This is a genomic window from Agarivorans sp. TSD2052, assembly GCF_023238625.1.
In the GTDB taxonomy this organism is placed as follows: domain Bacteria; phylum Pseudomonadota; class Gammaproteobacteria; order Enterobacterales; family Celerinatantimonadaceae; genus Agarivorans.
Genome location: NZ_CP096670.1, coordinates 319,155 through 376,825, shown reverse-complemented (window position 1 = coordinate 376,825; position 57,671 = coordinate 319,155). Strand labels below are relative to the sequence as shown.

Annotated in this window: 53 protein-coding genes, 3 tRNA genes and 1 pseudogene (2 of these 57 cut by a window edge); 19 read left to right on the top strand and 38 right to left on the bottom strand. The window is 44.7% G+C overall.

Translation table 11 applies throughout. The features are described 5' to 3' along the window. On the top strand, positions 1 to 929 hold the 3' portion of the coding sequence (ilvA, locus tag M0C34_RS01765; RefSeq protein WP_248713955.1) for a threonine ammonia-lyase, biosynthetic. 610 nt of this gene lie to the left of the window's left edge; the window shows 929 of its 1,539 coding nt (coding positions 611–1,539); its start codon lies off the left edge, out of view; the stop codon is at positions 927 to 929. A 146-nt stretch (positions 930 to 1,075) separates the two neighbouring features. Then, a complete protein-coding gene (locus tag M0C34_RS01760; protein WP_248713954.1) occupies positions 1,076 to 1,819 on the top strand; it encodes a hypothetical protein in 744 nt (247 codons plus the stop codon). Between the two features lie 28 nt (positions 1,820 to 1,847). Here M0C34_RS01760 and M0C34_RS01755 read toward each other — a convergent pair whose 3' ends face one another. After that, on the bottom strand, positions 1,848 to 2,741 hold the full coding sequence (locus M0C34_RS01755) for a PA4780 family RIO1-like protein kinase (RefSeq protein WP_248713953.1): 894 nt from the start codon (positions 2,739 to 2,741) through the stop codon (positions 1,848 to 1,850). A gap of 89 nt (positions 2,742 to 2,830) precedes the next feature. Continuing rightward, on the bottom strand, positions 2,831 to 3,799 hold the full coding sequence (rlmF, locus tag M0C34_RS01750; protein ID WP_248713952.1) for a 23S rRNA (adenine(1618)-N(6))-methyltransferase RlmF: 969 nt from the start codon (positions 3,797 to 3,799) through the stop codon (positions 2,831 to 2,833). A 293-nt stretch (positions 3,800 to 4,092) separates the two neighbouring features. Here rlmF and M0C34_RS01745 point away from each other — a divergent pair, with 293 nt between their 5' ends. Further along, positions 4,093 to 5,715, top strand: coding sequence for an alpha-amylase family glycosyl hydrolase (locus tag M0C34_RS01745; protein WP_248713951.1), 1,623 nt, complete (start codon positions 4,093 to 4,095; stop codon positions 5,713 to 5,715). A 56-nt stretch (positions 5,716 to 5,771) separates the two neighbouring features. Here M0C34_RS01745 and M0C34_RS01740 read toward each other — a convergent pair whose 3' ends face one another. The 5 genes from M0C34_RS01740 to M0C34_RS01720 form a co-directional block, all read right to left on the bottom strand. Next, complete coding sequence (locus M0C34_RS01740) at positions 5,772 to 8,186, bottom strand: glycoside hydrolase family 31 protein (protein WP_248713950.1); 2,415 nt, start codon at positions 8,184 to 8,186, stop codon at positions 5,772 to 5,774. Between the two features lie 216 nt (positions 8,187 to 8,402). After that, entirely contained in the window at positions 8,403 to 8,870 is a 468-nt protein-coding gene (locus M0C34_RS01735; RefSeq protein ID WP_248713949.1) for a GNAT family N-acetyltransferase, read from the bottom strand. 93 nt (positions 8,871 to 8,963) lie between these two features. Beyond that, entirely contained in the window at positions 8,964 to 9,371 is a 408-nt protein-coding gene (locus M0C34_RS01730) for a GNAT family N-acetyltransferase (protein ID WP_248713948.1), read from the bottom strand. 382 nt (positions 9,372 to 9,753) lie between these two features. Continuing rightward, positions 9,754 to 10,191, bottom strand: coding sequence for a GNAT family N-acetyltransferase (locus M0C34_RS01725; protein WP_248713947.1), 438 nt, complete (start codon positions 10,189 to 10,191; stop codon positions 9,754 to 9,756). Between the two features lie 158 nt (positions 10,192 to 10,349). Then, on the bottom strand, positions 10,350 to 10,892 hold the full coding sequence (locus M0C34_RS01720; protein ID WP_248713946.1) for a DUF1993 family protein: 543 nt from the start codon (positions 10,890 to 10,892) through the stop codon (positions 10,350 to 10,352). 68 nt (positions 10,893 to 10,960) lie between these two features. On the opposite strand from M0C34_RS01720, the gene M0C34_RS01715 reads away from it, so the two are divergent. Next, on the top strand, positions 10,961 to 11,224 hold the full coding sequence (locus M0C34_RS01715; protein WP_248713945.1) for a hypothetical protein: 264 nt from the start codon (positions 10,961 to 10,963) through the stop codon (positions 11,222 to 11,224). A 123-nt stretch (positions 11,225 to 11,347) separates the two neighbouring features. On the opposite strand, the gene M0C34_RS01710 is transcribed toward M0C34_RS01715, so the two are convergent. After that, positions 11,348 to 12,703, bottom strand: coding sequence for a DUF4397 domain-containing protein (locus M0C34_RS01710; RefSeq protein ID WP_248713944.1), 1,356 nt, complete (start codon positions 12,701 to 12,703; stop codon positions 11,348 to 11,350). Between the two features lie 265 nt (positions 12,704 to 12,968). On the opposite strand from M0C34_RS01710, the gene M0C34_RS01705 reads away from it, so the two are divergent. Both M0C34_RS01705 and M0C34_RS01700 read left to right on the top strand, forming a co-directional pair. After that, positions 12,969 to 14,837, top strand: a complete 1,869-nt coding sequence (locus M0C34_RS01705) for a choice-of-anchor I family protein (protein WP_248713943.1) — start codon at positions 12,969 to 12,971, stop codon at positions 14,835 to 14,837. Between the two features lie 451 nt (positions 14,838 to 15,288). Then, positions 15,289 to 17,508, top strand: coding sequence for a glycoside hydrolase family 3 N-terminal domain-containing protein (locus tag M0C34_RS01700; protein ID WP_248713942.1), 2,220 nt, complete (start codon positions 15,289 to 15,291; stop codon positions 17,506 to 17,508). 39 nt (positions 17,509 to 17,547) lie between these two features. Here M0C34_RS01700 and M0C34_RS01695 read toward each other — a convergent pair whose 3' ends face one another. The 5 genes from M0C34_RS01695 to M0C34_RS01675 all read right to left on the bottom strand — a co-directional run bounded on the left by M0C34_RS01695 (position 17,548) and on the right by M0C34_RS01675 (position 20,449). Next, positions 17,548 to 18,087 carry a DinB family protein gene (locus M0C34_RS01695; protein WP_248713941.1) on the bottom strand — a complete coding sequence of 180 codons (540 nt, stop codon included), beginning with the start codon at positions 18,085 to 18,087 and terminating at the stop codon, positions 17,548 to 17,550. Between the two features lie 15 nt (positions 18,088 to 18,102). Next, positions 18,103 to 18,564 (bottom strand): GNAT family N-acetyltransferase, encoded by a 462-nt coding sequence (locus tag M0C34_RS01690; RefSeq protein WP_248713940.1) that lies wholly within the window; start codon positions 18,562 to 18,564, stop codon positions 18,103 to 18,105. Positions 18,565 to 18,652: 88 nt separating this feature from the next. Next, the gene (yiaA, locus tag M0C34_RS01685; RefSeq protein ID WP_248713939.1) at positions 18,653 to 19,102 is read right to left on the bottom strand and encodes an inner membrane protein YiaA; all 450 of its coding nucleotides are present in this window, start codon (positions 19,100 to 19,102) and stop codon (positions 18,653 to 18,655) included. A gap of 127 nt (positions 19,103 to 19,229) precedes the next feature. Then, a complete protein-coding gene (locus M0C34_RS01680; protein ID WP_248713938.1) occupies positions 19,230 to 20,036 on the bottom strand; it encodes a DUF2145 domain-containing protein in 807 nt (268 codons plus the stop codon). A gap of 32 nt (positions 20,037 to 20,068) precedes the next feature. Then, complete coding sequence (locus tag M0C34_RS01675) at positions 20,069 to 20,449, bottom strand: hypothetical protein (protein WP_248713937.1); 381 nt, start codon at positions 20,447 to 20,449, stop codon at positions 20,069 to 20,071. Positions 20,450 to 20,562: 113 nt separating this feature from the next. On the opposite strand from M0C34_RS01675, the gene M0C34_RS01670 reads away from it, so the two are divergent. Both M0C34_RS01670 and M0C34_RS01665 read left to right on the top strand, forming a co-directional pair. After that, entirely contained in the window at positions 20,563 to 21,309 is a 747-nt protein-coding gene (locus tag M0C34_RS01670; RefSeq protein ID WP_248713936.1) for a helix-turn-helix domain-containing protein, read from the top strand. A 75-nt stretch (positions 21,310 to 21,384) separates the two neighbouring features. Then, on the top strand, positions 21,385 to 22,755 hold the full coding sequence (locus tag M0C34_RS01665) for an alpha/beta hydrolase (protein WP_248713935.1): 1,371 nt from the start codon (positions 21,385 to 21,387) through the stop codon (positions 22,753 to 22,755). Here M0C34_RS01665 and M0C34_RS01660 read toward each other — a convergent pair. Continuing rightward, on the bottom strand, positions 22,752 to 23,855 hold the full coding sequence (locus M0C34_RS01660) for a GGDEF domain-containing protein (RefSeq protein ID WP_248713934.1): 1,104 nt from the start codon (positions 23,853 to 23,855) through the stop codon (positions 22,752 to 22,754). The genes M0C34_RS01665 and M0C34_RS01660 overlap by 4 nt on opposite strands. Positions 23,856 to 24,374: 519 nt before the next feature. On the opposite strand from M0C34_RS01660, the gene M0C34_RS01655 reads away from it, so the two are divergent. Next, the gene (locus tag M0C34_RS01655) at positions 24,375 to 25,940 is read left to right on the top strand and encodes an AbgT family transporter (protein ID WP_248713933.1); all 1,566 of its coding nucleotides are present in this window, start codon (positions 24,375 to 24,377) and stop codon (positions 25,938 to 25,940) included. 61 nt (positions 25,941 to 26,001) lie between these two features. Here the strand turns inward: M0C34_RS01655 and M0C34_RS01650 are convergent, their stop codons facing one another. From M0C34_RS01650 to M0C34_RS01620, 7 genes are all read right to left on the bottom strand, one after another. Further along, the gene (locus M0C34_RS01650) at positions 26,002 to 27,285 is read right to left on the bottom strand and encodes a TRAP transporter large permease (protein WP_248713932.1); all 1,284 of its coding nucleotides are present in this window, start codon (positions 27,283 to 27,285) and stop codon (positions 26,002 to 26,004) included. A 27-nt stretch (positions 27,286 to 27,312) separates the two neighbouring features. Further along, positions 27,313 to 27,828: a TRAP transporter small permease gene (locus tag M0C34_RS01645; RefSeq protein WP_248713931.1), complete on the bottom strand. Its 516-nt coding sequence runs from the start codon at positions 27,826 to 27,828 to the stop codon at positions 27,313 to 27,315. Between the two features lie 78 nt (positions 27,829 to 27,906). Beyond that, positions 27,907 to 28,893 (bottom strand): TRAP transporter substrate-binding protein, encoded by a 987-nt coding sequence (locus tag M0C34_RS01640; RefSeq protein WP_248713930.1) that lies wholly within the window; start codon positions 28,891 to 28,893, stop codon positions 27,907 to 27,909. A gap of 369 nt (positions 28,894 to 29,262) precedes the next feature. Next, entirely contained in the window at positions 29,263 to 30,066 is an 804-nt protein-coding gene (locus M0C34_RS01635; protein WP_248713929.1) for a pentapeptide repeat-containing protein, read from the bottom strand. Positions 30,067 to 30,075: 9 nt separating this feature from the next. After that, the gene (locus M0C34_RS01630) at positions 30,076 to 32,061 is read right to left on the bottom strand and encodes a DNA topoisomerase III (protein ID WP_248713928.1); all 1,986 of its coding nucleotides are present in this window, start codon (positions 32,059 to 32,061) and stop codon (positions 30,076 to 30,078) included. Between the two features lie 51 nt (positions 32,062 to 32,112). Continuing rightward, on the bottom strand, positions 32,113 to 33,258 hold the full coding sequence (locus tag M0C34_RS01625) for a glycerate kinase (RefSeq protein WP_248713927.1): 1,146 nt from the start codon (positions 33,256 to 33,258) through the stop codon (positions 32,113 to 32,115). 40 nt (positions 33,259 to 33,298) lie between these two features. Then, entirely contained in the window at positions 33,299 to 34,201 is a 903-nt protein-coding gene (locus M0C34_RS01620; RefSeq protein ID WP_248713926.1) for a LysR family transcriptional regulator ArgP, read from the bottom strand. A 111-nt stretch (positions 34,202 to 34,312) separates the two neighbouring features. Between M0C34_RS01620 and M0C34_RS01615 the strand changes: the two genes are divergently transcribed. Then, a complete protein-coding gene (locus tag M0C34_RS01615; RefSeq protein WP_248713925.1) occupies positions 34,313 to 34,924 on the top strand; it encodes a LysE/ArgO family amino acid transporter in 612 nt (203 codons plus the stop codon). Between the two features lie 200 nt (positions 34,925 to 35,124). Next, on the top strand, positions 35,125 to 35,937 hold the full coding sequence (locus tag M0C34_RS01610) for a substrate-binding periplasmic protein (protein WP_248713924.1): 813 nt from the start codon (positions 35,125 to 35,127) through the stop codon (positions 35,935 to 35,937). Positions 35,938 to 36,002: 65 nt separating this feature from the next. Here M0C34_RS01610 and M0C34_RS01605 read toward each other — a convergent pair whose 3' ends face one another. The 4 genes from M0C34_RS01605 to M0C34_RS01590 form a co-directional block, all read right to left on the bottom strand. Continuing rightward, positions 36,003 to 36,479 (bottom strand): YcxB family protein, encoded by a 477-nt coding sequence (locus tag M0C34_RS01605; RefSeq protein WP_248713923.1) that lies wholly within the window; start codon positions 36,477 to 36,479, stop codon positions 36,003 to 36,005. 207 nt (positions 36,480 to 36,686) lie between these two features. Further along, positions 36,687 to 37,091, bottom strand: a complete 405-nt coding sequence (locus M0C34_RS01600) for a DUF1801 domain-containing protein (protein ID WP_248713922.1) — start codon at positions 37,089 to 37,091, stop codon at positions 36,687 to 36,689. Positions 37,092 to 37,161: 70 nt separating this feature from the next. Then, on the bottom strand, positions 37,162 to 37,500 hold the full coding sequence (locus M0C34_RS01595; RefSeq protein ID WP_248713921.1) for a thioredoxin family protein: 339 nt from the start codon (positions 37,498 to 37,500) through the stop codon (positions 37,162 to 37,164). A 271-nt stretch (positions 37,501 to 37,771) separates the two neighbouring features. After that, positions 37,772 to 38,521 (bottom strand): metallophosphoesterase family protein, encoded by a 750-nt coding sequence (locus tag M0C34_RS01590; protein ID WP_248713920.1) that lies wholly within the window; start codon positions 38,519 to 38,521, stop codon positions 37,772 to 37,774. 310 nt (positions 38,522 to 38,831) lie between these two features. Between M0C34_RS01590 and M0C34_RS01585 the strand changes: the two genes are divergently transcribed. Together M0C34_RS01585 and M0C34_RS01580 are read left to right on the top strand one after the other, a co-directional pair. Next, positions 38,832 to 39,746 carry an aspartate/glutamate racemase family protein gene (locus M0C34_RS01585; protein ID WP_248713919.1) on the top strand — a complete coding sequence of 305 codons (915 nt, stop codon included), beginning with the start codon at positions 38,832 to 38,834 and terminating at the stop codon, positions 39,744 to 39,746. Between the two features lie 249 nt (positions 39,747 to 39,995). After that, positions 39,996 to 41,030, top strand: a complete 1,035-nt coding sequence (locus M0C34_RS01580; protein ID WP_248713918.1) for a glycosyltransferase family 10 domain-containing protein — start codon at positions 39,996 to 39,998, stop codon at positions 41,028 to 41,030. A 2-nt stretch (positions 41,031 to 41,032) separates the two neighbouring features. On the opposite strand, the pseudogene M0C34_RS21235 reads toward M0C34_RS01580, so the two are convergent. Further along, positions 41,033 to 41,220, bottom strand: a pseudogene (locus tag M0C34_RS21235) (hypothetical protein); the annotation flags it as partial. 86 nt (positions 41,221 to 41,306) lie between these two features. Here M0C34_RS21235 and M0C34_RS01575 point away from each other — a divergent pair. Next, on the top strand, positions 41,307 to 42,086 hold the full coding sequence (locus M0C34_RS01575; RefSeq protein ID WP_248713917.1) for an aspartate/glutamate racemase family protein: 780 nt from the start codon (positions 41,307 to 41,309) through the stop codon (positions 42,084 to 42,086). Positions 42,087 to 42,385: 299 nt separating this feature from the next. Further along, positions 42,386 to 43,312: a choice-of-anchor A family protein gene (locus tag M0C34_RS01570; RefSeq protein ID WP_248713916.1), complete on the top strand. Its 927-nt coding sequence runs from the start codon at positions 42,386 to 42,388 to the stop codon at positions 43,310 to 43,312. Between the two features lie 55 nt (positions 43,313 to 43,367). Here the strand turns inward: M0C34_RS01570 and M0C34_RS01565 are convergent, their stop codons facing one another. Together M0C34_RS01565 and galM are read right to left on the bottom strand one after the other, a co-directional pair. Next, positions 43,368 to 43,913 carry a YSC84-related protein gene (locus M0C34_RS01565; protein WP_248713915.1) on the bottom strand — a complete coding sequence of 182 codons (546 nt, stop codon included), beginning with the start codon at positions 43,911 to 43,913 and terminating at the stop codon, positions 43,368 to 43,370. 104 nt (positions 43,914 to 44,017) lie between these two features. Further along, positions 44,018 to 45,046 carry a galactose-1-epimerase gene (galM, locus tag M0C34_RS01560; protein ID WP_248713914.1) on the bottom strand — a complete coding sequence of 343 codons (1,029 nt, stop codon included), beginning with the start codon at positions 45,044 to 45,046 and terminating at the stop codon, positions 44,018 to 44,020. A gap of 276 nt (positions 45,047 to 45,322) precedes the next feature. Here galM and M0C34_RS01555 point away from each other — a divergent pair, with 276 nt between their 5' ends. Beyond that, positions 45,323 to 45,691: a hypothetical protein gene (locus M0C34_RS01555; RefSeq protein ID WP_248713913.1), complete on the top strand. Its 369-nt coding sequence runs from the start codon at positions 45,323 to 45,325 to the stop codon at positions 45,689 to 45,691. On the opposite strand, the gene M0C34_RS01550 is transcribed toward M0C34_RS01555, so the two are convergent. From M0C34_RS01550 to M0C34_RS01520, 7 genes are all read right to left on the bottom strand, one after another. After that, complete coding sequence (locus M0C34_RS01550) at positions 45,688 to 46,554, bottom strand: substrate-binding periplasmic protein (protein ID WP_248713912.1); 867 nt, start codon at positions 46,552 to 46,554, stop codon at positions 45,688 to 45,690. The genes M0C34_RS01555 and M0C34_RS01550 overlap by 4 nt on opposite strands. A gap of 815 nt (positions 46,555 to 47,369) precedes the next feature. Then, a tRNA-Pro gene (locus tag M0C34_RS01545) sits at positions 47,370 to 47,446 on the bottom strand. 252 nt (positions 47,447 to 47,698) lie between these two features. Next, positions 47,699 to 47,774 (bottom strand) — tRNA-His (locus tag M0C34_RS01540). Between the two features lie 30 nt (positions 47,775 to 47,804). Further along, positions 47,805 to 47,881, bottom strand: a tRNA-Arg gene (locus M0C34_RS01535). A gap of 151 nt (positions 47,882 to 48,032) precedes the next feature. Continuing rightward, positions 48,033 to 49,574: a glutamate synthase-related protein gene (locus M0C34_RS01530; protein WP_248713911.1), complete on the bottom strand. Its 1,542-nt coding sequence runs from the start codon at positions 49,572 to 49,574 to the stop codon at positions 48,033 to 48,035. An 82-nt stretch (positions 49,575 to 49,656) separates the two neighbouring features. Beyond that, the gene (locus M0C34_RS01525) at positions 49,657 to 50,103 is read right to left on the bottom strand and encodes a DUF3291 domain-containing protein (protein WP_248713910.1); all 447 of its coding nucleotides are present in this window, start codon (positions 50,101 to 50,103) and stop codon (positions 49,657 to 49,659) included. Next, on the bottom strand, positions 50,094 to 50,609 hold the full coding sequence (locus M0C34_RS01520) for a GNAT family N-acetyltransferase (RefSeq protein WP_248713909.1): 516 nt from the start codon (positions 50,607 to 50,609) through the stop codon (positions 50,094 to 50,096). The genes M0C34_RS01525 and M0C34_RS01520 overlap by 10 nt, the downstream gene beginning before the upstream one ends. 232 nt (positions 50,610 to 50,841) lie before the next feature. On the opposite strand from M0C34_RS01520, the gene M0C34_RS01515 reads away from it, so the two are divergent. Further along, complete coding sequence (locus M0C34_RS01515) at positions 50,842 to 52,164, top strand: MATE family efflux transporter (RefSeq protein ID WP_248713908.1); 1,323 nt, start codon at positions 50,842 to 50,844, stop codon at positions 52,162 to 52,164. A 62-nt stretch (positions 52,165 to 52,226) separates the two neighbouring features. Here the strand turns inward: M0C34_RS01515 and M0C34_RS01510 are convergent, their stop codons facing one another. From M0C34_RS01510 to M0C34_RS01500, 3 genes are all read right to left on the bottom strand, one after another. Then, entirely contained in the window at positions 52,227 to 53,198 is a 972-nt protein-coding gene (locus M0C34_RS01510; RefSeq protein WP_248713907.1) for an aldo/keto reductase, read from the bottom strand. 147 nt (positions 53,199 to 53,345) lie between these two features. Next, positions 53,346 to 54,623, bottom strand: coding sequence for an NAD(P)/FAD-dependent oxidoreductase (locus M0C34_RS01505; protein WP_248713906.1), 1,278 nt, complete (start codon positions 54,621 to 54,623; stop codon positions 53,346 to 53,348). 49 nt (positions 54,624 to 54,672) lie between these two features. Then, a complete protein-coding gene (locus M0C34_RS01500) occupies positions 54,673 to 56,043 on the bottom strand; it encodes a glutamine synthetase family protein (RefSeq protein WP_248713905.1) in 1,371 nt (456 codons plus the stop codon). A 234-nt stretch (positions 56,044 to 56,277) separates the two neighbouring features. Between M0C34_RS01500 and M0C34_RS01495 the strand changes: the two genes are divergently transcribed. Both M0C34_RS01495 and M0C34_RS01490 read left to right on the top strand, forming a co-directional pair. Then, entirely contained in the window at positions 56,278 to 57,612 is a 1,335-nt protein-coding gene (locus tag M0C34_RS01495; RefSeq protein ID WP_248713904.1) for a glutamine synthetase family protein, read from the top strand. Positions 57,613 to 57,644: 32 nt separating this feature from the next. Further along, a protein-coding gene (locus M0C34_RS01490) for an aspartate aminotransferase family protein (protein WP_248713903.1) crosses the window boundary here: on the top strand, positions 57,645 to 57,671 show its 5' end (the start). Its footprint extends 1,332 nt past the window's final position; only the first 27 of its 1,359 coding nucleotides appear in the window; it begins with the start codon at positions 57,645 to 57,647; the stop codon falls past the right edge of the window.

The window sequence follows — 57,671 nt, the reverse complement described above, 5'->3', positions numbered from 1 at the left end:
TCATTGGTGTAGAAGCCGAAGACTCCGCTTGTTTAACCGCTGCGCTAGCTGCTGGTAAGCCCACCCCGCTTGAACGAGTGGGTCTATTCGCCGACGGCGTAGCTGTGAAGTTAGTGGGCAGCGAAACCTTTCGCCTTTGTCAACAATATCTCGATGAAGTGATTACCGTTAACTCTGACGAAATTTGTGCCGCGGTTAAAGATATTTTTGAAGATACCCGCGCCATATCAGAGCCCTCTGGGGCCCTAGCACTGGCAGGTTTAAAAGCCTATGCCCAGCGGCATAAACTAACAGACCAACGCTTAGCAGCTGTATTATCTGGTGCTAACGTAAACTTTCATAATCTACGTTACGTATCAGAGCGCACCGAATTAGGAGAGAAAAAAGAGGCAGTATTAGCGGTTAATATCCCAGAGCGCCAAGGCGCTTATTTAGAGTTTGTCGAACACTTAGGTGGGCGCGCCATCACCGAGTTCAACTACCGTTACGCAAACGACCAACAAGCAAGTATCTTTGTCGGTATTCGAGTCAGTAATAGCGATAAAGAGTTGCCACTATTATTAGAGAGGCTAGACAGTAGCGGCTATCACGTTGCCAACCTCAGTGATGACGAGCTAGCCAAGCAACATGTGCGCTACATGGTGGGCGGACGCCCCGGTAAAAGGCTAAACGAACGCCTCTATAGCTTTGAGTTTCCTGAACAACCGGGCGCCTTGCTTAAGTTTTTACGTACCTTAGGTTCACACTGGAACATCACCCTATTTCATTACCGTAACCATGGCTCGGCTTATGGTCGCGTCTTAGCAGGCTTTGAATTTCAAGACAGTGACAAACAAGCCTTCACTGAGCATTTAGCGCAACTAGGCTTTGATTACCGCGACGAAAGTGACAATACCGCCTATCAGTTTTTTCTTGCCCATCAAGATTAAAGACTTAGCCCAATAGCGCAACGCTGATCTTATTAACCCGATTATCGCGAATAATCGGGTTATTCGGTTTATGCGCGTGACCCAAAGTAAACAAAGCCCTATATAGAAGCTTGGTTTTTGGCTTTTCTATATTGGATACCTTACTTATGTTGAAATCGACTCATGTTATTTCAGTGCTGCTTGCTGCGGTTAGTTTCAGCCTCAGCGCCGATACTCTCACCCTAAAAAATGGCAGCGTATTACAAGGCACTTTACTGAGCCGAAGCAGTGATAACATCCAGTTTGAAGTTGCCGGTAATAGCATGACCTTTAATACCGCCGACGTACAAGGATTAGAGCTAGACTTAGCGGCCCCGACCAAGGCAGAGCCAACAATTAGCCAGCCAAGCAGTAAGCAGCCAGTAGCAACACAAAGTACCATTCCGGCTGGTACGCCATTAATGATTAGCCTTAACTCGCCACTGAGTAGCCGCGAACACCCATCAGGGCATCGCTTTAGCGCAACACTTGAAGGTGACCTTTTGGTAAGCGGACAGCTTATCGCTAGCAACGGTAGCACGGTATACGGCAGAGTATTAGAAAGCCAACAAGCTGGCCGCTTAGCCGGAAAATCTAGCATAAGCATCGCACTCACCGACATCACTATCAATGGTCAACGGGTTGCCATTCAAACCAATAGTTTTAGTGGCTTAGGTGATGCTCAGGCTAAAAACACCGTTAAGAAAACGGCCGGAGGGGCAGCCATTGGAGGCCTAATCAATGGTAGTGATGGGGCTAAAGATGGCGCCAAGGTAGGCGCGGGTTTATCCTTACTAACCCGCGGTGGCGCGGTACAAATCCCGGCTAACACCTTGTTAGAGTTTCATACCAGTGCTCAAGTTAATATTTAGTCATTAGCTCAAGGTAAAGGATACCGAGTTACTGCTCGGTATCTGCCCAGTTAAACTTGCTTTCGTCTACGCCATGCTTGGCTTCGTTAATTCGCTCACGACGTAATAACTCTTCTTCTCGAGCCGAATCAATTTCATGCATAATCGCCGCAATATCGGCCACCGTATCGCTTTGTTTAAACTCACCGGTCAGCTCGGTACCAGCAGTTAGTTCGCCTTTTTCATACAAAGCCCAAATTTCTTTGGCGTATTCGGTCGTCAACAATTCGGGGGCGTATTGGCCGTAGTAGTCGCGCATATTGTTCACATCACGCGCTAACATCCACTCTGCATTATTATTAGCTGCAGCGTCGACTGCTTGCGGTAGGTCAATGATCACTGGACCGTATTCATCCACTAGCACATTAAATTCAGACAAATCGCCATGGATCAACCCTACGCAGAGCATACGCACCACATAACGCATCATCATTTCATGGTCTTCTAGCGCTTGCTCGGCGGTCATCAATACGTCATTGAGTCGTGGCGCTACGAAGCCTTCATCGTCGGTGACTAACTCCATCAGTAAAACACCATCAAAACAGCCGTAAGGCTCAGGCACTCTCACACCAGCCGCCGCTAGCTTATATAAAGCATCAACTTCGGCACTCTGCCAAACTTTCTCTTGCTGCTCACGACCAAACCCGGAACCTTTTTCCATCGCCCGGGCACGGCGACTGTTGCGTACTTTACGCCCTTCTCGATAGGCGACGGCTTGTTTAAAGCTTCGCTGAGTGGCGTCTTTATACACCTTGGCACAGCGGATTTCGTTACCACAGCGTACGATATACACTGAAGCTTCTTTACCGCTCATCAATTGGCTTTTAACCTCGTCAACTAAACCATCGTCAACTAAGGGCTGTATTCTCTTAGGTATTTTCATATCGCTCTTATACCTTAGTTAGCTAGCAGATGGAATATTAAGCTTACAAACCATCAGTGATTATTAAGCAAATGCATTGATATAATGTACTACTTCGTGAGGGCTGCCTGCAGCCAACTGGCATGCTCATTGGGTTTAACAAACGTCCAAGCAACAAAACGACTGACTTTTTGCCCTTGTCCCATTTTAATCGTTTCAACTTGCAGAGCACCCTCCCGCTTTAAGGCTTGATAAACGCCTTTAAGGTTAGCTTCTTTAGATATTAAACTCGTAAACCACAGGGATTGAGTAGCAAATAACTGGCTTTCGCTGATCATATTTTTGACAAAGCTCAATTCCCCTCCCTTACACCACAATTCGTTACTTTGGCCTCCAAAATTAAGCTTTTTCTGATTACTGGCACTGGCTTTTAAATTACTCTGCTTACGCTGAGTCCCTGCCAAAGCTTCAGCTTGTGAAGCATGAAACGGGGGATTGCACAACGTGGCAACAAAACAGTCATCGGCTTGTATCATACCTTGAAAAATATGCTGACTACGCCGTTGTAGCCGTAATTCTATATTGCTACTTAGTTGTGGGTTTGCCGCAATGATCAAGCCCGCAGACCTCAATGAGTCGCTATCAATATCTGAACCGACAAACGACCAAGCGTACTCACTGCTACCCACCAAAGGGTAAACACAGTTCGCGCCCACTCCCACATCTAAACAACGCACCTTATTGCCACGCGGAATACTACCGGCATTGCTGCTAGCCAGTAAATCGGCCAAGTAATGGATGTAATCAACACGCCCCGGAATTGGCGGACAAAGATTATGTTTTGGTATTTTCCAATCTTGTATGTGATAGAAGTGCTTTAGCAGGGCCTTATTTAAACAAAGCACCGCTGCAGGATTAAAGAAATCGATAGATAAATCGCCGTACTTATTAGGCGCAACAAAAGTTTGCAGCTCAGGACAGCTATTGATTAAGGCCGGAAAATCATACCGTTGTCGATGTTTATTACGAGGGTGCAGCTGACTTTTAATGGCGGGGTGAGCCTTTTTTTTATCATGCATTTTTGTTGCTGAGCCTAAACATTCAGGAATACCCAATGGATTATAAAGCGAAGCGCCAATAAAGGCTTGTATCGATTACCATCCAGCAAACAATCCAGTTAATGACAAAACTGTGATCAACACTGATGACAAAAAACTCAATATAGTGAAGGATATCATTATCAATTGCTAAGTAATTGAACCTTCAGAGGCTTGTGTGAAAAAGATGACAAATTAACTACTTACAGATCATCGTTGATAGCTAAATCACTTCATAAGCTCTGCTAACAGCAATCTTACAAGGAAAGTATAATATGTTTAAACACCTACTGTATGGTGCGCTACCCTTTGCCGTGCTTACGGCACTGAGTGGCTGCTCAGACGCCCCCGAACCAGAAAAAGAACTGCCTACCGGCGAAGCTAAAGCCGAAAACTTATTAGATATGAGTAGCATCGCCGTAGACGATCAACCCGCTCTTGCCAAAGACTGGTACAAAGGTGCGGTATTTATGGAGATTTTTGTTCGGAGTTACAAAGACTCAGACGGTGATGGCATTGGCGATTTTAAAGGCCTCACCTCGCAACTGGATTACCTTACAGAGCTAGGCGTAGAAGGGATATGGCTAATGCCCTTTAGCGAAAGTTCAGATAAAGACCATGGCTATGAAGTCGTCGATTATCGTCGCATCGAAAGCGATTATGGTACTCGCGAGGATTTTGATGAGTTTTTGGCGCAAGCGCATGCCCGCGGCATTGGCGTAATCGCTGATTACCTAATCAACCACAGCTCGGGTGATAACCCAGTATTTATCGATGCCAATAACAATGCGGGGGGTAAACGAGATTGGTATATGTGGGAAAACACTAACCCTGGGTGGACAAATTGGTCTGGTTCAGACTCTTGGCATAAGGGGCAATACGGCTATTACTACGGAATATTCCAATCTAATATGCCAGATTACAACTTTCACAATCAGGAAGTGCTTGAGTTTCATTATAACAACTTACGCTACTGGCTAAATGCAGGAATGGATGGCTTCCGTTTTGATGCCATGGCTCATCTCATCGAAAATGGTCCCAACCAATGGGCAGGCCAACCCGAAAACGCCGCCATTATGTACGGTATTCAGCAACTGGTGATGGAAGACTATCAAAACCGCTATATGATTTGTGAAGACTCAGGTAATTCGCTAGCCGCCACCCAAACAGATTTTTGCGGTTCAGCTTTTTCCTTCTATCTCAATTATTCGATTATGAATACCGTTAAAAATGGTAGCACCGAGAATAGTGGGATAAGTGAATGGCTCGTGCAGCCTTCATTAAGCAGCATGGGCTTATTGTTAGCCAACCATGATAGTTTTGCAGGTGAACGCATCTTTGAACAGGTAAATGGTGACGAAGCTAAATACCGTTTAGCCACCGCCACTTTACTGACGATACCGGGCCAACCCTTTGTTTACTACGGGGAAGAAATTGGTATGGGGCATACCAAAAATAGTGGTGGTGATTACTTACTAAGAGCACCAATGAGTTGGACAAGCGAAGGAGGTTTTACCACCGGTATCCCTTATCGCGCGATAGCCAGCAATACTGCTAACTACAATGTGGCCGGCCAACTAGCTGACACTAACTCACTCTACCATCACTATAAAAAGCTCATTCAACTTCGCAAGACCACCCCCGCTTTACGTAGCGGAGACCTTAGTGTTTTACACGTAGGAGAAGTGCTCGCTTACCGCCGTTCAGTCTCAACAGGAGATGTTTTAGTCGTGCTGAATTACAGCGACAGCAACCAAGCGGTGAATATTCCTTTAGAGGAATCATCAGCGGTGTTAAGCCCGCTAGCCGGGTTTGGGTCTAGCCCTCTTACTAGCAGCTCTGCAGGCGAGCTTAATCTAAATCTGCTGCCACACGAGATAAGAATTTACCAATACTAAAACCACCCATAATGCTCAGGGTCTGTTAGCGTCACGCTAGTCAGCTCGCTGAGCATTTATCGAACAAACTCAATCAACCATTCGCCACCTAAAGCAACATCAACTCGCTGCTGTTGTAGCTCTAGCAGATTGGATTGCTGTTGCCATTGTGTCAGTAGCTTACCGTTAAAACTCACTGCTTTAACCCTCTGGGTCACCGCCAAGTTTACCAATGCCAACTGATAGTTACGCGTCAAAGGAGAATCAGCGTATTGCCCCTTCGCAGGCAATATAGCGATCCGCAACTGCTGGCTGGTGGTATCAACCTTAAAGTCAGTCTCTTGGATTTGTTGCTGCTGATAGGCAATGCTACTGCCGTCATCTTCAATTAACCGCCCCTGCGCCCGTCCTTTTTCGTCTAGCACAATTAATAAATCCAAGTCGTTATTTTCAGCTTGGCGAGGAATAATATGGCCCGCTTTTACAAACAACGGTAAGCGGTATACCTCATCAACATACAAATCTTGATTAAAGTTCCCCCCATTGCTGCTGAGCATTTGCTTAGCACGGTAATCAAACCATTGGCCTTTAGGTAAATAAACAGCGGTCGTTTTAGCCTTATCTTTAGCTTCCAAGGCAACCAGTAAGGCATCGCCTATCAACTTCATTGAGCCATTCACTCTGGCTTTTGGATCTTCTTGATAGCCATAAACCAAGGGAGCGACTACCGCCTTACCTTCTCGCCAAGCGTGGTGTGCAAGCGTGTAATAATAAGGATTTAGAGCATAACGCTGCTTTATGTTGAACAGATTACTGACGGTATCGCCCATTCTGTCTGGTGCGGTTTCTTTACAATTACAAAGGTTAAGTGTGTGGGGACGAACGGGTACATCAGTAAACAATGCAGTAGCCAACCATTGAGTATATTGCTCATCCCATGGTGTGCCATGAAAACCACCAATATCAGAACCAAAGTAATCAATCCCAGACAAGCTCATATGCATTTGGGCATTAAAATGGCTACGCAAATTTGCTAGATTTACGCCAATATCTCCCGACCACATTGCTACCCCGTATGATTGGCTGCCAGCAGTGCCGGAACGGCTCATAATAAACGGCCGTTGGCTACGCTGGTTGCGTATGTAACCTTGGTGAATGCTGCGACTCCAAAGCAGATTGTAAAGATTGTGCACACTTGCGTGGTCATGTTTATGTTCGCCATCAATATCTACACCTGCGTACCACGCTTTGCGGTGATAAATTTCTGGTTCACCTAAATCGGTCCAATGCGCAATAACACCATCATCAATTAACGCTTCACGACGGTAGTCATGCCAAAAAGCAGCACCTTTTTCACTGGAAAAATCGAGCATGCCACCTTTGCCCCACCATGGGTTATCTTTTATATAAGCAGGGTTCATACAAGGTGGCTTGCAGCTACGCGCTAGAGCACCAGCATGCGCTAATGAATCGTATTCATTAAGCGCGCCACCGATGTAAGGTTCTTCAATCACCATGACTCCAATACCACGCTGCTTTAAATCGGCAATTTTTTGTTTAGGCTTGGGGAAATTGTTTTCATCCCAAGTGAGAGAACCCATTTGAGTGTGTTTAGCATTTTCTTTTATGCCACCAAACCATTGCAGATCAAGAACCACTCCAGACAAAGGAAACTGCGCTTTTTGTAGCGAAGCGAGTTTGCTGTCTAACTCCTGCCAGTTATCAAAGCCATACTCCGACAACCATAAGCCAAACATCGCTTTAGGCGGTACCGGCGGACGACCAGTAAGCGCGAGATAACGAGAACGTAAATCCGCAAGATTTTCACCCGCAATTAATAGGATACGAGCCCGTTGGCCTTTGCCCTGTATTTGATAAGGCGCGTTTGTAAAATCAAACACTAGCGGCTCAATATGGTCAAAAAATAAGGCTAAATTTTGCTTACCCTCGCCTAATAAATACATGATAGGAATTTGGGTATTACCCACTGCACCTTCGCCTTGATATACCATAGCGTTACCCATGCGGTTACCCGGTAAACGTTTGCGACCTAGCCAATCCCCATCGGCCTTCCCTTGAGTATTGTGCTGTTGTCCTAAACCATAAACTTGCTTAATACCGCCTTTAGTTAAGCTTAACTTCCAGCGATTGTTAGCCTGTGATTCGATGCAAAGCACGCTCAAGGCTTGTTTTGCGTGTGCCGCATCACCAAGCGATAAGCACTGGCCATGTTGCTCGGGGATGATGTTGTACCAAGGACTAGTTATCTCCTCAGTAATAGGACTTAAGGGCACCGACAATAAATTGGATGCAGCGAGCATTAAGCTAGGCTTAAATTGGTTAAGCGCTGGCGAACCCGTGGTTAACACCACTGTGTGCTCATCTAATATCTGGCTTTGCCAAATCGGGCCTGCTGAATAAGCCGACAAACTACCAATACATGCCAGCAAAGCCACTACACTTTTAGCTGCTAACTGCCCATACCTAGCCATGATTAATCCTTATGTAAGCACCATAATAAGTGACCTTAACAGCAAACTATGCTCTCAATAACTAAATTAATCAGTAGTGGGGGAAACTGTGATTAACTCAACTTTAACCAGCAAAAAGCCGCCCAATAGTGCGAGGGGAATGGGTATAACAGTTGACAAAAAACCAAGGTGACAATAGTTAGACTTAGTACTCTGGCGAACCCTAGTCAATATTGTTCAGGGCGCCGAGATTAACGATTTACTCATAAACTTACTGTAAGGGTCTGCTTGATAGCTAGCAAAAGGGCCACAAAAATCAAAACCAAAAGACTGATACAAAGACCAAGCTGGGGCAAATGCCTCCATTGAGCCAGTTTCTAAACTTAATTTCTGATAACCGCGAGATAGAGCCTCATCCAATATATGGCGCAGCAACGCTGCTGCTACCCCTTTTCGCAAATGAGCATTGGCAGTGCGCATTGATTTAAGCTCTGCATGTTGCTCATTGAGCTGCTTTAGTGCGCCACAGCCGGCCAATTCATCACCTAACCATAAACACCAAAAGCTCACATCGCCGGCCTGTAAGCCACTCACATCTAGAGTATGAACACTTTCAACCGGGGAGTGACAAAGCATATCTTGGTGATGTTCTTCCAATAAAGCGCGCACTTGCGGCTCCGTTACGTCGCTTAATCGTATATCCATCACAGCATCTCCCTATGTTTAGCTTAGTTTTTCTTCACTTTACCTTAGAGCTGAGCTTGAAACCAAGTAGAGATGAGAGAGGGTAACAGAGTGTTAACCACGCTCCATATGGATCTGCGGATCACTCATCGGGTTAAACCCAAAGGCACGATATAATTGCTGGGCATCTTTACAAACTAATTTAAAACGACGAATATCCTGCAACTGAGGATGCGCCATAATACGGTGCATCATGGCTTTAGCTAACCCCTTACCTTGATGCTCTTCTAACACAAAAACATCAGCTAAGTAGGCGACGGTAGCATAATCTGAAACAACCCGAGCAAATGCAACTTGCTGTTGGTTTAAATTGAATGCGGCAAAGCATAGAGAATTATCAATTGAAGTTTTAACAGCACCTTTAGATATTCCCTTGGCCCAATAGCTTCGCACCAATACTTGGTGAATTAACGACACATCAAGCTGAGCTTTATCAGTGCCTACGTAGTATCCCTGTTGCATTGTTAGGCCCTCCTCATTCCATGAACTAAACATGACACTTGCCAAAGTTCTGTAAATCTAGCTAGAGCTTAAAAAACAAACAAGTTGGAGAAAGTAACGTTTAGTAACTTTGAAATTAGCATTTGTAACAAATATGAAACAAACCTTCGCCAAGCCTATAACAGCCAGCCGTTCACTGATTTAAACCAATGGTGACCAATAGAGTAAGCCAACAGAGATTATTAAAAAATGAGACACAAGGCAGGCAAGCCTTCATCTGTACATTTACATTTTTCGGGATATTAGCTGGCGCGATTGCGCCAACTGGTCACCGAACGCTGTTAGCCAATATCCGCGTGAACCTATAGGCAATAGGTTTATCTCGCCGTTTTACGGGCTTTAATTAGCTTTTAGGCAACAAATAAAAATTGGGCTGCCAGCGCTCCATGTGGATTTCGGGGTGAGCCAATTCGGTAAAACCAAATTGTTCATATAAAGAATGAGCATCTTGAGTGGCTAGTTTAAAGCGGCGAATACCCTGTAATTTTGGGTGAGCCATAATACGGTGCATTAAAGCTTTAGCTAAGCCCTTGCCTTGATGTTCCTCTAATACAAACACATCGGCTAAATAGGCAAAAGTGCTATAGTCACTAATCACTCGAGCAAAACCCACTTGCTGTTTATTGTAATCATATACCGCGAAGTTTAACGAGTTTTCGATAGACTGCTCTACAGTAGCTTTAGGGATACCTTTGGCCCAATAAGAATGATGTAGCACATGATAAATAAGGTCTATATCTAACTCGGCCTTATTAGTGCTAATGTAATATTCTGGATGCATTTAACAACGCTCCCTTCAGCTGAAAAATCAGTACCCACTACAAATAATCTACCGATAGTCCGGCTTTAACACAAGGTTTTAACAGTGATTCAGTGTTGAAAATGGCTTTATTGCTATAGGATTATAAAATTCATAAACTTAATAAAAAGTTATTGTTTTTAAAAGCTAAAATCACTGGGGTAGAGGTGAAAACCATCAAAATCCTGCTTACTTAACGGGCACCCTAACTGACGTAAAATGGCGTAACACATCGAATAATGAAAGAAAAAGTTTGGCAACATGTAAAGCTGTAAGTAGCGCAAGCCGGTCAACTCCAATTTGGCAAAGCCCGCAGTGGTAGTTATGCGTAACTCTTCGGCGCCAATAAACTGTTCAGTCTTTAGCTGTTGTAAATACTGAATAGAGTGTTGAACTTGTAACCTTAAGCTATCCACACTTAGCGTTTCAGCATTGAAGCTCACGATGTCTTCCCTCGCTAAAGGGCAACAAGCGCGCAGGGAAAAATTAATAGCGGTACTCAATTGCTGGCCCAGCGAAAACATGTTGTCGGCTAAGCGAGCGTCCAACAACGCCGATTCTGCTAATTGCTGTTCGTTAGCAAAACTGTCCATCTGTTCCAGCAAAAGGGCTATTTGTCCTAAATAATGAATAAACACCGGCACCGACGCCGAGTACAAGGTAGTGTTAGAATAAGGGGGCATGACACATCATCCTTAAATCAATCATATGGTATAACAACTCTTAATCAGTAAACTGGCAAGATCTTATTATGGAATTATCCATCTGGAAGCGATTCAAAAAGCTAATCGGCAAAGCGTTATTAGAGCAGCAGCGTGTTTGGATTATTTCCCGCCACGACAGTTTGGCACAACAAGATATTTACCCTTTAAGCGAATCAGAATTAAGCCAACGCACTTGGCAACAGCGGGGCTTCTCTGTCAGTGCAGCCAGTCGAATTGAGCGTCTGTTGCCGGGTTCATTAATCGAGCTACCCTGCCAAGAACATCATGTCACCGTGACGAGAGTCAAATAACTTATTCGAACGAAGCACAATGGGTGCAGACCGAATGATGATTGGGTTTCAAGCAAAGGCTTGACCAGTAAAATGGCACTAAAAAAGGGCCGCTAAGGGCCCTTTAGAAACAAAGGTAATGGCCTAAGGAGCCATAGTGTCCACGTTAAGCACTAGGCCTGTAAAATCATCGGTAGCCACCGCTGAGTATACTGCGCCATTGGCCACAGTAGCCATGCTCATGACCGCTGGGGTGTAAGTATCATCACTGGCCAAAATCACAGCAAAGGTGTATGCGCCTGCGGGTACATTAAGTACAGCTGTACCTTTAAAATCAACCCCTGACAATACCGCCGTATCTGCGCTAAAGTTACCATCGGCAGAGGCATGAATGTCTACCAAACCTAAGCCTGCGGCGGTCGGGCTAGCATGCACTACACGAATCTTAGAGTATAAGGCTACCGAGCGTAAATCTTCGGCTATCACTAACGGTTCAATGGTATTATCGCTAATAGCGTTTAGTTTACCCACCGCATAGATACTGGTTTCAGCGCCGGCGTCTAACATCACTCCAGGGGCATCAATCACCACCAAACTATTATCGACACTGGCAGCCACACTTAGGTCATAAGTCGTGGCCGGTAAGTCGATGCTACGAAACTCTTTAAACATAATATTGGTTAGGCCAGCTACCGCCGCATCACTAGCCAAAACATCAACCGCTGGCGCGTCATCTACGGCATGTACAACCCGAACATGGCTGGTTTCGCCCATGTCTCGTACAATACCGACTTCGTTACCGTCGGCCAACAATAGGTTTACCGGAGACAAGCCCCCCATGTCGGTATTAGGCACGGCGGTTAGCATTAAGTCACTACCACCAGCAATAGCTATGTCTCCACTATCAAACACCACTGTTTTGTCACCAGTACCGGTAATGCGAATTCGGTAGGTATCTGCTGGTACGGTTACGGGTAAATCGGCACTGTCGATTTTAAATTCTAGGTTAGTCACTGCTGCGTCTACACCAGTAATATCATCTTCGGTAGACAGGTAGATATCTACACCACCTACTCCTGGGTGGCCATGCAATACATCAATACGTACACTGCCAGAATCTACCGCAATGTTACTTCTCGACAAGACAACCGGCTCAAGTGCAGCAGCCGTATTTAACGCAATAATGTCATACTGCATTTCCGGCGAGAATTCCAAGTTTGCAGCTATCACTTCAGCATTATCACCAGGAAGAATGGCGTCAACACTAATATCATAACTACCAGAAGTAACCGGTACCCAAGCACTACCTTGGCGGTAATCAACCATATTTAATCCAGCAAATGTTTCACCGTTCGCTTTTACTTCAACCATCGGAGCGTCTGCACTGGCATGGGTGACACGAACAAACGACAAAGGTACGGTAACGTGGTCATCGTCGCTGCCACATGCTGCTAGCAGAACTGCAGAGCCGATTAGTAAGCCTGATTTTACAAGTTTCATCTTCATTCCTTAACTATTCTTGTTTTGGTTTCACAGAGATCTACGGCAAGGAATTTGGTTACGATCACTACTGAGTTTTTCAACGCTGTAGCTATCACCGCATTTCACAGCGCAGTGGCAAATATTCACAGCAAGTCTTGGCAGGTAAATCTATAGCCAAGGCATTGAAAAGGATGGGGTACATCTTACTGCAACAATAGCGACGCAAAAATGTCACATAAAAGTCATAGGCTACTGCTTTATTTGCCAGCGACTCGAGATAAACATGGAACGTAATCAATCTACATTTGTAGCCTGTAGCTTTGGCTTATTGCTAGCTAGCGCTTTTACTATTAGCCCTGCTCAGGCGATCAAGCAGCCAATAAGCCCAGTAAAAAAATTACAGGTAAGCTGTAAGACTAGTCAGCAGCCACCGCAAACTACGTCGCTACAAAGCCTAAAGCTAGAATTAGTCGCCAGTCATTTTTCAGGAAGTGAGTTTGATACTTCATCCGCTGAAATTGTTTCTTACGACGCCTGCAGTGACAAACTGTATGTGGTTAATGCCAAAGATCAAAGTGTTGACGTTTTAAGCCTAAGTGACAGCAACAGCGCCCCCAGTAAACACGGTAATATCAATCTGCAGGCCGCCGCCCATAAAGCCGGGATTAAAATCGGTGACGCTAACAGCGTAGTGGCTAAAAATGGCCTAGTGGCAGTCGCCATTCAAAACCAACATAAGCAACAAAATGGCATTATTGCTTTATATCGCTCAGACGACCTCAGCCTAATCAATAGCTACCCAGCGGGCGCCCTACCCGACATGGTTACCATGACTGAGGACAGTCGTTACTTGCTCAGTGCCAACGAAGGCGAGCCAAATGGTGATTACTCTGTTGACCCAGAAGGCTCCGTTACTATCGTAGATCTCGCCACAGGCTTTAGTGATCAACAAGCCACCGTGACCCAAGTTGATTTTAGGCATTTTAACCAAGATCAGCCCCGTCATCATGAGTTAGACCAGGTACGCTTACCAAGCCCGTTGGGCGCGAGTGTCGCTCAAGATTTAGAGCCTGAATATCTCGCCTTAACCAGACATGGCAAAGTGGTGGTCGCGTTACAAGAAAACAACGCTATCGCGCTTATCGATATTGCCAGCGGCAAGGTAGACTCGATAAAAGGTTTAGGGCTTAAAAGCTGGGCATCAGTGGAAGATGGTGGCGATGGCGCCAAACTAGACCTAACCAACAAAGACAAACAGTTTATCCAAGCTAGCTACCCGCAACTGGCGGGTTATTACATGCCCGACTCTATCGCCACCTTTAATATCAAAGGCAATGATTACATCATCACTGCCAACGAAGGTGATGGCCGCGAATATGTCTATGCGACTACTCAGGCAAAATGTGAGGGAATGGACCACCAATGGGATGGCCAAGAGTATCAAGTAGGAGGCGGTGACGAAAACGCCAAGCACTACCAAAACAAAATTGGCGACTGTATTTCTTATACCGATGAGACCCGCGCTTACAAACTTAAAGTGGATGCTAAACACCCCTTAATGAATCAAACAAGCTATGGCCAAAAGGGCACCATTGCCAATAAAAAAGCGCTGGGGCGGATTAAAGTGGTGGCGGACAACAAAACAATTGGTGAAAATGATCTGGTTTACACCTTTGGGGCCCGCTCATTCTCTATTTTTGATTTACAAGCCAAGCGTATCTTTGATAGTGGTAACCAACTGTCAGATTTAGCTAATTCAAATAAACACTGGAATAGCAGTAATGACAATCAGTCCAGTGACGATCGCTCTGATGACAAAGGCGTAGAACCAGAAGCCATTGCAGTAGCAAACATCAATGGCTCAACCATTGCGTTTATCGGCTTAGAACGCCAAGGGGGAATTGCCGTTTATGATGTGTCTAAACCATCCTCACCAATAATGCTAGATTTCATTAACAATCGTGACTTTAACCAGCCTGTTTGCAGCAAAGTTGACCAAGATGGTGATTGTGAAAATAACCGTTATAACCCAAAAGCGGGCGATTTGGGCCCCGAATCTATTGCCTATTTTTCGCGCCTAGGCAAGCACTATATTGCCGTGGGTAACGAAGTGTCGGGTACCACAACAGTTTATCATTTGGCGATAAATTAACGCTTGATGCTACCCACCTCAAGCACTTGAGGTGGGACTAAGCACCACTGGTGACTACTTACAGCAAAACCTTTAAGAAAATACGCCTTACATTCATCGCGCTGATAACTCTGCGATATAAAGACAACAATACCACTTAACACTCAATCAACATCAAGTTTAAAGCTCACTATTAGGCCTTTATTTTTAGGCTTAAGCAGGTCAGTAGACACTCATCGGGCAACAACAGAATTGGGTTTAAGCACCATCAATAGTGTTTTTTGTTTTGCTGAATGTTAACTATGCCTCAAAAACTGAAGCAACCGTCGTGAAACCGCTTACTTTTTCTTAATTCCAAGCAAAAATTCTCTAAGATAAGCGCCATAAAAGGTTACCCAGCAATAATAGCAACTTGAGTTGCATGCTAAACGCCGACTATATTCCACGAAAAACCAACCAGAGGATCAGCAGCATGTCGCAGCCGTATACCAACCCATCTCTCAGTACCGCTGAGCGAGTCAAAAACTTACTGTCTCTTATGACTGTGGAAGAAAAAGTGGGGCAAATGCTGCAGCTACCCGCCAATATGCCAGGTAACATGGATAAGTTGGAAGCATGGAATGTCGGCAGTTATCTTCATTGCACTGGCAACATGGCAACCGATCTACAGCGGCGCGCCGCCAAATCGCGTTTAGGCATTCCTCTAATTTTCGGTATTGATGCGATTCATGGGCACTGCTTTGAAAATAGCGGTACTGTGTTTCCAACTCAATTAGCTTTATCTTGCGCTTGGAGTAAACCACTTGCCGAAAGCATGGCGCATATCACCGCTATCGAAACTAGAGCTTGTGGGCTACATTGGACCTTCTCTCCGGTATTGTGTGTAGGTCGCGATAGCCGCTGGGGCCGCATAAACGAAACCTTTGGTGAAGATCCTTGGTTAATTGGTGAGTTAGCTGTAGCCACTATTCATGGTTATCAAGGGGATACTCTAGCCTCTAATCAAACCATTTTAGCCTGCGCTAAGCACTATGTGGCGTACGGTGAGTCTAGCGGCGGCCGAGATTCCTACGAAGCAGATGTTTCTCCACGTAAACTCATGTCGATCTTTTTGCCTCCTTTTGAAAAAGCGGTGAAACAAGGCAAAGTGGCTACTTTAATGGCCGGATACCAAGCCATTGACGGTGTACCGTGCAGTGCTAGCAGCTGGCTAATGCGCGAAATCCCTAAGCAACAATGGGGCATGGAAGGCTTTATTGTTACCGATTGGAACAATATTGGATCTTTATACAAGACCCAAAAAGTGGCTAACGACTACCGTCATGCATCAAAAATAGCTGTAGAAGCTGGCAATGATATGATCATGAACACCCCTGAATTTTATGAAAGCACCGTTGACCTAGTGCATAAAGGCGAACTAGACATTGCCTTAATCGACGATGCAGTGGCCCGCATGCTCACCAGTAAATTCGACTTAGGTTTGTTCGATGATTTCCGCTATACCGATTTAAGCCAGAAAAACACCATTTTAGGTAAAGCTGAACATTGGGAAGCGTCTTTAGAAGCCAGCCGCCAATCGCTAACCCTACTGACCAACAACGGCATACTGCCACTGGTAGAGGCTAATAAGCCTAAAATATTGCTATGTGGTGCTAATGGCGATGACTCCATTGCCCAACTCGGAGACTGGTCATTTGGCTCCATTCAAGCAGATGCTGCCGACGACAATTATCATCGAGACGATACCGTAACGATGCGTTTAGGCTTGCAAGCCGCAGCCGATGCGGGTCGTTGTGAACTCAACTATGTAAGAGCTGCCGCTCCAGCTGAAGCCGATTTTGAAGAAATTGCCCAAGCGGTAGCCGCCGCCAATAACAGTGATATTGTGATTGCCTGTGTCGGCGATACTTTAAGCCAACATGGTGAGTTCCATGACCGAGCGAATCTAGACTTAAGCGGCCAACAACAGGCAATGTTAGAAGCCTTAAAAGCCACCGGCAAGCCATTAATTGTTATTTACATCGCCTCTAAACCGCTGACCATTAGCTGGGTAAAACAGCATGCCGATGCTTTAGTGTGTGCCTTTAACCCTGGAGCAAAAGGTGGCACCGCCTTAACAGAATTACTGTTTGGTGATTTAAACCCTAGTGGCAAACTCACCATTAGCTTTCCAGAACATGTTGGGCAAATGCCGGTATTTTACAATAAGTACGAAGGCTGGCACGCCTACTTGTCAAAACGCACTGACCACCAAGAGCGTTACATCGACATGCCAAGCTTACCGCTATTTTGCTTTGGTGAAGGGCAAACTTATACCCAGTTTGAATACTCTGAACTGACCGTTGAAACGCCAGTTCTAGAGGCTAATGATGACCTTGATAATGGGCCTAGCTTAGAAGTATCTGTCACCTTAACCAATACCGGCGAACGCAGCGGCACTGAAATTGCGCAGCTGTACATTCATGATTGTGTAGCATCGGTAACGGTGCCGGTAATGCAATTACGTGGATATAACAAGGTAGCGCTTGCAGCAGGCGAAAGTCGTAAGTTGTCGTTTAGCGTACCTTACCAAGATTTATCGCTGATAAACGCGCAGCTACAAAAAGTAGTTGAGCCGGGAGAGTTTAAAGTACTCGTCGGGGCATCGTCCAAAGCAGAAGACTTGCTGAGTGCAGACTTTAGCGTCAGCTAAAGGACAAAGCTGTTGTTCAAAAAGCCCTTAGCTGCCAGCTTAAGGGCTTTTTTTGGCCTCGGGGATGTGTAACAGCAAATCTGTTACCCCAAGATCGATGCCTTGCTGAGATAACATAGTACTTACTTGACCACGATGGTGAGTTTGATGATTAAAAAAATGCAGCACTAAACTGCCAAACAGCTGGCAATGAGCAACCCCTTTGCTGTTGAGATAAGTTAAATTGAGCTGTAAATCTTGTTCCGTTAACTGCTGTGTAAACGCCACTATCACTTTATCCATTGCCTCTCTTGCCGCCGCTAAGCGAGAGAGATCGGTGTGTATAATAGCGTCTAATGCCTTAGGGCTAGGCAAAGCCGACATATCCGCTAAACAACCGAAGCCACGAGGATGTGCAGCGAAACGCTGCAACCACAGCGTATCACCGACTAAAATATGGTTTAGAGTGGCAAAAATAGAGCCAAAGAACGCTCCTCGATTTTGCTCTAGTTGCTGCTGACTAAGCTGTTGCGCTGCGGTATAAACTTGCAGATTCATCTCTTGGTTGTATTGCGCCATCAACTCAAAAGCCGATTTCATTGCTTTGCTCCTGCCTTATCGGTTTACATCTAGCTCATAATGATAAAACTCAAGATCTTTCTTATAGCCAAGGCCTTCATATAAGGCTTGCGCTGGGTGATTATCCACTGCAGTGGCAAGCTCTAGGGCGATAGCATCAAGGTCAAGCGCATATTGCTTTGCTGCATTCATTAAGCTTCTTGCCACGCCTTGGCCGCGAGCGGCTTCACGCACATACAAGTCATTCAAAATGAGTATCGGCTTAGCTCGAGTAGATGAAAAGCTAGGGTATAACTGGATAAAGCCTAAAGCTTGCTGCTGTTGATAGTCAGATAAGGCTATCAAAATGGTCGACTGTTGGCCCTGCATCCGCTGTTCGATAAACGCTGTAGCTAATGACAAATCATCGGCTTGCTGGTAGAAAATTCGATACTGATTAAATAGCTCGGCCACGGTGTCCAAATGCATTAGACCGGCTTTAATAATGTTTACTGACATCCGTTAAATTCCTTATAAGCTAACGTTTATATGTCTAACCCTTACGCTAGCCAACATTGTCACTGTTGGCTAGCAAAAAAGCTTCGCGCTAAGCTTTATCTGTTAGCTCGTCGTCTAATACTTCGGTGGTATCGTCTTCACTGAAATATGCCATATCACGGGTATTTTTTTGCACTGCAATAGCGGCAAACAAACATAAGCTAAAAGCCATGGCATAAAAGCCTTTTTCACTCAATGACAGCGTGGCGTTGAACAAACCAATGGCCAGTAAAGCCACTGCGGTAGCCAATGAAAACCAACTCAAGGCAAAATAAATAGCCGTCACTTTAATCCCTTCCAGTTTATCACGAACCGATTTCTGTAGTGAGACAGCAGAGAACAAACCAAATAACAGCAGAGTGAAGTAATAGCCTTTTTCATTTAATTGCATTTCTGCATTCCATAAACCCAACAAATAAGCCCCGGTTCCAAGTATTAATGCAGCCCAAGATGCGCCAATAAATGCAGCGGTAGGTTTAGCTAAGTGATGATTTTCCATTTTGTTGTTACTCCTTAATGATGCCGCTAAAGCATCATTATCTAATTGATTAATAAATAGGGTATCGCAATCTGCTTTTAGCCAACGGAACGCTTAAGCAGCATAGCGGTGGTGTAATCTAGGCGAATTATAAAAGTGCTTGAGACGCGTTGTGTTGGTAAAGCACCACCGAATGTTGTAATAAATCTTTGTCGTTTAAGTAGCGAGCTATACTGGTAAAAGTAGCCGTTTGTGGCTTGCCTTGGTGGTCTTTAGTGGTGACGTCATCAAGAAACAAGCCACCCATAAACAATTTGAAACGGCTCACCTTTACCGGCTGTGGCGTAAAATCTGATTTGGCCAACCATTTCAGCTCTTCGCGGTCAGTGGTGTTAAAAATAGCGGCATTTAGCATATCTAAAGTATGTTCTGTACAATTTTGATATTGCCCGTTAAAAGGATTGGCCAGTACCGAGTAATTGCTGTTGTGTACGACATGGTTGCCGCCATTTTGGATTAGCGCCAACAAGCCAGCTTGTACTTCGGGCTTCGGTACAATAATACCCGCTTTAAGGCTATCGGCCCCCCAGAAGAAATCCACCGGATAATCTGTGACTAAGCTGCTATGGCCAAGGTCACCCTGATTTTGGTAGAGGTTATAGATGGCATAACCTTTGGTGCTCTCCCCGGAATCTAAAGTAATATTTGAATACACCGCTAAGGCTGTGTGAGTAAATTGAACGCCTTCAGGCAAGTCTTTTTGTGGTCGCCCTACTCGGCCAATAATAAATACATTGGCACGCTGCTTGGCGGCGTATTTCTCAACATCTTTAGAAAACTTAGCAATCGCCTCAGGCTGATGTTTTGCGTCCTCGACTGGTGCACTGCCCGCAGAACAACACGCACTGAACAAAGTAATAGAAGCAAGCATGAGTAGTTGTTTAAATGGTTTCATGGTCAATATCCTTATAGTTAGTAATCAATGGCTTAGCGGATAACGATTAACTCACCAATTTCAAATGGTACAGGTGCATCTACCGAGTTAGCGACTTCTGCAGCACTGGCGGCAACCATACTGCCAGGCACCGCAACTGAGGCAGCCGGCACTATAATAGAGATACCTACAGGACCACTATCAGCGCCACTTTGAGCGGCGGCACTTCCGACGTTCGCACTGATTCCTCCGGCTATCATTACTGGGGTAGTTACTGCACTCACTGCTACTTGACCACTCCCTTTTAGTCCAGTAGAACCCGCCAAGGTAGAATGTTTAGCTGATTGATTAAAATTTTGACCTGACTCTGCAGCGAATGTATTCAAGCTAGTGAGTGCAATAGACGTGATTAACAGTGATTTCCATAGTTTCATAATTTGTCCCTCTTGGTTAAGTTCGCAATAACCATAAAGTCTGGGATTTTAAGTGTAAACGCCGTTGTAATATGTATATTATGAATAAACACCAAGTATAGTATTTGTATACCATGAGCCAGTTAAAGCAGATCCGCGACACCCTTAAGCAAGTTTTCCGTCAGCAAGGTTTAACCTATAAAGACATTGCTGAACGGCTAAATATGAGTGAAGCTAATATTAAGAGGATGTTTTCAACCAACAGCTTTTCGCTGGAGCGGCTTGAAGATATGTGCCACGTGGTCGATCTTAATTTGATTGATTTATTTCTATTGGCCGACCAAGAAAAAGAAAAGCTCACTCACCTTACCAGAGAGCAAGAGCAAGAGTTGATCGACGACCATAAATTATTTTTGGTCGCAGTTTGTGTGCGCGACTCTTGGACTTTCAAGGAAATTATTAGCAAATATGCCATCAGTGAGCACGAAGGCATTCGCCTATTGGCGCGCTTAGATAAGCTAAAAATGATTCAACTACTGCCAAATAATGCCTATAAGCTGCTTATTGCCCAAGATTTCCGCTGGATATCCAACGGCCCTTTGGAACGCTTCATGGAAAAAATCGTACTGACCGAGTTTATGAACTCTCGATTTAATGATGATGACAGCTTTCGCTTTTATCTACGTGGACACTATTCTCAAAGCTCCATTGAAATCATTCGTCGTAAGCTCAACCAACTCACTAAAGAAGCCGCTACTTTGAACCATCAAGACGCCTCTCTACCATTAGAGAAACGTCGCCATACCGGTTTATTATTGGCTTTGCGCCCTTGGGAAATCTCAATTTTTGAAAGCTTAGCCAGAGAACCCAACACCGCCTAACCAGTGCTAGGATTCATCCACACACGTTATATACCTCACCGCTACAAGGTGAAATACCATATTAAGGGATTAGTAATGCAGCGTTTAAAGCAGCTCACTGAGCAATATTTTGGCAAGCTTTGCCTGATCATGAGTTTGGGAGCCGTGAGTACATTCGCTCAGGCCGCCACAGCGCAAGAAAACTGCGTGAACATTAATTCGCAACACACAATCATTGAGCAATACATCGAACAAGCTCCTTATCGCCAGGCGCTAGCTCAAATCCCAGCGAGTTTTTCGTACTCTTCAGAACAAAGTTATCAAGACTACCTAAACTATGCTGAAACACTGATTGCTCAGCGTAACCCTCGCGCAATGATGGCTTGTCCTATTTCAACTCAGAGCTACCAATTGCTGGCGAAACAGCAACAATGGTTAGGCACACCAAAGGTAATTCAACTAATTGCTCCCTTTGAGTTGCGCCATCCCAATAACCACAAAGCCATTTTGCTGATTCATGGTTTGACCGATTCACCCTTTCACTTCCATGATTTAGCTTGGCAGTTTTACCAGCAAGGCTTTGATGTAAGAACTTTATTATTACCAGGCCATGGTACCGCGCCTTCAGATTTGGTTGAGCTAAAGTACCAACAATGGCAGCAAGCAGCTGACTATGCTATCAAGCGCACGATTGATGATTACCAGCAGGTGTATTTGGGCGGGTTTTCTACCGGCGGAGCTTTGATCCTAAGCCATTTAATCAATAACCAAAACAATGCCCAGCAGATACAAGGAGTGATGCTTTGGTCGCCAGCATCTAAAGCCAGTAGCGGTTTAGCTTGGATGGCAAAATACGTCAGTTGGGTAAGTACTTGGCTGGATAAAGAAGGCGATATTGATTTTGCTAAGTATGAATCTTTTCCTTATAACGCTGGCGCCCAAGTCAATAGCTTGATGAAGCAGTTAAACAAACAAATTGCCAAGGCTAAACACTTACCTAAGGTGCCCATATTGGTCGTTGCTAGCCAATACGATCAAACCATTGATACTCAAGCAACACTGGAAATATTAGAAAAATGGCAGCAACCCGGTCAACAAAACCACTTGGTATATTACGGTGATAAGTCACAGATCCCCGCGAGCATTGTTGATCAGCTTCAGCTAGAGATCCCGCACTGTACCACGGCTTCATGTTCTGCCATCAAGCAGGTGGCTCATACCGCCACTATTAACGCTCCCAGCAACCCGCATTATGGTGAAAATGGCCACTACAGAAACTGTAGCCATTATCTCAGTGACTTAACACTTTACCAACAATGTAAACAAGGCTCTAAGGCGGTAAAAGGCGAAAAAACCGAAGCGAACTTAGCGCAATACCCAGGTATACAACGCTTAACTTACAACCCTTACTATCAACAAATGCTGAGCAGTATTCAGCTATTCATTGCTAACACTAGCGGCAGTTAAGCGACAACCGGCATTTTTAAGCCTTCAGGCAACTGATAATGGTTATGTACTTGATGCTGGTTTCGGCCGCTATGTTTGGCAATATATAAGGCCTTGTCAGCATATTTACATAATGATGAGAAGTCGTGGTTAACCGCCGAGCTGGCCACGCCAATACTGCAGGTAAGATACATAGAGCTTAATGATTCGGGATGAGGAATCATTAATTGCTCTAAATTTTGCACTATTTGTTCGGCCAGCTGAGCGGCTTGCTCTTCTCCAATACAACCAGCCAATACAAATTCTTCCCCTCCCATTCGGCCCACGACTAATTGTTGCGGCTTGGCCAGGGTTAATAACAGTTGGCCAAATCGTTGCAACGCTTCATCGCCCGCCGAATGGCCCATGCCATCATTAAGCAATTTGAAATAATCAAGGTCACAATAGAGCACCGAAAAGGCTTTTTTGTCACTCTCAGACAACAGAGCTTCAGCTTTAATATCAAAGGCATGGCGGCGTAAACATAAACTTAATTGGTCTACATCGGCGACATATTGCAATTGCTTGCGTTGCTCCACCAATTGACTAAACACACCCACGCGATGGCTAAACAGCAACAATGACACCATTACGCTCATACCTAGACCAAAGCTGCAATGCACCAGCAATCGAGTATCACTATGCATATTCATGTGCATCACCATACTGGCCCAAATCACCAAGCCACTAAACAAAGATAATAACAATAAGCGCCGCTCAACCATAAAGCCGCCTAAGGCGACAATCACCAACATAAGCGTACTGCTTTGCCACAGGTTATTGCTCAAATACATATGAGTAAGGGTATTAAGTAACATTGCTAGCACCACCACCAGATGCATAGCGGAAGTAGCGGGGTTCATAAACCGCGGTAAATAATGGGCGCTAGCAAAGATAGCTAAGCTAGAAAACAAACCTAAAGAAATCAAAATTGATTTATCAAGGCCGGAATTTAATACAAAAAAATGCGAAATACTCACCAATAGGTAAACAACACTCACCACATAAGTGAGGCGTTTAGTTTGAGGAAAAGCCAAATCTTGCAGCAGTAGATGCTGGTCTTCGTTAAAGGGCTGAAACAAGCCCCCGCTCTTTATTTTGTCAAACAATCCTTGTCTCCAACAACCTATCGATATACTTGTGAAAGCAACATCAAGCTTAGCAATTTTGTTTTCCACAAACTGCTAGTTAGCTACCAAGTTTAAAAATCTGTACAGAGCTTACTAGAAAGCGCCCAACACCTAAACACAAAAAACTCAATAAGGTTGATAAATATACATATAATTAGAAATACTTTGTTAAAATATCATTTTGGCTACCAAGCCGATCAGAAAACACCACCAGCAGCGGGTCCTTCGCTAACATAAAATATTAGCGTCGGCGGTGCTGGAAACTAATATAATTCACACGGATTCATAGAAAACATAGCAACCGCAACTCTTTTAACCTTATAATTGGCATAAATAGGTTTTATTAACTTAAATCAAAGAGAATAACAGCCAAATAAACTACCCTGAGTAGATGAGTTTGTTTTTTACTCAATTGATCAATCACAACCAAGATAACTAAACCGAAGAGTTTAGCAATAACTAGAGGTATATATGAGTTCTTCCACCACCAGCGATGCGCTACCCAAAAAAGGGGGGATCGCGCGCTTTTTAGACGCCATTGAACGTGTTGGTAATAAGCTACCTGATCCCGCCATGCTTTTCCTCGGCCTCATGTTTTTCGTTTGGCTACTCTCCGCAGCACTGTCCAACGTCAACTTTAGTGAAATAGACCCCCGTAGTAGCGAAACCATCGTCATTAACAACCTAATGAGCGCCGAGTGGCTGACCACATGGATGACGAGTATGGTGAAAATCTTCACTAGCTTTGCTCCCTTAGGTGTAGTGTTGGTGGCGGTACTGGGTGTTGGTGTTGCCGAACGTTCTGGCTACATTAATGCGGCATTAAAAGCGATGCTAAAAGTAACCCCAGCCAAAATGATTACCCCTGCGGTAGTATTAATTGGTGTTATTTCTAGTGTTGCTACCGATGCCGGTTATGTTGTGGTTATTCCTTTAGCTGGGGTTATTTTCCACGCTGTAGGCCGCCACCCAATTGCAGGTATCACTGCAGCCTTTGCTGGTGTATCTGGTGGTTTCTGCGCTAACTTCATTCCCTCAGGGCTAGATCCTTTACTACAAAGCTTTACCCAGAGTTCGGCGCAATTATACAATCCAGAAATGCAAGTAAACCCGCTTAATAACTGGTTCTTTGCTTCCGCTTCTTGTCTACCAATTGTGGCGACTATCTGGTATATCACCGATAAGATTGTTGAGCCTCGTTTGTTAAAAAACAGCCCTATTTCCGATGATCTGGAAGTGGCTTCAGACATGCACAGCACCTCTAAACAGGAAACCTTTGCCTTTCGTATTGCCAGTCTAGCCATGCTAGCGTTGATCGGCTTGTTAGTATTTGCGGCCTGGGGAGAATCATCCTCTCTTCGTGATGCTCAAGGCTCCCTCACTAGCTTTAGCGCACCGATGATGCAAATTATCGTACCGCTAATCTTCATCTTTTTTGTCATTCCAGGGGTGATATTTGGCTACCTAAACGGCAGCTTCAAAAATTCAAACGATGTCGTGGCAGCCATGTCCAAAACCATGGAAACCATGGGCCACTATATTGTAATGGCATTTTTCTGTTCAATGTTTGTATGGGCTTTTGGTCAATCAAACATTGGTGTATTAATGGCGGTGAAAGGGGCTAACTTACTACAAGCCATTGGTATGGCAGCGCCTGCCACCATTATTGGTATGATTGCATTAGTGGTTCTGATCAATCTATTTGTGGGCTCATCGTCAGCCAAATGGGCGCTCATTTCACCGGTATTGGTGCCGATGTTAATGCAAATGGAAATTTCGCCAGATTTAGTGCAAGCGGCTTACCGTATCGGTGATTCTAGCTCAAACATCATTACCCCGTTGATGCCTTACTTCCCATTGGTGGTCGTGTTCTGTCAGAAGTATGCTAAGAATATGGGTATTGGAACCTTGGTAGCAACCATGATTCCTTACTCCATCGCACTGGCGATTTTCTGGACCTTCTTCCTATTGGCCTATTGGAGCTTAGGCTTGCCGCTAGGTTTGGGAGCAAGTTACGTTTACCCTGCGCCGCTATAAGTAGTACAGAGATAAAACTAAAAACGCGCCGAACGGCGCGTTTTTTATTTCACTTTCTGCGTCACCCCGCCAACCAATAAGGCAAGCTTAACGACACTGCAGGTACAAATGTGGTGAGTAATAAGGCCATGAAGATGGCGATATAGAATGGCCATATGGTTTTTACCGCTACTTCAATAGGGACTTTGCCTACGGCACAGCCGACAAACAAGCAAGCCCCCACCGGTGGAGTACATAAACCCAACCCTAAGTTCATCATTAAAATCATACCAAACTGCAGCGGGTCAATTCCCAAGGATTGAGCAACAGGCAAAAATATCGGCGTACAAATTAAAATCAGTGCTGCCATATCCATAACCATGCCTAGAACTAACAACATCGCATTGATCATCAAGATAATAACAATCGGGTTATCAGAAACCCCATGCAAAAAATCGATCATTTTGCTCGGCACTTGAAAGTAAGTCAGCATATAGGCAAAAGCTGCTGCACAGGCAATCAAGACCATTACCATAGAAGTAGTTTTTACAGAATTAATCACTGCCGTTTTAAACTTCTCCCAGGTTAACGCGCGATAAACCAGCACCGTAACCAACACCGCGTAAATGGTGCCAAAAGCGCCAGACTCTGTAACGGTAAATACCCCAGACAACACTCCACCAACAATAATTACAGCGGTTAACAAGCCTGGAAGCGCCGAAACAAAATGTATGAATAGCACCATGAAACCGGGAAATTTCTCGGCTTTATAACCCCGCTTCACCGCCACAATATAGGCGGCTACCGCCAAACAAATACACATCAATACGCCAGGAACGACTCCAGCCAAAAATAACTGCGAGATGGATATACCACCACCAGCTGCCACTGCGTACAAAATCATATTGTGACTGGGAGGGATCATAATACCCGCGATCGAGGAGGTAACCGTCACATTAACTGCATAGTCTTCGTCGTAGCCTTTCTCTTTCATGACCGGAATTAGAATCGACCCTAAGGCCGAAATATCAGCGACAGCCGAACCTGATATCCCTCCAAATAACATCGAAGACATGACATTAACGACCCCTAAGCCGCCTCGCACAGCCCCAACTGCCGACGAAGCAAAACGCACTAAACGCACTGCAATGCCACCGTGAAACATCAATTCGCCAGCAAAGATAAAAAATGGAATAGCCATTAGTGAAAACACACTGATGCCTGCTGTAATCCGCTGAAACGCAATCAGCATCGGCAAGCCTTCATAAAAAAATGCTGAAACCGCGGCAATGCCCAAGGCAAAGGCAACGGGTGTACCAATCACTACACCTATGGCAAACACCGCCATCAAAATAAACAAACCCATGAAACCAATCCTTAGTTCGAAACGCTGCTATTTCGTATCTGAGCGAAACCGCTTGAATAGATGAATTAAATGACCAATTGAATAGAGCATGGTTAAGCCTCCACACAACATAATAGGAATTGCGCGCACTCCCTCAGGAATGCCTAACAGAGGAATATCCGAGCCCCATTTGAATATCACCAACTGATAGCTGTTCACCATCATCACCGCGCCAAAAATGCTCAGAGATAACAATGAAATCAACTCAAAAATGTTTTGTAACCAGCGCGGGCTGCGCTCTCGAAAAAACGATACTCCTAAGTGGGTGCTTTTATGGATCCCCACCGAGGCTCCCAGAAAACTTATCAGCACCACCAATAGCAGTGATAATTGCTCTACCCAAGTGGGCGTTGAATTTAGTACGTATCGCCCAAATACCAACCAACCAAAAATAACCGTTAACAGCACCAAGGCCGAGCCCGCAATAACTAGGCTAATTCGGCATAGCAGGTCTAAAAATTGGTCATATTTTGAGAGTTTTAGCTCAGAATTTAGATTTGCCATGAGCACCTCGATATCTACCTACTCAAACCAAAAAAATAGCCACAAACTGCCATGCAGTTTGCGGCTAATCTCATCAGCTTATTTGGTATTTTGAATTAACATAACTAAAGGCTTGAGCTCAGGGTTGTCACCTAAGTACTCATCGTATACTGGTTGCATTGCTTGTTGAAACTCAGCTTTATTCGGAATGTCATTCAACTTAATACCAGACTCCAGCACTTTATTTCGGCTAAATTCTTCCCTAGCGGCCCATAAATCTCGCTGCACTTGAGCCGACTCAGCAGCAGCTTCTTTCAGCATGATTTGCTCAGCTTCAGACAATTTACGGTAGGCACCAGCATTTACGCACAAGCACTGAGGAATGATTAAATGTTGTGATAAAGAGTAAAAGCCCGCTACTTCAAAGTGCCCCATTGACTCATACTCAGGCCAACCATTTTCAGCACCATCTACCACGCCCGTTTTGAGTGACTGGTAAACTTCAGAATAGGCAATAGGAGAAGGATTCCCGCCCAGGGCAGACACCATGCCTGAATACAAATCGTTGTTCATCACCCTAACCTTCATGCCTTGCACATCAGCGGGACTGGTAATCGGTTTCTTAGAATTATAGAAAGAACGAGCGCCGGCGTCATACCAGGCTAAACTAATGAGCCCTTTCTTCTCCATTGCGGCATTTATTTGTTCACCAACCTCACCGTCCATCGCTCGGTGCATATGGTCTACATCATTAAATACAAAAGGTAACGACAATACGTTAGCTTCTTGAACAATCGGACCAATTGGGCCTAAGCTGAAGTTGCCAATTTCTAAGCCACCAATACGTACCTGTTCAATGGCATCAGGTTGATTACCTAGCACCCCCGAGTGATACATTTTTATGGTAAAATCACCGTTAGATTTTTGCTCCACTAACTCAGCAAATTTGTCCATGCCCTCAGTATTGGGATAGCCAGCCTTGTGAATGTTCCAACCTTTCCATTCTGTAGCTTGTACTGAAAGTGAAGCCCCCGCTAACAATGCAATAGCAGTTAATGAAAACACCGCTTGTTTAATCTGGCTCATGTAACGTCTCCTAATTATCCTTAATTAAAGCGTACTCACCTGAAGACTCTCTGCTCAGGTAGCTGACATAAACACGTAGCGACCACTCAACTGCTCGTATTGATAATACAATATTGCTAAAGATGGGTTTTTCTGCAAGAAAGGATTTATTTTTATAAAAGAAATGCCACAAAGCCATCAAATATACTAAAGGCTATAGGGCTTAAGAGAAAAAAGCCTACAAAGTTAGATCTTCACCTCAAAATTGTAATACTTTATGAGTTATAAGGCGAAGGTAGTGACAAAAAAGTCAAATAAGGTGCTTGTTCACCCTATTCCACCGTTCCTTAAAAGGGCGCAAGCCGCTCTTTCAGTATCACTAAACTAAAATCAATTATCAGGAAATACCACAATACCCAACTGTTCCATTAAGCCGACCATTTGCCAATTAAAGATTTTCACCCCACTAAAATCAATACTGCCAAGGTTTATCCCTGAAATATCGGCATTGCGTAAGTCGGCTTGAAACAGCTGTAAGCCTTGATAACAACTCGGCGAAAATTGAGTATTAGTGAGGTTGGCGCCTTCCAAGTTAGCACTGGTTAACACCACCTCATTTAAATTGCAGCCCGACAAGTTACACTTAGCTAAGTTAACGCCTTCAAAGTCACTCAAGCTAAAATTGCTATCGAGTAAATGCGCTGAACTAACAATAACCTTTCGACTGATCGCTTTCGAAAAATCAGCGAACTCAAAGCGGCAGCCTTGAGCGTGACACTTATCTATAGACACATCAAACATCTCGCTGCGGCTAAAGTTAGCGGTAGATATATCACAGCCCTTAAATTCTGCATGGCTTAAATCAGCAGTGCTAAAATCGCAACTCCGCTGACGTTTGCGATCATACAAACTGCAATGAATAAACTGACTAGCGTTCAAATCCGCGCCACTGAAATCACAGTGATGGAGCTGACAATGTTCAAAGCGAGTCTCGTTTAGCTTGGCTTCACTGAAGTCACAATCAATAAACGTACAGTGCTTGAACAGCAAATGTGCTTGTTCAACCATCGCCCAATCAAGATCAGCAAAACAACGCCTCTCAATCAAAAATTCGCTATCATCGAGATCTAAATACGACTCAATCGGCGCTTGATGGGCTAATAATTCAATGTTGCCTTGTTCACACTCTGTCATTTATCTTACTCATTGATTAGTAAGCTTACGCCCACGAGATTTGGGCTTAGCCTTCGCTTTGACACTACTGGCTAAAGCCTTGGTTTTACCGCTAACGGCGCTGCTTTTGGCTTTACGGTAGCGTTTTTTACTGGCTGGCGCAGCGATACCAGCAAAAGCTTGCGCGTTTACACTGGTACTTTGCTCAACAAGCGTGTTGAGCTGGCCCTGCATACCTTGCATAAATTGTCCGTAGCTTTGCTTACGCTGGCTAATCGCGTCTAGTTGCATCTCCCACTGTGCAGTCATATCAGGCCAAGTACAGATGGCAGGTAAAGCGTTCACGAGCGCCTTGCCACTATCACTGGCATAAATGTGCTTACTTTGACGGAACAAAAAGCCGCGCTTAAACAATAATTCAATAATCCCTGCACGAGTTGCCTCCGTCCCCAAGCCATCGGTTTCTTTCAGCACCGCTTTTAAAGCGGGATCTTTTACAAATCGAGCAATACCCGTCATAGCGCTTAGCAACGTCGCATCGGTAAAAGCTTTAGGTGGCTGAGTGTGTTTATCTAACACCACCCCTTCACTGCAGTGCAGGCTTTGGCCTTCTTTTAAGGCGGGTAACAAAGCTTGCTCATCGGCTGACTTCTTCTGCGGAAATAGTACCTTCCAGCCTAAGTCTTGAATTTGATTAGCACTCGCCTTAAACAAGCCATCAGCAATGCTGATCATCGCTTCTGTATGCGCGTAGCGATAATGCGGATAAAACTGAGCGATATACTGGCGAGCAATCAGCTGGTAAATACGCCGTTCAGCTTCACCCAGCTTAGCGGCTGCATAATATTTTTCGGTAGGAATAATCGCGTGGTGAGCATCTACTTTGGCGTCATTCCAAGCTTTACTGCGCAGACTAGGGTCTGCGTTAGAGCAGGCTTTCGCCAAATCTTGGCTATTGGCTTTAATCGCCGCTAAAACCTGAGGCGCATCGCGGTGGTGCTGCTTGGGTAAATAGCGGCTATCGGAACGTGGATAAGTAATAAGCGTATGTCGCTCATACAAGGCCTGACAAATATCAAGCACCTGCTTTGCGCTATAGGCAAAGCGTTTTGCCGCGTCAATTTGCAAGCTAGACAAATTGTATGGCAGCGGTGGCGCTTGCTGTTTGTCTTGCTGTTTTAGGCGGGTAACTACAGCGGCTTGCAGGGTGATTCGCTTAGCGACATGCTCGGCTAACGGCCGACTTAATACTCGGCCGTCTTCATCTTGGTAGGGCTCGCAGGCTTCACTGGGCTGCCACATGGCGCTAAATGACTCAGCCAGTTCAGTATGCAGTTTGGCTTCAACTTGATAAAAGGGTCGGCTGACAAATTCAGCGATCTCTTGGTCTCTACGCACCACCAAACCTAAAATAGGTGTTTGCACCCGGCCTACCGATAATACCCCTGAATACCCTTGTTGCTGGCCCTTTAAGGTATAAGCACGGGTGAGGTTAATGCCATATAACCAATCGGCGCGAGAACGCGCCAAAGCTGAGGTAGACAGCGCACTAAATTCTTGGTTAGATTGAAGCTGTTTTAAGGCTCGCGCCACCGCGGCAGGGTTGAGATCGCTAAGCAATACCCGTTGGCATTGTTGCTTAAGGCTTAGTTTGGCTTTGCAGTGCTCAATCACTAAATCGACCAGTAACTGCCCTTCACGATCGGGGTCACCGGCGTGCACTAAACTACTGGCTTGCTTAATTAAACCTTTAATCACCCGCAACTGAGATGCGGTTTTGCTTTTGGCTTTCCACTGCCACTGCTCTGGCAGAATAGGTAAGTGTTCCATACGCCATTGCTTAAAACGGGCGTCGTAATGCTCAGGCTCAGCTTGCTCTAATAAGTGGCCAATACACCAAGTGACGCAGTCGCCATTGGCCAACTGAATAAAACCATTCTGTTTTTGCTGAGGTTTAGGTAAGACTGCCGCAATAGCACGAGCAAGGCTGGGTTTTTCTGCAATATAAAGACGCACTAGCTACAACACCTGTTTTTTTATACAGCCATTGTAGCCACACAACGGTGCTTAGCCAAATATTTGTTTGCTCAGTTTAAGGGTTGCCGCCACATTTCGGGCACAAACAAATAAGTTTTGTTCCGCTTCAATTAAAGCTTGTTCTAGGTCGCAGGTGCCCGGCACAATAGAAAATACCGCATCAATACCGTGCTCGTGTACGACCTCATACCCTGGCAACATAGCCCCCGCTAAGGCAATCACTGGCACATTATATTGCATGGCAATTTGCGCCGCACCATAGGGCGTTTTACCGGCAATGGTTTGACTATCGATGCGCCCTTCACCGGTGATAAGCAAATCAGCACCTTCGACACTGGCAGCCAAATCAACCGCATCGGTCACGATCTGCACCCCCGGGCGCAGCTCTGCCTGTAAAAAGGCCAATAAACCCGCGCCCATGCCACCCGCAGCACCACTGCCAGCGGTATGCATAATATCTATACCAAATTGGCTAAAGACAATCGAAGCAAAACGGCCTAAAGCGGCGTCGAGTTGTTTAATCATTTCGGGTGTAGCGCCTTTTTGAGGACCAAAAATGGCACTGGCACCTTGTTCACCACATAGTGGATTGTCAACGTCACAAGCCACTTCAATGTCTACCTCGGCTAGGCGCGGATCAAGCCCCGAAATATCAATTGAAGCCAGGTCAATCAGCTCGCCACCACCGCGTTTTAAAGGCTTATTAAACTGGTCAACAAAGCTCGCCCCCAAGGCTTGTAACATGCCCACACCAGCATCATTGGTGGCACTGCCGCCTAGACCAATAATCAGCTTACTCGCCCCTGCATCTAAGGCGGCACTAATCAGCTCGCCGGTGCCATAACTAGAGGTTTTTCGCGGATCACGCAGCGCGTGGTCAACCAAATGTAGCCCCGAGGCCGCGGCCATTTCTATCACTGCCGTTTGCTTGTCGCCCAGCACACCAAAAAAAGCTTCGACTTGATTACCACGTGGTCCCGCTACCAACACAGGCATTATTTGCCCGCCAGTAGCATCCACCATTGCTTGTACAGTACCTTCTCCACCATCGGCTAATGGCACTTTTTTATAAGTGGCATCGGGAAAAACGTCCTTAAAACCTTGCTCAATCATATCGGCCGCTTCCATGGCACTAAGGCTTTCTTTAAATGAATCAGGGGCTATCACAATTTTCATCGGCTTTCCTTAGTCAGTCATCAAGCATCCCGCTAGCAGCTTATAGTTGCGGTAAGCAAGTTTGTGTATAGGTGCGTATTTGTTCGCTTAGCTGTCTCATTAACTTACCTGCTAATTGCCAATGATGCCAGTATAGCGGCACTCTAACTTGATGTTCTGGTACCAAATTCACTAGGCTTCCATCGGCTAAATGCTTAGCCACATGCAAGCGTGGGTTTAAGCTATAAGCACCACTAGCCAAAGCAAGTTCCATAAAGGCTTCAGATGAACGTACTGTATGGCAAGGGTACTGACCGGGGCGTAAAGAAAAATGCTCTAGTAAAAACTGAATATGCATATCATCGTGTTGATCAAACGACATACCCGGAGCGCGGCTGAGGCTTTGTCTATCCACCCCATTGGCAAAAAAGCGTTCGATAAATGCTGGTGTCGCCACACATAAATACTCCATATAACCCAAAAAATGACTATCGCTCCCAGCAATGGGTGTTGCTTTACTGGTAACGCACGCCAAGGCTTCACCGCTGCGCATACGCTGCCAAGTGCGAGATTCATCCTCTACGTATAAATTCATTTCAACCCGCTGCTGTTGCAATAGTGGGCTTAACGCCGGAATTAACCAACTAGCCAAACTGTCTGCATTTACCGCCAGTGGCAGCGATTGAGCCTGCTGTTCATCGACATTAAGCTGATTGCTTAACTCTGTTTCAAGCTGAATGACGCGTTGATAATGGCCTAATAATTGTTGTCCCAAAGGGCTGGGATGTAAAGGTTGACCACGAATCAACAAAGGTTGTCCTAACTGGCTTTCTAGTAACTTAATCCGCTGTGAAACTGCCGACTGGGTGAGGTGCAGGCGCTTAGCTGCCCGTTCAAAGCTTTGCTCACTCACCACCGCATCTAAGGCTTTAAGTAACTTGTAATCAAAATCAGGAAAGGCCATCACTACTCCCATTACACATAAGGAAAACTTATTATGCATTAATTTTATTAGTTTTATTAAAGCAGAAACACTGGCTATAGTCCTGTCATCATTTAGTTAATCAGCGACACCATGTTTAGCAGTTACTTTACCGGCCTCACCCTAATGGCCACTCTGATCATGCCTATTGGTATGCAAAACGCATTTGTATTAAACCAAGGTATTCGCCGTCGCCACCATTTGTTGGTAGCGGGTATGTGCTCGATGGCCGATGTGTTTTTTATGTGTATAGGAGTATGGGGAGGCGCCAAACTATTTAGTGCTTACCCATGGTTGCTCTATACCATTAGCGTATTAGGGGCAGCGTTTATGATGGTGTACGGCTACCAATGCTTGGTAAGAGCGTGGAAAGGCGAAAGCAGCTTAGAGCAAGGAGAAGCAAAACATGAGCTAAAGGCAATTATATTAGCCTGCTGCGCCTTTACCTTTTTAAACCCCCATGTGTACATCGACACTATTGTGATTTTAGGCGGTTTTGCCGCCAACATTAGCGCAGAACAGCGGCCATTATTTGTGGCTGGAGGTATTAGCGCCTCGTTTGCTTGGTTTTTTAGTTTAGCCTTGTTAGGCGCCAAGCTCGCTCCTTGGTTAGCTAAACCTCGCGCCCAGCAAATCATTGATTCTCTTATTGGAGTGATGATGTTTGGGCTAGCCATCTACTTACTTAAATTTGTATTTGCTTAGACGCAACAACGCACGCTAACGCCAAGTAAAGCTAGAACACGCCACTAAACTATCAGTCACTCCCTCCTCAAAGATCGCTAGCGAGTGTTCTGTATCAAGGTGATATTATAAGTACTATAGTTAAGCTAATTATTAGGGATAATGCAGCATTGCTTCGGCTCTGCCAAATTTCTTGATTAAGCAAGCAAAAGGAATAGTCAATGAAAGGTATACCAGATATCACTGTTAGCGCAGTGTGTATTGCTTTGTCCCTTATGTCATTTTCTAGCGCCTCACAAGACAATCAATCGATCGTTATTGCCACCACTCCCGCAGCGGGGAGCGCAGCCGGCCCCTTTTTCAATCACCAACAGCAGTTAGCAAAGCGGCCCGGTTATCGAGCCCAGTTATTATTGCAAGCGGGTGAGCGGTGCCATGCCGATATAAATTTTTTGATAGTGCCTTGGAAAAGAGCGCTGGCATTGGTTGAACATGGCGGTGCAGATGCGGCCTTTTCTTCTAGCTATAAAGCAGAGCGAGCAGTCTATGGGGCTTACCCTATGAAAAACGGTAAGCCAGATACCTATCGGGCAATTAGAGGCTATTCTTACCTACTATTCACCCATAAAAACAGCGACTTAAGCTGGGACGGTAAAAAAATAAGTGGAGCGGAAAGGAAAATCGCAGTAGAACGAGGTTCGGCTGGCGTAGACATTGTCAAAAGTCATAATTTGGACCCCGTTGAGTTAACCGACGAATCACAAATGCTAGACATGCTAGCAGCCAAGCGCGTGGACGGTATGGTCGCGATAGATGGGAACGTTGAAGCCGTAATTGCCCTAGATCCGCTACTAGCTCGTCAAATAAAGGCTCAACAGCCGCCGCTCCAATCAAAACACGGCTATTTGATGTTTTCTAAAGCGTATTATTTAGCGCATACCACACTCAGCGAATGTGTTTGGAATGCGGTGGGAGATATACGGGCCTCTGCGGACTATAAGGCGCTAGTTAAATCTTACAATAACGGGCAATAAACTCGCAGTGCCGCAAGCTATTAGCCGCTGAATAGTAGCAACGCTACAGCCTATTTAAGCAAAGCTTAATTTTTATTGTAAGCCAATATCTCGCTAATTAACTCAGGAGAGAATAGCGATTTAGACAGATACTGCTGTGCCCCTGATTTAGCCACCAAAATTAGCCCTAACTCAGTGTCTATTACCCGTTCAACATCAGCCCATAATAAGGTGGTTTGTGTATAAGGGTTCTGAGTTTTCACCCCTTCAGCATCGATGCTTAGTTTCACTTCACTGTCAGCACTTCTTCCCCACATTTGCCGTGTTAACCACCAAGCGCGTCGAAATCGAATATGCACTAGCTCTAGCACTGACATGGCAATTAGCAAGTTGCCCAGCACCTTGGGCTGCTCAGTAAAGAACACTAAGCCCACGCCACCCACAAACAATACCGCCGGAAATAGGTAATTGGGTTTGGCATTTTTGCCATAGGGTAAAGACTGATCAAAGCACTCAGCAAGGTATGCGCGAGATAAGGTAAATTGAGTATTATAAGCCTGCATTGCCACCACTGCTTGGGTCTGAACATTCGCCTTATTGTAAGGGTTTTCAATGTTATTTCATTGAGAATCAGTGTATTTCTGCAATATGCAGCAGCCGTGCTTCATTACGTTGCACAAAACCGCGAACTCAGCCATTTACCGAACACGTTTAAGCATACTGGCTTAACAGCCAAATAATGCCAACCGTGTTGCTTAGCTGAATAGCGATTACTCGCCTAACAGTGGCAAGTGTTTAACTTTTTGATAAGTGAACGCTAGTGTTATGCAGTGCTTGATGGCGGCTTCGGGTAGTGCTTCAGCCAGCGTTAGCACTATCGCTCTATTGCCCTGAAACGTTAGCTGGTCGCGATACAACTCTCGAAAGGTATCAAGCAACCGAGTTTGGCAGTTAAAGAACAAATAGTAATGGTGTGGGGTTTTCGGCTTCCAGTCAATACGCATTGGGCTGCCAGATTTAACAGCAAAACTAGGCTCGCCCCATTTGAGCGTTTCGTTTACTTCACCTAAATCTAGCTCAGCAGCGGTATTCAAAATCAACGCCCTAAGATAAACAAGTTTGGCGCTCACTTCATCGGGATATTGATTAATCTTGAGTAATACTGCTTGCTCCATTGAGCCCCCACTCTTCACACTTTAGCACCACCCTCATTTTTTGTTTTGGCTCTGCAACATCAAACTGCGCTTATGCTGTTATGTTCGCCAACAGCGCCTGTACTTGATTCACCTTAGTTGGCCTTACTATACGGGCGATCTCATGGCCACCTTTTAGCAAAATTAAGGTAGGCCAAAGTTTCACCTTAAACGAACGTCCTAAACGCTTACCCTTACCGTCAAACACCTTAATATGCGGTAAATCTGAGTTGGATAATACCTGTTCAACAGCAGCCGCAGCAGCTTTGCAATGGCCGCACCAAGGCGCACCAAATTCTAACACCGCATAAGCGGTAAGTTCTGCTAGTTGCTCTTCGCTTGGGGCTTCTTCGTGATACTCTGGGTTAAAACCCACTTGGCATGCATTCATGTTATCTCTACCAGTTTGAATAAAAATAAGAGGGCGAGTTACATGAGTAAAATCACCATTCTCTCTGCACTAAATATAGTGACTAACGCGCGACTTTGGAACGGCATAGTGGAAGGTTGTTAGCCTTATTTTGCTGCATGTATTTCCCAAGCGCTTACAACGAGTGAAAGCTTTAAGCTTTTATTCTTCACATCATGATTAATTATAAGAAGGCGCATCGGGCTTGCTCCCCCTCATGCACACTCTCTGCACGTAACACCACTGTCGTTTGTTATAAACACCGACCAGTGGACAAAAAGTGTACCCAATCTGCTCTGCCTTGCTTTTTAGCTGCACATGTCGCTTCGTGAACATCATAAGTCACTTTATGAAACACAATGTCCCATTTTCCATCTGACTTTTTCTGCAATGTTGCATAAGAAGCTTTTGATGAATAATTTTGCATAGAGTGAATAGTCGGCTCATCATCAGTGTATGCTTGCAGCCCTACGCTTCCAGGATTAATGACTATCTGTCCGGTCGATAATTCGACACACCTTGGGATATGAGTATGACCACAAAGAACGATTGGCGAAGATACACCATCTAATAATTTTATTACTTCACAATCAGCACGAACCACTGGCTTACCAGTCACTACATTTTCTAATAAATACACAAGATCATCATTAGGTGTTCCATGACACGCATAAATATCAGGGCTTACTTGCGAATCAAATGGTAACTGTTTCATCCATTCTAATGGTGACTTACCCAAATCAGTTAAGATAAATTGCATTGTTGGGTTTAAGTCTATTTCAGCTTTGTTCGCCTCATAAATCTGCCGATCTTGATTACCTGAAATTGTTACAGCATTTAAAGACAACAAGTAATCGTAGGTCTCTCTTGGAGCTATTGGGCCATATAGAATATCTCCGAGATTAATAAAAGTGGTCACCCCTTTTGCTTTTGCGTCATCCACAACAGCTTTAAGTGCAAACACATTGCTATGGATATCAGACAATACTGCAAATTTCCCCACTAAACTCTCCTTGTGCTGATGCCGCTTATTATATTGATAACTCTAGAGGTAAACCTATATTTCACCGTTCCACCCGGCTTATAGTCGTTCCATCTACAAATTTATCAGAAAATCAAAATGCTTGGCTAGCCACCTTTGCCGCCTTTATGAAACAAAAAACTCAAGAGGGTAGCAAGGCTTTAGCGAGAATAGCGCCGGCTGAGTCAATCAATCTAGATATGAAGGATTCAACCCTTCAAGTCTGATTTAGAGATTTGCGTCGATATCACTAATCTTGTCGTTCATTCGAACATATACAAAGGCTTAAGTGATGAAAAAAGTACGATTTGGCGTTATCGGAAATATGGGCCCTGAAGCAGATGCTCTATTTCAGGATATTGTTGCAAAAAAAGAAATAGAACATGGAGCTCTTAAAGATCAAGACCATATGGGAATGATCGTCGTGAAGAATCCCGATATTCCAGATCGCTCTGAAGCGATCAACGAGGGCGGAAAAGACCCAGTTCCTGAATTGCTAGAATCGGCACGAATTTTGGAGCGCAACAACGTTCAATTCGCAGTAATGACATGTAATACCGCGCACTACTTCAGAAATGAAGTCCAAAAACACACCAATGTATATCTAGTAGACATGCTCAAGACCACTGTCGACCTGATTAAACAAAATAATGCAGAATCAATAGTCGGTATCTTATGCACCAACGGTACTTATAACTCATGTATTTACGACCGATATTTGAAAGACGCTAACTTAGCATTCATCAAGCCGGCTGAATGTGAACAAGAGCATTATGTTCACAGTGCCATATACGGAGAGACTACTGGCAAGAAAACCATTTCTGGTCAAGATCTTAGACAAATTAATGGGATCAAATCAGGGGAATTCGAGCACAATGCGGCCCTGCTTTCTAAAGCAATTCAAGCCTTAGTCGATCAGGGGGTTAGCACCGTTATTTTGGGCTGCACCGAGTTACCATTAGTACGAGATATTCTACAAAAGAATTTCGCTAACGTGACTTTTATCGATCCAATGGAAGCTGTAGCTGACAGAGTCGTAGACATTTACAAAGCGGTTGAGCAGCGCCTCAATACGACCAATAATTTTCTTCAAGTTAACAATATTGAGAACATCCATAGCGTTGAAGACACTGTAAATTATATCTTAAGTCAAATAGCCAATGACTCAAGAGTTCTTCCAATGATGAATGATCAAAAAATTGCGTAAATAGCGAAAAACATTTTTCACGACAAGAGAAATAGCGCGAGTTTATTTATTCATACTACTACGACACTTGCTTGCCAAGGGTCTTTCATTCAAGTTTTCTATGCCGATATTAATCGGTAGGTATAGACTTTGGCATGTTACGCGTGGGGAGCATATCACCGTTTTAGTTTGCTAAATTCACACAGTTTTATACGACATTGTAATATAAAAAGAATAGTTTATGATATTTATCAGAAAGTATAACTATTCTTGGCAAAGGAGCTGCTCATTACATCTATTAGAATAGCATTTACTGATTTCCCCGGCCCTTTCAATCCGGATAGGATTTTAGCCTTACTTAAACAAAACTATACTGTCACAGTCGACCAGGAAAACCCTGATTATGTAATATATTCAGTTTTTGGTTATGATTATATGCAATATGATAAAGCTGTACGGATTTTCTTCACAGGTGAAAATGTAATTCCTGATTTTAACCTTTGTGATTATGCTTTTGGTTATAGTTGGATTGAATTTGGGGATCGTTATTACAGATGTCCTAACTACCAACTTTATGACCAATATAAAGACTTGCTTAATCGAAAGAGTTCTGTTCAAGCAGATAATATTCTTGAATATGAAAAACCTAAGTTTTGTAATTTTATTTATACTAATGGTGATGGCCATCCAATACGTGACGAATTCTTTCATCATTTAAGCGCTATTAAAAGCGTCGATTCTGTAGGTAAACATTTACGTAATGTTCAAGATACTATTGGAGCGCCTTATCATGGTGATTGGACAAAGCCTAAAATTGATTTTCAGAAACGTTACAGGTTTACAATAGCTTTTGAGAATTCTACGTCTCCAGGTTACACCACTGAAAAGCTTATTCATGCGTTATCTGCTGACACTATACCTATCTATTGGGGTAACCCGCTAGTAGGTAGAGAATTTAATACAAAACGCTTTATTAATTGCCACGATTTCAACTCACTCGAAGAAGTCGCAAATCAGGTTATGCAACTTGAAAATAATCCGGCGCTTTTAGAAAGTATGTTAAGAGAACCTTTTTTCCCGGATAATAAACCAACTATAGGATTAAATGACGAAGATATTCTTGCTCAATTTAATCTGATATTTGAACAAGAACACTCTCTAGCCTTTCGTCGTAATTTTCACTATTTTGGTGAAATTTATGAAAAACAAAGAGCTCAAGAGGTCAATACATTTAAATTTGTCAATAGTGAGAATCTCCGCGGAAAAATAGTCAGAGGTATTAGAACTTTATCTAGTCAATTTTAAATTCATATATTAGTTCCCATGTGGACCCCGGGGTGAGAGCGTGAATGCTCATTTTTTCCCACCAAGTTGAATCCAGCCCCAAAATCTTCTCAAGATAGGCGCTGTTCATTGCCGCAATCTTTTGTTTGCGCCGAATGCTGGCCTTTTGGGTTTACTCAGCCTTCAGCATGTTCAATGCAACATGCCGCATGTTCTCTGCGGCAGAGTGCATAGCACCAGATATCTCATACTCAATGTTACACGACCAGTCTGTCGTGATTAACCTGAGTATGCTGCATGAACCCTAGCCAACAACATCGTTATAATGCTTTATATAAACAACACCTTACCAATTTAACCTTACAAGGGAAACGCCCTGCTACCATTGATGCGTATTCACATGCGGTACGTCGTATGACAGGTAATACCGCGCACTACTTCAGAAATGAAGTCCAAAAACACACCAATGTATATCTAGTAGACATGCTCAAGACCACTGTCGACCTGATTAAACAAAATAATGCAGAATCAATAGTCGGTATCTTATGCACCAACGGTACTTATAACTCATGTATTTACGACCGATATTTGAAAGACGCTAACTTAGCATTCATCAAGCCGGCTGAATGTGAACAAGAGCATTATGTTCACAGTGCCATATACGGAGAGACTACTGGCAAGAAAACCATTTCTGGTCAAGATCTTAGACAAACTAATGGGATCAAATCAGGGGAATTCGAGCACAATGCGGCCCTGCTTTCTAAAGCGATTCAAGCCTTAGTCGATCAGGGGGTTAGCACCGTTATTTTGGGCTGCACCGAGTTACCATTAGTACGAGATATTCTACAAAAGAATTTCGCTAACGTGACTTTTATCGATCCAATGGAAGCTGTAGCTGACAGAGTCGTAGACATTTACAAAGCGGTTGAGCAGCGCCTCAATACGACCAATAATTTTCATCAAGTTAACAATATTGAGAACATACATAGCGTTGAAGACACTGTAAATTATATCTTAAGTCAAATAGCCAATGACTCAAGAGTTCTTCCAATGATGAATGATCAAAAAATTGCGTAAATTGCGTAAAGGTCATTGGTTAACATTGTGGCTAGGGAAAGCCGATTTATTCCTTTCAAATGACCCGTTAACCAACAATACAGATGGCTGAAACTTCAGCGGTTCAAGCATAATCTCACCACCGAAAGCGGTCTATATAGTCCGTTTCTAACACTATTGGCGTACACCTAGCCAGTTTATTTTGATTAATTTTCAATCACACTTGGCACAAACAGCAGCATTATGTAGAATAGCGCCGCACAGAAGTTAGACTCGCGTCACAAAAATCGGTTGGACCAGTAATAAGGACTTTGTAGTAAATGAAACATCTTAAGCAGTATTTGCTCATTAGCTTAGCCACCATAGCTTCAGTGCTGATGTCACTAAGTAGCCATGCTGGCATTCTTGGACTCGCCGGTAATTACAACACTTTTATCTTTAATGACTTCTCTGGTAGTTCTGATACTGAAGGCCGCTTAGCCGTCGGCGGAAATGCCCACTTACAAAACTACAGTGTTGGTGACAAACTTGGCACAAGCAGTGATCAAGTGGTGTTAACAGTAGCAGGAAATTTACAAGCAGACTACGGCCGAGTCTACGGTGCCGCAGAGGTAGGCGGTAGCGCAAATGTTACCCAAGCACATGGCTATGCCGATGGCGGCATCTCTGAAAATAGCCACATTGCTATCGATTTTGCTGCAGAACATACTTACCTGAATGGCGTGAGCAATCAGTTAAGTAGCCTATCGTCTAACGGCAATGTACTCCAGCAATGGGGAGGCCTTTATTTAAGCGGTGATGGTCAAAGCCAACAACAGGTATTTGAATTAGATGGCAATGACCTGCTTAATGCGCATACTTTCGAAGTGAGCAATCTTGCTGACGATGCTGAGATTATCTTTAATATTTCAGGAGGTAGCGCCGGACTAAGCAATATGAGTATGGCCTCTTTGCTACCCTCTCGAGATAAAGTATTGTTTAACTTTTATGAGGCCACTGAATTACTGTTGTCAGGAATCAGTGTTGAAGGCAGCATATTAGCGCCCTTGGCCAATGTTCAAGATCCCCAAGGTGTGATCAATGGCACCGTGATCGCTGCGTCTTGGGATGGCGCCATGCAGCAAAATCATGTGCCTTATACTGCAACACCACCTCCGAGTAGCGTTCCCGAACCAGGGTCTGCCTTGCTGTTTGCCGCCGCTATTTTTTTACTCGCTTGGCAACGCCGCTTTAGCCTGAGTAAATAGCTTAAACATAAAAAACGGACCGATAGGTCCGTTATTGAATGGCAAGTACGTAAGCTTAGTTGGGGGTGAAGTTAAACTTTTGCCCGCCAATCGCGGCTTCATACATTAGGCCGCCTTTCGCTAAAGTAAATACCGCATAACCACTCACGTAGTGGGCTTTTGATTGGGTACTCCCCGCAGCAGCTCCGGCGCCAGAAGTGCCCGCTTGCGCTGAAGCACCGGCAGTTAAGGCTACTGCGCTAGCTTGGGCGGCAAATTCAAAGCTGCCACTGGTAAATTCGTCGTAAGCACGCTTATCTTGTAAGAAGACAATTTGGCTAAATGCTTGGCCACCTAATTGAAAGCCAAGAGTCACTTGGCCCATATTTACAGAGCCCGTTGGCATACCACCTAAGTAAACTTGCCCCTCACCGTAGGCACCACCAATGCCAATACCGCCTTTACCAATGGTAGGAAATACGGCGTACCCATAGGCGCCATTAAAAAATTCTGCGGTTCGGTCTGATTTTTTGAACTGCTGAATTGTGGTTTGGTAATCGTCTGCGAATGCTTGAAAGCTTAACGCGAGAACACCAACACATAGTGCCAACCATTTCTTCATAGATAAACGTCCTTAGGCTTTAAATAATCAATAAGCAGCATACACGATGTCTATGACATTCGGTATGCTGTATATAATGTATTCAACGTGCCAACACCACTCACTTAGCTAGGTTGGTATAAACGATAGCGTGTTTGGTATCGGTAAGTTTCGCCCGGCGCTAACCAGCAGCTTTTATGTGGCCAATCTGGGCGGTTTGGCGAATCAGGTAGAAATTGGGTTTCTAAGGCCACACCGCTATGTGCTTGGTAGATCTCGCCGTTATGGCCAGGGTTCCCCTTTAAGAAGTTGCCGGTATAAAGCTGAATAGCCGGTTTGTCGGTATACACCTCCATCGCAAGCGATTGGTCATCTGCCACTATGCGAGCTACCGCTTTGCCTTTTTCGACCACATCTGCTTGCAGCAAGTAGCTATGGTCGTAACCCCCTACTAACGCTTGATGTTCATCTTTAAGCAGATCTTCGGCAATGGTTTTGCTTTGTCTAAAATCAAAGCTGGTATCGGCGACAGTATGTAATCCATCAAGTGGAATACCATCGCTGGCTACCGGTAGATATTGGTCAGCGGCGATAAACAGTTGGTGTTGCAAAATAGTTGAGCTCGCGGCATTTAGGTTAAAGTAACTGTGGTCAGTTAAGTTAACAGGGCAGGTTTGATCTACCGTGGCCGAATAATCCATCACTAATTGGTTATCGTCATCTAAGGTGTAATCAAGCTGAGCTTGCAGGTTACCGGGAAAACCCATTTCTCCGTCGGGTGATTGAATCGTGAAACGCACTTTGTTATCGGCTAATAATTCACCCTGCCAGTCACGGTGGCTAAGGTCATTGGCGCCATGTAATTGGTGCATATCTTGGTTGGCGGTTAATATAAACTCTTCACCTTGAAAGCCAATTTTAGCTTGATTAATACGGTTCGCATAACGGCCAACCGTTGCGCCTAAATAAGCATTTTGCTTGAAGTAATCATCAAAGCTATCACAGCCCAATACCACTTGACGTAGCTCACCACTGTTTAACTTAATCTTGAGGCTAGCTAAGGTCGCTCCCCATGCTAATACAACGGCTTCGCTCCCTTGGTTATTTTTCAGGGTAAACGTTTGCCCGGTCAGGTCCTGTTGTATTGTTGGCATGAAGAACTCCTAGATAATTAGCACGAAGATAGACGAATGCGTTTCAATAAACGCTGAGAATTGCAGATAAAGCCCGCATGTTAACAGCGAACATTGACTGCGATTAAAACAAGATAATTGATTTATTCAACAATTCTACCTAAGTACAAAAATCATAATAGGCTTAACAAGAGATTTGTGAGGAGCGTCTACTTATGATTAAATGCTTTAGCACTTGTTTCATAGCTCATCTCACTGACCTTTATAATGCGCCAACCCCACCAATAAGGATGCCCCTTGCTAGTCTCAACGTTTCATCGATGTTTTGTCGCTGTTTGTATACTGCTTCTTAGCGCTTGCTCTACTGGTTATCATGGCTCTTTTGTAGAACGTAGCTTTTATCAGGGTGATATAACAGGTTTGAATTTGCTTGGACCGGCACAAGCTGAACACTGCCAAAGCTATGCCTTGTACCTGTTTCCATTAAAGCATAGCCCGTCGACTCAGTTGGCGATAAAGCAAGCTAAACGCTCGCAGCCTAATACAGTAATGTTGGCCGATATTAGCATTAGCGATACCACCCATTGGAAAATAGGCTACGCCAAAAAGTGCATCAATGTGACAGCCGATGCTTATGGAAAGCCGCCCTCAACGAGCAATGGTTAGTGTAGCTTTATCCACAAAGGACTTTGCTCACTGGGAGTGTCAGGATGTAAATAGGGAGTATCAAGTTTAATGACTCGACGATGTTTTAGTTTTTCTACCAAGCTATCGTAAGCATAACGACTAAACAATTCGTCAAAGCTGCCATCATCAATAGCGGCCCAAAGACCCTGTTCTATTCTTGTCGCAAGTTGCTGGTTGTTGGTATTTACAAAAAAATAAATCGGTGCTCGATAACTTAAAACCAAATTAGGCTCTGCCACAAAATCTTGTTCTCGGTGCTGCTGTAACTCATGATAAATTTCACTCACACCACGCGGAAAATAATCAAAGCGCTGACGCTGTAACATGCCAAACAAACCATCGTAGTTGATCCCTTTAATCACATTAAGGCCATTAGCCTCCAATATCTGATTATCAGGCCAGCCTCTTCCTTGCCCTGCACTAAAGTTACTTAAATCTTGCAGTGTTTTAACCTGCGCAAAACGCTCGGTATCTTGACGACGGATCATCAGTAAACGTTGCCCCAGCAAACCCTTTAGTAAAGGGATACGAATTGGCAAAAAATCATCCTCTCGCTTGGCCGAACTCATTGTCCAAACTACGTCTATTCCTTGGTTTTCTCGTAGTTGTTGTAATGAGCGCTCTTGAGTCATTCTCACGTTATTGGGCGTGAGTTTATAGTTACCGTATGCAGCCTGAGTTTTATCTAAGGCGAGTGTGAGTAATTCTATAAAGTAAGCGCTGCGATAATCTTTATAGCTTTCAGGGCTAACATGCCGCACCAATAGTGGATCTTGTCCGCGGGCAAAAGCCGAAGGAAAACTAAGCACAATACCGAGCAGTGCAACCAAAAAACACTTCATCTATTTAAGCGACTAAGTAAGTAAAACAATACCAAAATATAACAAAATTTAATGACCCGTTTACTTACTTACCACTCATAACCTTTAGATAGAATAAAATTTAGTCATCTTTCTAGATAAATAAAGTGAGAAAAATAGGCGTTTGTGAAAGGGATATCAGTGAATAGTAAAGCGGTAATAACGCACCCTGTTCTTCAACATCATCAATACTCATCAATCGCTGATACAAAAAAAGCCTCGTCATTACTGACGAGACTTTAAAGTGTAGTCGGTGATGAGCCAAGGCTAGAAGACGAACTCCCGACTTAACAAACACAAATTTGGCATACCGCTTAAAAGTAAAAAGCCCGCTCAATGAGCAGGCCTTTTGTAATGTGGTCGGTGATGAGCCAAGGCTAGAAGACGAACTCCCGACTTAACAAACACAAATTTGGCACACCGCTTAAAAGTAAAAAGCCCGCTCAATGAGCAGGCCTTTTGTAATGTGGTCGGTGATGAGCCAAGGCTAGAAGACGAACTCCCGACTTAACAAACACAAATTTGGCATACCGCTTAAAAGTAAAAAGCCCGCTCAATGAGCAGGCCTTTTGTAATGTGGTCGGTGATGAGCCAAGGCTAGAAGACGAACTCCCGACTTAACAAACACAAATTTGGCACACCGCTTAAAAGTAAAAAGCCCGCTCAATGAGCAGGCCTTTTGTAATGTGGTCGGTGATGAGCCAAGGCTAGAAGACGAACTCCCGACTTAACAAACACAAATTTGGCACACCGCTTAAAAGTAAAAAGCCCGCTCAATGAGCAGGCCTTTTGTAATGTGGTCGGTGATGAGAGATTCGAACTCCCGACCCTCTGGTCCCAAACCAGATGCGCTACCAAGCTGCGCTAATCACCGTTATGTTCTTGGTATTTACCAAAGTTACCCTCTGGTCCCACTCTTTATGAGCTTCGCGACGATGCGCTACCAAGCTGCGCTAATCACCGTTATGTTCTTGGTATTTACCAAAGTTATCCTCTGGTCCCACTCTTTATGAGCTTCGCGACGATGCGCTACCAAGCTGCGTTTAACGTCGATTAAGTTACTTTTTGGATGAATCCAGCGCCTAACTTTAGCACTTTAGATTAACGATATTCGCTAATCTGAATATGGGGTGAGTAATGGGGCTTGAACCCACGACAACCGGAATCACAATCCGGGGCTCTACCAACTGAGCTATACCCACCATAGAGTTTTCGAGCATCTTCCGAAGTAATGGCGCACCCGACAGGAGTCGAACCTGTGACCTTCGCCTCCGGAGGGCGACGCTCTATCCAGCTGAGCTACGGGTGCTCAATGCTGGCGGAGGCGTATATTATGGCTTTCGCCGCGCCCTGTCCAGACTTTTTAGAAAAAAAATGGTAATTGCGGATTTTTCCTACAAATGATGAAAAATCTCGCAATTTCAACGCGCAGTAAGCCGCATAAACGACGTAAGCGTAGTTTAGTCTAAAGGCCTAAAACCCGCGTAAGCGATCCCACTTAAATGTGCCATCTCTCGATGCCAAGTCGCTAAATCATTTTTATTAAACTGATTGAGGTGATCATGGCCACAGGCGCGGGCCATTACCTGCATTAATTCCACTGAAGCATTAAAGAAATTACTCAATTGCTGCGCTGATTTTTCTACATTGAGCCGTTGGCGTAAATCTGCGTTTTGGGTGGCTATCCCCGCTGGGCAGTTATTGGTATTGCATATCCTTGCTGCCACGCAACCTATTGATTGCATAGCGCTGTTAGATATAGCAATCCCATCTGCGCCTAGCGCCATAGCTTTCACAAAATCCATGGGTAAGCGCAACCCACCAGTAATAATTAAGCTCACTCTGCCACTCGCGCCCTGTTGATCGAGGTAGCGGCGCGCTCTCGCTAAAGCAGGAATAGTGGGCACACTGATATGGTCGCGAAAAATTTCAGGCGCAGCGCCAGTGCCACCGCCCCTGCCATCGAGAATGATATAGTCTGCACTCGCATCTAGTGCAAACTGAATGTCTCGCTCAATATGATTTGCGCTCAGCTTAAAACCAATCGGGATCCCTCCGCTGACTTCTCTTACCCTGTCGGCAAAATACTTAAAATCTTTGGCACTGTGTAAGTCTTCAAAGGTAGGAGGCGAGATAGCCGCTTGCCCTTCTGGTATGCCTCTAACTAAAGATATTTTGCCTTGATTTTTATTTCCGGGAAGGTGCCCACCGGTGCCTGTTTTGGCGCCTTGACCACCTTTGAAATGAAAAGCCTGCACCTTTTCTAGCAGCGATTCTTGGTAGCCAAATTTGGCACTAGCGAGTTCATACAAATAACGAGAATTTTGCTGTTGCTCTTCAGCTAACATGCCTCCTTCCCCCGAACAAATACCGGTACCAGCAAGTTCAGCGCCTTTGGCTAAGGCGGTTTTGGCTTCTTCTGATAACGCGCCAAAACTCATATCTGAGACAAACAAGGGGATGTTAAGCGCTAAGGGTTTCGCCGCCTCTGGGCCAATCACTAACTTGGTACCTACCGACTGGTTTTCAAATAGCGGCTTAGTGGCCATTTGTGCCACCATAATCTGAATCTCGTCCCACTGTGGTAATAAGTGTCTGGGTACACCCATCGACGTCATCGCACCATGGTGGCCCAGCTGCGATAAGCCTTCGCGGGCTAATTGATGAATAAACGCCACGGTCGGTTCTTCAGCGGTAGGAGTCGCTTGCGGAACAGTATCTTTAACCGTAATGTCTGGAACTTCTTGGCCAAGTTGCTCGGCACTGATCTGTTTGTGGCTACCATCACAAAAGGGGCTATTACTGGTGGTTTTACAGGCGCATAAATAGGCGTCGCCCGATTGTTCAGCAGTAAATGCTTTAGGCTTAAGCCCTGTTCCGGCGTGGCTACCATCGCAAAAAGGTTGGGATTTAGAACGACCACAACTACAGAAGTAGTATTGATCACCTTTAACTAAACTGACTTTTTTCGGTTTGTTGTCAGCGATAATAGCCTTACTCATAAGGACTCCTAGCTTTTGATATGCCAAGCCAACTGGCCTTGCTTGCTATCCATTAGCTTAGACGTTTTTTTGTGCACTTAGCTTAAATTATATCGGCTGCGGTAAATTGGCTTTTAAAGGTGAAGGCAAAGGGACTTTCACCATGCGTTCTAAGATGATCTAAACGCTCTAACGCTTCTTCTAAGCTTGGCTGATGGTTGGCTTCAACCCACCAAAGTACATAAGTCGCTAAGGGCTGTTTTTCAAACCATTCGGCGCGCCGTTTCATCATATCGATATGATGGGTTTTAAACATAAATTGCTGCAAACTCGCCACCGATTGCCACACTGACATATTCACGATCATTCTAGGATTGGCAAATGCCTGAATCTCGGTGGCATTACCGCTGTCGTCTTTTAGCCGCCATATAAATCCGTCACAGGCTTCGGCGATAGCATTAATAGGCTCAAGATTATCAACAAAATCTTTTAGCAAAGGGGAATCTAAATCATCTCGGGCGGTGGCGATATTAAGTTGAGCTAGTTGCATTGTTTCTCCTTAGTGAGCACTTCTTCAATGATTAAACGCATAGGCACATCAATGATGCCTTTGTTTTCACGCCGCTCTTGCTCAGCCACAAACCCCCAAGCTTGATACATCGCTTTTGCCCCAAGTGAGGCATTGACGGTAAATTCACCTTGATTGCCATTAGCTAAGCAAACCGCTTTAGCCTGTTGCCACAACTTACCCGCTAAACCTTGACCTTGAGCAAGCTCGGCCACAAATAGGTGATAAAGGTGGGTATTATCTCGCGTCGCCACCACGCCCAACAATTGGGGCTGACCATACTCGTAAAACTGCTCAGCTAAGTGATAACAAAAGCCCTGCTTAATATAGGAGACGATCGACTGTTCTGTCATCGCTGCTAACAAACATTGGCTGCCGGCTTCAGTAAAGTCTTGCACTAAAAAACGTTGTGCTAATTGCGTTAACAACGCACTGATAGCACTGGCATCGTCTAGCTTGGCTAAGCGGATTTTTATATTTTGATTCACTCAACAACCTCCGCGCGACTTAGATACACCCATATAGTAAACAACAGCTTAAACCGATGACTCGCGACGATAATGCTCACTTATGCTGCTGATATAACTAAGTGGTGAACAATTATTTAGTTTATACCCTAATATCTAGTTTTCCCTCTTGTCTGGTAAATAAAAGCGAATATGATGAGCACTCACTCGGCTTTAACTGCTCCCAATCACTTGCACCCGATAACGGCGACTCATGCTTAGTAACAACATAACCAAACAATTTTGGCGCTATTCTATTCCATCCGTTATCGCCATGGTGGTAAGCGGTGTTTATTTGATTGTAGACGGGATCTTCATTGGTCATGTACTGGGCGCGTCAGGCTTAGCCGCCATTAATCTCGCCTGGCCGATTATTTTTTTGGTCACCGGTTTAGGTTTAATGGTGGGGGTCGGCGCAGGGGCGCTAATCTCAATCGCGAGCGGTAAAGCACAACAGACTAAGGCGCAAAGTTTGCTTAGCCACGCCTTACTACTGATGATCGTGATGGCAGCCTTGTTTACTAGCTTATTGTGGGCCCTGGGGGAGACGCCGATCAGGGTTCAAGGCGCTAGCGGCGATATACAGCAAATGGCCGAAAGTTACCTCAGCATATTAGGCAACGGCGCTTTGGTCGTACTTTGCAGTTGTGCCCTCCCCATTTTGATTCGCAACGACAACTCCCCTAACTTTGCTACGGTATTGATGATAATTGGCGCAGTGGCTAACATCGGTTTAGATTATTTGCTCATCGTTCATTGGAACTGGCAATTAGCCGGAGCAGCTTATGCTACTTTGGGGGCGCAAGCCCTAGTGATGCTATTAGCCTTAGGCTACTTTTTCTCACCCTATAGTACGTTAAGCTTTCAGTTCAGCCGCTTTACACTAAACACTGGCTACTTAGCGAACATTGCCAACTTAGGCTTAAGTAGCTTCTTTACTACCGTGTACACCGCCTTCATTACGGTGATCCATAACTATTTATTTCTACGCTACGGCAGCATTACTGAAACAGGCGCCTACGCGATTGTGCTCTACCTCAGCGTTATTTATTACTTTATTGCAGAAGGCTTTGCTAATGGCATGCAGCCGCTTATTTCCTACAATTACGGTGCCAAACGTTACGACAATGTACTAAAAGTGATGGCTTTGGGTTTTAGTATTATATTAGGTACCGGATTGGCGGCGGTGGTACTGATTAACTTGTTCAGTGAATTGAGTGTTGGCGTTTTTAACAACAACGACCCAGAGTTACTCAGCGCCACTGTAACGGGGATCCGCTTGCACCTGTGGGCGATGCCCTTTGATGGCTTAGTATTTACTGCCGCAGTGGTGTTTCAGTCGATTAACATGGCCAACCGCGCAACACTCATTTCGCTGGGCAATATGGCCGTTCAATTGCCATTTATGCTGATTTTGCCGATGACTCTTGGGGTGACAGGTATTTGGTTGGTTATGCCGGTTTCTACGGTGTTATTAAGCATCTTGGTGACAGGGTGGTTAATCAAATTAGTGAGCAAACTCAAGGCCGAAGCGTAATTGGTGTACGCCAATAAAAGCCGAGCACTAAATAGGCTCGGCCTTGTCAATAATAAACAGGCCTATGGCAAGGCTTGGCCACGCGAAGTCACATAAAGCTGATACCACTGCTCTCGGCTTAACTGTACTTTAGTCGCATCGGCGCAAGCACGAATACGATCTACGTTAACGCTGCCAATCACTGGCTGAATACCAGCTGGATGGCGGATTAACCACGCTAACACGATGGCTTCAGTAGAGCTTGAATGTTGCTCGGCATATTGCCGAACCAACTGAGCTGTATCTCGCTGAGCTTGACTAGCATTTGATAAATCTGCCCCACTAAATAAACCACGCGACAGACTGCCCCAAGCCTGAATTTGAACCTTGTTCATCGCACAATATTCTAAAGTGCCAGCAGTAAAGCTGTGGCCTAAGGCTTGTTGGTCGTTCACGGCAATATTGTGATTTAGCCAATCTAACTTAGATAAACTCATTTCTAACTGATTGGCCACCAGCGGGAAGCTTAATGCTGATTGCAAGTAAGCAAGCTGAGTCCCACTCATATTCGATACACCAAACTGTTGCACTTTACCGCTGTCTTTCAAGGCTTGCAGCACTTCAGCCACTTCGTCCAATTCAGCCAAAGGATCAGGACGATGTAACATCATCATCTCAATACTGTCACTTTGTAAGCGTTTTAAAGACGCTTCAGTACTGTGGCGAATATAATCTGCCGACCAATCGTAGCGACCACACCATTGGTCATCGCCAAAGCGAATCGCACACTTGGTTTGCAAAATAATTTGATCTCGCAACTCTGGGCGCTGCGCCAACACTTGACCAAATACCTGCTCGGCTTTACCCATCGTGTAAATATCGGCGTGGTCAAAATAATTAATGCCAATGTCTAAGGCTGCATCAATGGCAGCATGAGCTTGATTTAAGTGTTCTTGATTAACAGGAGAGTTATCCCAGCCACCGCCTAAACCCATGCACCCATATACGAGTCGACTAGCCTTAGGAAAAATTGAATTGATTGGTGATGCAGCCATGATTACATGCCTTTGTTTTAACGAATATTGGGCAAGTATAACGAGAATTCAGTAACAGCAGATAGGTTTATAGGCAGATTTTTCGTACTATAGTACGAACATGGCAAGTAAAGACAGCACTAATCCTGCTTAGTGCTGCCGTCTGGCTTACAAAAGATCTCTAATGCGGTAGTAAGTCATTGCCATCACCAACGCTGGGGTACGGAGCAAGCGACCACCAGGGAAAGGCATATGAGAAATTTTATCAAAGATATCAAAGCGCTCAGACGTTGCCATGATGGATTCGGCCATCAAAGTGCCGGCTAAGCCTGTAGCGGCAATACCATGACCAGAAAAACCTTGGGCAAAATACACGTTAGGCGCAATTCGGCCAAAATGCGGAGCACGATTAATGGTAATGCCGACATTACCGCCCCAAGCAAACTCCACTGGCTCACCCGCTAATTGAGGAAACACCCAATCCATTCGTTGCTTCATGGTAGCGGCTAGGTTTCTTGGCTCGATCCCAGAATAACTGACACGACCACCAAACAACATGCGGTGATCAGCCGAGCAACGGTAGTAATCCAATACAAAATTGATATCACATACCCCCATATTGTTGCCAATTAAGCTGCGAGCACGCTCTTCACCTAAGGGTTTGGTGGCGCAAATGTAAGTCCCCACCGGCATAACGCGGCTTTCAAGTTTACTATTTAAACCTTCCATATAGGCATTGCACGCTAACACCACGTGTGAACAGGTCACTTTTGCCTGAGCGGTATGCAAGGTCACTTTACTGCCGTGCTCAATTTTTATAACCTTGCTGTCTTCATATATCTCTGCACCAGCTAATGCGGCCGCTTTAACTAGGCCTAGAGTGTAATTAAGCGGGTGTAAGTGGCCACCATTTGAATCGAACATTCCACCTAAATAGCGCGGGCTATTTAATTCGCTAGCCAGTTTTTCTTGGTCCCAATACGCTAAGCTGTGGTAAGCATAATCGTCTTCAAGCTGACGGTGCCAAGCTTTAAGCTCCTCAACGTGGCGCTCTTTAATCGCTACGTGGATTTGACCGTCTTGCCAATCACAATCAATGTTGTGTTTTTTGATGTTGTCTTTGGTAATGGTTAAGGCTTCAGTAGATAAATCCCACATTTTTCTAGCGTCGTCTTTACCCATCATCTTTTCTAGCGTGGATTGCTCAGACGCCCAACCAAAAATAGCTTGGCCACCACTCCGACCAGAAGCCCCCCAACCGACGCGGGCGCCCTCTAGCAACATTACTTTGTAGCCTTTTTCAGCTAACTCCAGCGCGGTTGTTGCGCCAGTAATGCCAGCACCGACCACACATACGTCAACCTGGTGCTCGCCAGTTAACTGCGGATAATCGAGTTGCAGGTTAGCACTCGCAGCATAATATGAAGAAGCGTGTTGCGCTTTCATGTTCTCACCTTTGATGTTATTACGAAATCCTTGCTGTCCTTGGCTTGGCTTACACCATTTGTTGGTACCATTGCTGCTCTAACGGTGTAACGGCGGCTTCAAATCGCTGCCATTCATTGAGTTTGTTTGCATGATACACATGGCTGAAATCGTCTCCGAGCAGATGCCATAAGCTTGACTGATGAAACTCATTTAGGGCTTGTTCCCATGAGGTAGGCAAAGCAGGTGCGTGTTCTTTGCTGGCATCCCCACTCACCGGTTCGGCGCAGGATAGTTGCTGAGCAAGACCGTGCTGAATACCAAACAGTAGCGCCGACATAACAATATAGGGGTTGCAGTCTGCGCCGGCCACGCGATGTTCAATCCGAGTATTCTGTTTGCTACCTGAAGGAATGCGTAGCGCCACGGTACGATTATCCCAACCCCAGTTGGCTTGTAAAGGCACAAACATATCGGGTTGAAAGCGACGGTAAGAGTTGGCATTAGGCGCTAATAAGGCTATAGCCTGAGGCATAGTGTCTAATAACCCCGCCAAAGCATAGTGCAGCACACCCAGATCTTCAGCGAAGACATTTTTGCCTTGCGCATCTAACATACTAATGTGTACATGGCAGCCGTTGCCTGAATGTTCGGCGTAAGGCTTCGCCATAAACGTGGCATTGTAACCATGCTTTTTAGCGACCGCTTTAATCGCTCGTTTTAACAATATGGCTTGATCACAAGCCAACAATGGGTCGGTTTGGTGCTGCAAGGTCACTTCAAACTGGCCAGGCGCATATTCAGCAATCACGTTGTCGCTAGGGATATTTTGGGTATGGCAATAGCTTTGAATATCTTGAATAAACTCGGCAAACTCATCTAGCTCATCTAAGGAGTAAACTTGCGTTTGCTCCATTCTTTGCTGAGACAAGGGTAATAACGGCGGTAAGGGTTGCTCGGTATCGGCAGCCGCATCTAATAAATAAAATTCCCATTCAATAGCAACACAAGGGAAATACTCTTGCTGGTGTAAACCTTTTAAGGCTTTGCATAACAACTGACGAGGGTCTGCAAAAAATGGGCTACCATCAACCTCGTGCATGGTTAGCAAGGCTTGGGCGGCATCGTTTTTCCAAGGGATCATACTTAAGCTATGCGGCAATAAATGACAAATTCGGTCGCCATCTCCTTGGGCAAAACCTAAACCTGTTTGTTCAACCGTTTCACCGCAAATATCAAGTGCAAACACCGAAGCAGGTAAACACATGCCCTCTTCGGCAATTTTAAGCAGTGACCCCACTTCAATACGCTTGCCCCTAATAACGCCATTCATATCAGCGAGCATCAAATCAACGCTTTTTAACTGAGGATGGTCATTTAAGAATTCTTGCACTTGCTCAACCAGCGAAAGCGGCAAAGTTTGCGGCTTGTGTTTCAACATAATTAACAGTCCCCTTGGGTAAACATCCCTTTTACCCTTTAGATTTACACCATAGTGTTAAGTATAATGCAAACGTTTTTGTCTATAAGGCATGTTTTAGCGAAAAAATTGGGTTTTATTTAACACTTGGTTGACATTCATCCCATTTCATGACAAATCTTAATAGCACGGAGCAAAAACGTCTCGTCCAGTAGATATGCCCCGCTTTACTAAACAGACTAATGACAGGTGATTATGGAAAACGTCAGGAAGTGGTTTGCTGAAAACCGAATAACCGAAGTTGAGTGCCTAATACCAGATATAACCGGAAATGCCCGCGGCAAAATTATTCCGGCGAATAAATATCTAAAAGAAGGAGGGATGCGACTACCCGAGTCGATCTTTTATCAAACGGTTACCGGGGACTGGCCTGATGACGACAATGGCCTGTTTGATTGGACCGAGAAAGACATGAGCTTAGAGCCTGACACCGATAGCTTACGTTTTGTTCCTTGGGCAAAAGAACCCACTGCACAATTGATACATGACTGCTACAACGCCGACGGTGAGTTGATCGGCATGGCACCGCGTTCAGTATTGAAAAAAGTTTTAGACTTGTATGAAAAAGAAGGCTGGAAACCGGTGGTTGCTCCAGAGCTTGAGTTTTTCCTAGTTAAAAAGAATCTAGATTGGGATTACCCATTAGAGCCACCGATTGGCCGTAATGGACGCCCTGAAACTGCCCGCCAGTCGTTCAGCATTGATGCGGTAAACGAATTTGATCCACTGTTTGAAGACATGTACGACTATTGTGAAGCGCAAAATCTAGATGTGGATACCTTGGTGCATGAGTCGGGTGCTGCGCAAATGGAAATCAACTTTGATCATGGCGAGCCGGTACTAGCTTGTGATCAAGTATTTTTATTCAAACGCACCATGCGCGAAGCCGCCTTACAACATGACACTTATGCCACATTTATGGCTAAACCGATGGAAGATGAGCCAGGCAGCGCCATGCACATCCACCAGAGCCTAGAAGACTTAGACGGCAACAACTTGTTTGCCAATGATGATGGCAGTAACAGCGAACTCTTTCTCAGTTTCATTGCTGGCCTACAGCAATATACACCGGCTAGCATTGCCTTTTATGCGCCTAACGTAAATAGCTATCGCCGCTTAATGTTCGGTGATTCAGCCCCCATCAACTTGCAGTGGGGCGTAGATAATCGCACCGTGGGTTTACGTGTACCATTGTCTGATCCCCGCAACCGCCGCGTAGAAAACCGCTTTGCTGGTGCCGATGCCAACCCTTATTTAGCCATGGCGCTGACCTTAGCTTGTGGTTACTTAGGTATGAAAAACCAACTAAAACCAACAGCCCAAGAAACTGGCGATGTCAGTGAAGACCGCTACACCCTACCTGGCACCTTAGAAGAAGCGTTAGTCGCTTTGGAACAGTGTGAAGAGCTAAAAGAAATTATAGGTGAGCGATTTATTAGCTGCTACGTAGCGGTGAAACGCAAAGAGTACCAAACCTTTTTTAAAGTAATCAGCTCTTGGGAACGTGAGTTTTTATTACTCAACGTATAGCAAACTAATTGACTCAGCCACAAGGAGGCGAAATGAGCAAAGCAACATTGACGATACAG

Coding starts and splice junctions, on each gene's coding strand:
- M0C34_RS01730 (WP_248713948.1), bottom strand. CDS start 9,371: ATGCAACAGGGATACTACGTAGGCACTGATAAAGCTCAGCTTGATGTG.
- M0C34_RS01715 (WP_248713945.1), top strand. CDS start 10,961: ATGGAATTATCCATCTGGAAGCGATTCAAAAAGCTAATCGGCAAAGCG.
- M0C34_RS01570 (WP_248713916.1), top strand. CDS start 42,386: ATGAAACATCTTAAGCAGTATTTGCTCATTAGCTTAGCCACCATAGCT.
- M0C34_RS01760 (WP_248713954.1), top strand. CDS start 1,076: ATGTTGAAATCGACTCATGTTATTTCAGTGCTGCTTGCTGCGGTTAGT.
- rlmF (WP_248713952.1), bottom strand. CDS start 3,799: ATGCATGATAAAAAAAAGGCTCACCCCGCCATTAAAAGTCAGCTGCAC.
- M0C34_RS01705 (WP_248713943.1), top strand. CDS start 12,969: ATGGAACGTAATCAATCTACATTTGTAGCCTGTAGCTTTGGCTTATTG.
- M0C34_RS01575 (WP_248713917.1), top strand. CDS start 41,307: ATGAACCCTAGCCAACAACATCGTTATAATGCTTTATATAAACAACAC.
- M0C34_RS01550 (WP_248713912.1), bottom strand. CDS start 46,554: ATGAAGTGTTTTTTGGTTGCACTGCTCGGTATTGTGCTTAGTTTTCCT.
- galM (WP_248713914.1), bottom strand. CDS start 45,046: ATGCCAACAATACAACAGGACCTGACCGGGCAAACGTTTACCCTGAAA.
- M0C34_RS01695 (WP_248713941.1), bottom strand. CDS start 18,087: ATGAAATCGGCTTTTGAGTTGATGGCGCAATACAACCAAGAGATGAAT.
- M0C34_RS01505 (WP_248713906.1), bottom strand. CDS start 54,623: ATGAAAGCGCAACACGCTTCTTCATATTATGCTGCGAGTGCTAACCTG.
- M0C34_RS01500 (WP_248713905.1), bottom strand. CDS start 56,043: ATGTTGAAACACAAGCCGCAAACTTTGCCGCTTTCGCTGGTTGAGCAA.
- M0C34_RS01525 (WP_248713910.1), bottom strand. CDS start 50,103: ATGCAACTAGCTCAACTTAATATCGCCACCGCCCGAGATGATTTAGAT.
- M0C34_RS01600 (WP_248713922.1), bottom strand. CDS start 37,091: ATGGAGCAAGCAGTATTACTCAAGATTAATCAATATCCCGATGAAGTG.
- M0C34_RS01605 (WP_248713923.1), bottom strand. CDS start 36,479: ATGCAGGCTTATAATACTCAATTTACCTTATCTCGCGCATACCTTGCT.
- M0C34_RS01635 (WP_248713929.1), bottom strand. CDS start 30,066: ATGACAGAGTGTGAACAAGGCAACATTGAATTATTAGCCCATCAAGCG.
- M0C34_RS01595 (WP_248713921.1), bottom strand. CDS start 37,500: ATGAATGCATGCCAAGTGGGTTTTAACCCAGAGTATCACGAAGAAGCC.
- M0C34_RS01515 (WP_248713908.1), top strand. CDS start 50,842: ATGCTTAGTAACAACATAACCAAACAATTTTGGCGCTATTCTATTCCA.
- M0C34_RS01700 (WP_248713942.1), top strand. CDS start 15,289: ATGTCGCAGCCGTATACCAACCCATCTCTCAGTACCGCTGAGCGAGTC.
- M0C34_RS01690 (WP_248713940.1), bottom strand. CDS start 18,564: ATGTCAGTAAACATTATTAAAGCCGGTCTAATGCATTTGGACACCGTG.
- M0C34_RS01740 (WP_248713950.1), bottom strand. CDS start 8,186: ATGGCTAGGTATGGGCAGTTAGCAGCTAAAAGTGTAGTGGCTTTGCTG.
- M0C34_RS01710 (WP_248713944.1), bottom strand. CDS start 12,703: ATGAAACTTGTAAAATCAGGCTTACTAATCGGCTCTGCAGTTCTGCTA.
- M0C34_RS01565 (WP_248713915.1), bottom strand. CDS start 43,913: ATGAAGAAATGGTTGGCACTATGTGTTGGTGTTCTCGCGTTAAGCTTT.
- M0C34_RS01585 (WP_248713919.1), top strand. CDS start 38,832: ATGAAAAAAGTACGATTTGGCGTTATCGGAAATATGGGCCCTGAAGCA.
- M0C34_RS01735 (WP_248713949.1), bottom strand. CDS start 8,870: ATGGATATACGATTAAGCGACGTAACGGAGCCGCAAGTGCGCGCTTTA.
- M0C34_RS01610 (WP_248713924.1), top strand. CDS start 35,125: ATGAAAGGTATACCAGATATCACTGTTAGCGCAGTGTGTATTGCTTTG.
- M0C34_RS01650 (WP_248713932.1), bottom strand. CDS start 27,285: ATGGGTTTGTTTATTTTGATGGCGGTGTTTGCCATAGGTGTAGTGATT.
- M0C34_RS01620 (WP_248713926.1), bottom strand. CDS start 34,201: ATGGCCTTTCCTGATTTTGATTACAAGTTACTTAAAGCCTTAGATGCG.
- M0C34_RS01645 (WP_248713931.1), bottom strand. CDS start 27,828: ATGGCAAATCTAAATTCTGAGCTAAAACTCTCAAAATATGACCAATTT.
- M0C34_RS01530 (WP_248713911.1), bottom strand. CDS start 49,574: ATGAGTAAGGCTATTATCGCTGACAACAAACCGAAAAAAGTCAGTTTA.
- M0C34_RS01655 (WP_248713933.1), top strand. CDS start 24,375: ATGAGTTCTTCCACCACCAGCGATGCGCTACCCAAAAAAGGGGGGATC.
- M0C34_RS01675 (WP_248713937.1), bottom strand. CDS start 20,449: ATGAAACTATGGAAATCACTGTTAATCACGTCTATTGCACTCACTAGC.
- M0C34_RS01625 (WP_248713927.1), bottom strand. CDS start 33,258: ATGAAAATTGTGATAGCCCCTGATTCATTTAAAGAAAGCCTTAGTGCC.
- M0C34_RS01720 (WP_248713946.1), bottom strand. CDS start 10,892: ATGCCCCCTTATTCTAACACTACCTTGTACTCGGCGTCGGTGCCGGTG.
- M0C34_RS01725 (WP_248713947.1), bottom strand. CDS start 10,191: ATGCATCCAGAATATTACATTAGCACTAATAAGGCCGAGTTAGATATA.
- yiaA (WP_248713939.1), bottom strand. CDS start 19,102: ATGGAAAATCATCACTTAGCTAAACCTACCGCTGCATTTATTGGCGCA.
- M0C34_RS01680 (WP_248713938.1), bottom strand. CDS start 20,036: ATGAAACCATTTAAACAACTACTCATGCTTGCTTCTATTACTTTGTTC.
- M0C34_RS01615 (WP_248713925.1), top strand. CDS start 34,313: ATGTTTAGCAGTTACTTTACCGGCCTCACCCTAATGGCCACTCTGATC.
- M0C34_RS01755 (WP_248713953.1), bottom strand. CDS start 2,741: ATGAAAATACCTAAGAGAATACAGCCCTTAGTTGACGATGGTTTAGTT.
- M0C34_RS01745 (WP_248713951.1), top strand. CDS start 4,093: ATGTTTAAACACCTACTGTATGGTGCGCTACCCTTTGCCGTGCTTACG.
- M0C34_RS01665 (WP_248713935.1), top strand. CDS start 21,385: ATGCAGCGTTTAAAGCAGCTCACTGAGCAATATTTTGGCAAGCTTTGC.
- M0C34_RS01670 (WP_248713936.1), top strand. CDS start 20,563: ATGAGCCAGTTAAAGCAGATCCGCGACACCCTTAAGCAAGTTTTCCGT.
- M0C34_RS01510 (WP_248713907.1), bottom strand. CDS start 53,198: ATGGCTGCATCACCAATCAATTCAATTTTTCCTAAGGCTAGTCGACTC.
- M0C34_RS01495 (WP_248713904.1), top strand. CDS start 56,278: ATGGAAAACGTCAGGAAGTGGTTTGCTGAAAACCGAATAACCGAAGTT.
- M0C34_RS01640 (WP_248713930.1), bottom strand. CDS start 28,893: ATGAGCCAGATTAAACAAGCGGTGTTTTCATTAACTGCTATTGCATTG.